This is a genomic window from Streptomyces sp. NPDC048604 (assembly GCF_043199435.1).
In the GTDB taxonomy this organism is placed as follows: Bacteria; Actinomycetota; Actinomycetes; order Streptomycetales; family Streptomycetaceae; genus Streptomyces.
The window spans coordinates 682727-739582 of the sequence record NZ_JBICVX010000001.1; the positions used below are offsets into that span (position 1 = coordinate 682727).

The following is a 56856-nucleotide window of genomic DNA, read 5'->3' on the forward strand; positions in this document are numbered from 1 at the left end:
GCCGGGGACGTCACGGGCGCGGTGGCCTTACGGGTGGCGCGGCGGCGCGGACGCGCCGGAGCGGCCTCTGGGGCCTCCTCGACGACGGCGGCGGTCTCCTCGACGACCGGCTCGGCCGTCTCGGCGACGGCTGCCGCCTCGGCGGCGGGCGCGGTCGCCTTGCGGGTGGCGCGGCGGCGGGTACGGGCCGGCGGAGCGGCCTCCTCGGCGGCGGCCGGGGCCGTCTCGACGACCGGCTCGGCCGATTCGGCCGGCTCGGCCGCGGTCTGCGGCGCGGTGGCCTTGCGGGTGGCGCGGCGGCGCGGACGTGCCGGAGCGGCCTCGGGGGCCTCCTCGGCGACGGCCGCGGCCGTCTCGACGACCGACTCGGCCGTCTCGGCGACGGCTGCCGTCTCGGCGCCGGCCGGCGGGCCCGCGGGGCGGGAAGCGGCGCGGCGCCTGCGGCGCGGCGGCAGCTTGTCGCCAGGGGCGTTGTTGTTGTCCTCTTCGTGCTGCTCGAGCATGCGGGCGGTTCTCCCGTCACGCTCCCGGGCGCCGCGCCTGGTTCCGGTCCGGCGGCACGCCGCGTGTCTGCCGCGGTGCCGCCGCCCGGGGCGCGGGCGCCGCACGGGAGCTTAAGTGTCTGGCTCGCCGGTTCCGTACGCCTCATGCGTACGGCCTGGCGAAAGTCTCCTGGTCAGTGCGCGGCCCGACCCAGGTGGCTCCCGAGTGCCAGGGCTGCGCTACGACGACCGTCCCTACGCGGAACCGGTACCCGGCGCCGTCGCCGGGGCGGTCGCGGCGGCCGTGGTTGGAGCGGCCGTGACTGCCTCGCGGTCGGGCGCGAGCGGGTCGGTCACCGTGCCGGACTCCTCGTCGAAGAGCCCCTGCGCCAGCCTGGTCACCGCTGCGGGGACCGGCGGCGCCAGGTCGGCCACAGCTCGGAGACCGGACAGGACGTCGTCGGGTCGTACGGCAGGTGTCACGTGCCGAACAACCAGCCGCAGTATCGCACAGGGCTCCTGCCCCGGCCTATCAGCAGGGGGACGAGCCGCGGCGAGGTCCGCGACGGCGGAACGGGCGTCGAAGGTGCGCATGCCGTTCTTCGTCTTGCGCTGCACCTCGACCGCCTCGGCGGCGAGGAAGGCCGCGACGGCCTTCTCCGCGTCCTCGACGGCCACACCGTCGAGCCGCAGCTCCCACACGGAGGCGGTGAGCCGGTCGGCCAGCCCGGAGGTCCGGGCCTCGACGGCGTCGGTGATGTCGAGGCCGCCGGGGAGCGACTCGTCGAGCAGGGCCCGGAGGGTCTCCGGGTCACGGCGCTCGGTGAGGGCGATCTCCAGGTACTCGGCCTCGGACCCCGTACCCGTGGGGGCGGCGTTGGCGTACGACACCTTCGGGTGCGGGGTGAAACCGGCCGAGTACGCCATGGGCACCTCGGCGCGGCGCAGCGCACGCTCGAACGCGCGCTGGAAGTCACGGTGGCTGGTGAACCGGAGGCGGCCGCGCTTGGTGTAGCGCAGTCGAATGCGCTGCACCGCAGGTGCGGGCGGCGGGCCTTCGGGCTGTCGCTTGCCCAGTGGTTCTTCTCCTCGGTGCGGGGCGGGCGCGGGGGGCGCGCCGCCCTCGAAATGCGGGGTGGTGCCGCTGCTCCGGGGGTCCCGCCCGGCTCACCCCCGCTTGCGCAGGGAGATCTCGGGGGCGGGCGCCACGCCGGACACGGCAGTTGTACTACCCAGAGTACGCGCCCGGCTCACGACCGGTTCCCCGGCCTCGGCCGCCCGGGGGCCGCCGACCAGGGCGCGCCAGGCGTCGCGGCGGGCCTCCCGGACGACGTCCCGGGCCGAGGCGAGCGCGGCGCGGGCGGCCCGCCCGGCCTCGACGGCGGCGGTGCGGGCGGGGGCCCAGACGCTGTCGCGGAGGAAGTGCCCGAGGGGCGTGCACACGCCCCGGTAGAACCAGGAGGCGGGCCGCCCGAGGAGGTTCCAGGCAAGCCATTTCAGACCCCGCCCGACGGCGCGGGAGACATACCCGGCGACACGCCAGCCGACGACGAGCGCGTCGCCGAGTTCGCGGCCGAGCGGGGCGAGGACCCTGCGGTACAGCCAGACGGCGGGAACGACGAGCCCGTACCGGACGACGGGCACGACCACGTACCGCCACAGGGCGGCCCACGGCCAGACGAACAGCGCCTTGCCGAGCCATGCGGCGCCGAGGGCGAGGCCGCGGCCGAGCGGGGTGAGGACGGAGCGGTACAGCCAGCCGGCCGGGACGACGACGCCGTACCGGACGGCGGGGACGACGACGTACGTCCACAGTCCGGCCACCGGGGTGACGACCAGGAGCTCGAAGAGGAAGGAGAGGCCGGCGCCGAGGCGGGTGAGGACGTGCCGGTACAGCCAGACGGCGGGAACGGCGATGCCGTACGTGGCGACCGGCACCACGACATACCGCCAGAGCGCCGCCCAGGGCCACACGAACACCGCCTTGAGCAGCCATCCCAGGCCGCGCCCGAGCTGCTGGACGATCCACTCGAAGACCAGGGCGACACCGGTGAGGAACCAGGCCAGGCCGTGTCCGACGGGCGTGAGGACGTGCCGGTACAGCCAGGCGGCCGGGATCCCGACCACGAAGTGGAAGACCTGCCCCAGCACCCGCCCGGCCGGTCGCAGCGCCGTCCGGTGGACGAACCGCGCGGCGACGACGAGCACGTCCCACACCATCCGCACCGGCACCACGAGCACAAGGACCACGATCCGCACCGGGATCCGGACGAACGCCGTGAGGCAGCCCTCGGGCTCGGGACCGGGCGTGGGCTGCGGTTTCTCGATGGTCATGCCTGGAATGACGCAACGGCCCGGCCCGAGGTTCTCACCCCGGACCGGGCCGTCACCCGAACGCGTGGACCGCTACTTGACGACGCTCAGCGGCAGGAGCTTCTTGCCGGTCGGGCCGACCTGGATCTCGGTCTGCATGGCGGGGCAGACGCCGCAGTCGAAGCACGGGGTCCAGCGGCAGTCCTCGACCTCGGTCTCGTCGAGGGCGTCCTGCCAGTCCTCCCAGAGCCAGTCCTTGTCGAGGCCGGAGTCCAGGTGGTCCCAGGGCAGGACCTCCTCGTAGCTCCGCTCGCGGGTGGTGTACCAGTCGACGTCGACGCCGTGCGCGGGCAGCGTCTTCGCGGCGCAGTCCATCCAGCGGTCGTACGAGAAGTGCTCGCGCCAGCCGTCGAAGCGGCCGCCGTCCTCGTACACGGCGCGGATGACGTCGCCGATGCGGCGGTCGCCGCGGGAGAGCAGGCCCTCGACGATGCCGGGCTTGCCGTCGTGGTAGCGGAAGCCGATGGAGCGGCCGTACTTCTTGTCACCGCGGATCTTGTCGCGGAGCTTCTCCAGGCGGGCGTCGGTCTCCTCGGCGGAGAGCTGCGGGGCCCACTGGAAGGGGGTGTGCGGCTTGGGCACGAAGCCGCCGATGGAGACCGTGCAGCGGATGTCGTTCTGGCCGGAGACCTTGCGGCCCTCGGCGATCACCTTGACCGCCATGTCGCCGATCTGGAGGACGTCCTCGTCCGTCTCGGTCGGCAGACCGCACATGAAGTACAGCTTCACCTGACGCCAGCCGTTGCCGTACGCGGTGGAGACCGTCCGGATCAGGTCCTCCTCCGAGACCATCTTGTTGATGACCTTGCGCATGCGCTCGGAGCCGCCCTCGGGGGCGAAGGTGAGGCCGGAACGGCGGCCGTTGCGGGTCAGCTCGTTGGCCAGGTCGACGTTGAACGCGTCGACGCGGGTGGACGGGAGGGAGAGACCGATCTTGTCTTCCTCATAGCGGTCCGCGAGGCCCTTGGCGATGTCGCCGATCTCGGTGTGGTCCGCGGAGGACAGGGAGAGGAGGCCGACCTCCTCGAAGCCCGTCGCCTTCAGACCCTTCTCGACCATCTCGCCGATGCCGGTGATGCTTCGCTCCCGCACGGGGCGCGTGATCATGCCGGCCTGGCAGAAGCGGCAGCCGCGGGTGCAGCCGCGGAAGATCTCGACGGACATCCGCTCGTGGACGGTCTCGGCGAGCGGGACCAGCGGCTGCTTGGGGTAGGGCCACTCGTCGAGGTCCATGACGGTGTGCTTGGACACGCGCCACGGCACGCCGGAGCGGTTGGGGACGACGCGGCCGATGCGGCCGTCGGGGAGGTACTCGACGTCGTAGAACGCCGGGATGTACACGCTGCCGGTCTTGGCGAGGCGGAGCAGGACCTCCTCGCGGCCGCCGGGACGTCCCTCGGCCTTCCAGTGGCGGATGATCTCGGTCATGTCGAGCACGGCCTGCTCGCCGTCGCCGATGATCGCCGCGTCGATGAAGTCCGCGATCGGCTCGGGGTTGAAGGCGGCGTGGCCGCCGGCGAGCACGATCGGGTGGTCGACCGTCCGGTCCTTGGACTCCAGCGGGATGCCCGCCAGGTCGAGGGCGGTGAGCATGTTGGTGTAGCCGAGCTCGGTGGAGAAGCTCAGGCCGAAGACGTCGAACGCGCCGACGGGGCGGTGGCTGTCGACCGTGAACTGCGGCACATTGTGCTCGCGCATCAGCTCTTCGAGGTCGGGCCACACGCTGTAGGTGCGCTCGGCGAGGACGCCCTCGCGCTCGTTCAGTACCTCGTAGAGGATCATGACGCCCTGGTTGGGCAGACCGACCTCGTACGCGTCCGGGTACATGAGTGCCCAGCGGACGTCGGCGGACTCCCACGGCTTGACCGTGGAGTTCAGCTCTCCACCGACGTACTGAATCGGCTTCTGCACGTGCGGGAGCAGAGCTTCGAGCTGCGGGAAGACAGACTCGGCAGCAGACATCTCGAACCTTCGTGAGCTGGCATGGGGCGACTCTCAAGCGTACCCGGTGCTCAGGCACTCCCGTCCGGCCGCAGAGCGGGCTCCGCGGCGGCCGCCCAGACCTCGGGCAGCTCGCGCTCGCGGGCGGCCGCGGCGGCCTCCTCGCGGGCGTACAACAGGCCCCAGGTGAAGGCGGACTCGCCGGCGTCGTGGGCCTGGACGGCGAGGGTGCGCAGGGCGTCGCGGGCGACGACGCTGTCCTGGTGGTCGCCGAGGAGGGTCTGCACGGACTTGACGTCGCCGGCCAGCTTCTTGGCGGGCTTGCCCAGGGTGGGGACGGCGGCCTCGGCGGCGTAGCGGGCGCGCTTGGATGCCTTGCGGGCCTCGTGCAGGGCGAGGTCGCGGTCATGGCCCGGGTCGAGGGCGAGGGCGTGGTCGACGGCGGCGGCGAGGCGCGCGTGGTCCTTCAGCACGGCCTTCGGCAGCACGTCGGCGGCCGGGCGGGCGGCGGGCCCGCGCAGCGGCGGGTCGGCGAGCAGGGCGTCGAGGGCGTCCAGGAGGGCGAGGTGCCGCGGGGAGTCGAGGGCGGCGAGGGTGCGGCGGCGGCTGCCGCCGGTGCGGGCGGCGTCCCAGGTGCGCAGCCGGTTGCGGAGCGGGCCGAGGAGCAGCGGGCGGGGGGTGTCGTCGAGCAGGCCGCGCAGGCGGGCGACGAGGACCTCCTGGTCGCGGGCGTGGCCGAGTTCGCCGGCGAGCCACTTCAGCTCCGCGCCGACCGGGTCGGTGACGGTCCGGTCGAGGACCTTCCGGTACGTCTTGAAGGCGCTGCGCAGACGGCGGCAGGCGACGCGCATCTGGTGCACCGAGTCGGGCAGGTCGCGCCGGACGGCGGGGTCGAGCGCGACGAGCGCGTCCCGCTGCTCGCGCACGTACGCGAGCACGGCGTCCCCGGCGCTGCCGGCGTCGGGGGCGGCCTGCTCTGCGGCGCCCCCGCCGGCCCGGCGGGCGTGCCGGGCGACGCCCTTTCCGTCGGGGTCCTGGGCGTCGCCCTGTGCCTGTGCCTCGCCCGCGCGTCGCGCCGCCTTGGCCGCAGCCTTTCCGGGGCGGTGCTCGCCCGCGGTCTCCTCCAGGGCCCTGGCCAGCTTCGAGGGGGCGTCGGAGGGGCGGATGCCGGCCTTCTTCAGCCGCTTCTCGACCGCGTCGAGGACCTTCTCGTCGGCGCCGTCGGCGAGTTCGACCTCGATCTCGGTCCAGTCCGCCGTCCCCCCGCCCCGGGGGGCGAGCCGTTCGGCGTGGACCGTGTCGACGGAGAGTTCCGCGAGCAGCGCGCCGTCCTCGGCCCGCAGGTGGTGGACGGCGCGCGAGGAACGCAGGCGCACGACGGGGACGACCTCGCCGTCGCGGACCCGGGAACGCAGGAGCCCCGCCAGGCCACGCGGGAGCGTGTCCGAGAGCGGGGCTCTGATCTCGTCGCGGATTCCGGAGGCGACCGGGAACTTCAGGTGCCAGCCGGCGTCCTCGCCGCCGGTCCTGCGCCGCAGCGTGAGCGCGTCCGCGGCGAGCCGCAGGTCGGGGGTGTCGTAGTAGACGGCGTCGAGTTCGGTGACGCCGCGGTCGTCGACCGCGGCGACGCCGGCCGCCCGTGTCAGGTCGGGCAGCTCGGTGCGCCGCGTGGCTTCGTACTTCCGCTCGATCTCACGCTTCGTCTCCGCCATGAATCGAATCTAGACGGGAAGTGAACGGGAGGGGAGGGGTTCTTAGGCCGTCACGCGGCTGCGCCGGCACGCCGCCGCTCCGCATCGGCCGCTACGCCGTCATCGGCCGCTGCACCCGGATCGACTGCAGCAGCCCGATCCCCACCCACACCGCGAACATCGACGAACCGCCGTACGAGACGAACGGCAGCGGCAGACCGGCCACCGGCATGATGCCGAGGTTCATGCCGATGTTCTCGAAGGACTGGAAGGCGAACCAGGCGATGATCCCGGCCGCGACGACCGTGCCGTACAGCTCCGTCGTCTCCCGGGCGATGCGGCAGGCGCGCCACAGGATCACGCCGAGCAGCACCAGGATCAGTCCGGCGCCGAGGAAGCCGAGCTCCTCGCCGGCGACGGTGTAGATGAAGTCGGTCTGCTGCTCCGGCACGAACTGGCCGCTGGTCTGGTGGCCCTTGAAGAGCCCCGCGCCGTACAGGCCGCCGGAGCCGATGGCGATGCGCGCCTGGTTGGTGTTGTAGCCGACGCCGGCCGGGTCGAGTTCGGGGTTGGCGAAGGCGGCGAACCGGTTGATCTGGTACTCGTCGAGCATGCCGAGCGCGGTGACCAGCACCGCTCCCCCGACGCCCGCGCCGATCAGGCCGAGGACCCAGCGGTTGGAGGCGCCGGAGGCGAGCAGGACGCCGAGCACGATGACGGCCATGACCATCACCGAGCCGAGGTCGGGCATCAGCATGACGATGCCCATGGGGAGCGCGGCGAGGAGCAGCGCCTTGGCGACGGTGCCGTGGTCGGGGTGGAGCTGGTCGCCCGCGTCGACCTTCGCCGCGAGCAGCATCGCCATGATCAGGATGATCGTGATCTTCACGAACTCGCTCGGCTGGAGCGAGAAGCCGCCGCCGATCACGATCCAGGCGTGGGCGCCGTTGATCGTCGCGCCGAGCGGCGTGAGCACGGCGAGGATCAGCACGATCGAGATGCCGTACAGGACCGGCACCGCGCCCCGCAGGGTGCGGTGGCCGAGCCAGACCGTGCCGATCATCAGGACGAGGCCGATGCCGGTGTTCAGGATGTGCCGGAACAGGAAGTAGTACGGGTCGCCCTGGTTGAGCTCGGTGCGTCCCCGGGTGGCGGACCACACGAGCAGCGCGCCGAGCAGCGACAGGGCGAGGGCGGACAGCAGGATCGGCCAGTCGAGCCGGCGCACCACGGAGTCGCGGGCGGTGAGCTTGGCGAGCGTCCCGCGTTCGGGGGCGTACCGGGAGACGGAGAAGCCGGTGCGTACGTTCATCGGGTCAGTCCCTCCAGCCCGTCGGCGGACCCGTGAGCGGCGGAACGGTCGGCTGCGGCTCGGGCGGTGCGGCCGGATCCCGGCCGGCGGCCTGCTCCCCCTCGGGCGCGACCTTCTGCGACTCGGGGTCGTACGGCCTGATCGCGGGCGCGTCGATGCTGCCGTCGGTCTGGATCGTCGGCAGGGCCTTCTGCGGCTGCGGCAGCAGGGCCCGCTTGAGGTCCTGGTTGCCGGCGTCGTCGAGGCCGTAGAGGGCGTCGTAGATGTTGCGCACGGCGGGGCCGGAGGCGCCGGAGCCGGTGCCGCCCTGGGAGATCGTCATGACGATGGTGAAGTCGCGGGTGTAGGTCGCGAACCACGAGGTGGTCTGCTTCCCGTAGACCTGCGCGGTACCCGTCTTGGCGTGCATCGGGATCTTGTCCTGGGGCCAGCCGCCGAACCGCCAGGCGGCGGTGCCGCCGGGCTCGACGACGGACTTCAGGCCCTTGTCGAGGTCCTTGATGGTCTGGGCGCTGACCGGCAGCCGGCCGTGCGCCTTGGGCTTGATCTCCCGGACGCTCTTGCCGTCGGCGCTGATCACGGCCTTGCCGACGGTGGGGTTGTACAGGGTGCCGCCGTTGCTGATGGCCGCGTAGGCGGTGGCGAGCTGCATGGGCGTGATGAGCAGGTCGCCCTGGCCGATGGAGAAGTTGATGCTGTCGTACGCCTTGAGCTGGTTGCCCTCCAGGCAGTTCTCGTAACTGAGCTGCTGGATGTACGTGCCGCCCCGCTTGCCCTCCTTGCACCAGGCGTCCTTGTTCGCCTCCCAGAAGCGCTGCTTCCACTGGCGGTCCGGGACGCGGCCCTTGACCTCGTTGGGCAGGTCGACGCCGGTCTCGGAGCCGAAGCCGAAGTCGTGGGCGGTCCGGTAGAACCAGTCGTTGGCGTTCTTCTTGGGCTTGAGGCCGCCGTCGCGCGACCACTGCTCGTGGCCGAGCCGGTAGAAGACGGTGTTGCAGGAGAACTTGAGGGCGTCCCCGAGGGTGATCGGGCCGTGGCCCTGGGACTCGAAGTTCGCGAAGCTGGTGTTGCCCATGCTGTAGGAGGCGGTGCAGGGGTACGTGTCGTTGAAGTCGTGCCCGGCGCGCACGGCGGCGCTCGCGGAGACGACCTTGAAGACGGAGCCGGCCGCGGCCTGGCCCTGGATGGCCCGGTTGAGCAGCGGGTAGTTGGAGTTCTTGCTGGTCATCGCCGCGTAGTCCTTGGCGGAGATGCCGCCGACCCAGGCGTTGGGGTCGTAGTCGGGCAGCGAGGCCATGGAGACGACCCGGCCGGTCCGCGACTCCATGACGACGACGGCGCCCGCGTCGGCCTCGTACTTGCGGCCGGTGATCTTGTCGGTCTCGCCCCGGACGGTCTTCATCGCCTGGGCCAGCTCGTGTTCGGCGACCGCCTGGACGCGAGCGTCGATGCTGGTGACGAGGGTGGAGCCGGCGACGCCGGGGTCGGACTCGGTCTGGCCCATGACGCGGCCGATCTTGTCGACCTCGTAGCGGGTGACGCCGGCCTTGCCGCGCAGCTCCTTGTCGTAGGTGCGCTCGATGCCGGAGCGGCCGACCTGGTCGGAGCGGAGGAACGGCGAGTCGCCTTCCTTGGCCTTCTCGATCTCGTCGTCGGTGACCGGCGAGAGATAGCCGAGGACCTGCGAGGTGCGGGCGCCGCCGAGCGCCGGGTAGCGGCGTACGGCGGTGGGCTCGGCGGTGATGCCGGGGAAGTCCTCGGTGCTCTCGCGGATGGTCAGCGCCTGCTGGGTGGTGGCCTCGTCGGTGACCGGGATCGGCTGGTACGGCGAGCCGTTCCAGCAGGGCTTGGGGGTCTCCGAGTCGCAGAGCCGGATCTTGTTCATGACGTCCTGCGGCTTCATGCCGAGGACCCCCGCGAGCCGGGTGAGGACGGCCTTGCCGTCGTCCTTCATCTTCAGCAGCTCGGTGCGGGACGCGGAGACCACGAGCCGGGTCTCGTTGTCGGCGAGCGGGACGCCGCGGGCGTCCAGGATCGAGCCGCGCACGGAGGGCTGGACGACCTGCTGGACGTGGTTGCTCTTGGCCTCGTCCGTGTACTCCTTGCCGTTGCGGATCTGGAGGTACCAGAGCCGCCCGCCGAGCGTGAACAGCAGGGAGAAGACGAGGACCTGGATGATGACGAGCCGGACCTGGACCCTGGGGGTCCGCCCGGTCTCCGGAATGTTGCTCATGCTGCCGCTGCCCCCTCGGTCACAGTCGCTTGACTCCCTTGATGCGCCCGGCCCGTGAGGCCCGCGAGCGGGCGGCCTTCACGCGAAGGCCGCTGCGCTGGGCGCCGATCCGCAGTCCGGTGCCGGAGGAGAGCCAGCCGGTGGACACGTCGGTGGCGGTGCCGGTCTCGGCCAGCGGGTCGTTCTCCGCGCGGCGGGCCAGCGCCATGATCGCCGGCACCGTGAAGGGCGCGAGCAGCAGGTCGTACAGGGCGGCGGTGAACAGCAGGAAGCCGAGGCCGACATGGCGGGCGGCGGTGTCGCCGACGAGCGCGCCGACACCCGCGTACAGCAGGGTCGTGCCGATCGCGGCGGCGACGACCACGGCCATCGGGCCGGTGGCGGACCGCAGCTGGCCCTTCTCGGGCCGGAAGAGTCCGGCGACGTAGCCGATCACGCAGAGCACCAGGGCGTAGCGGCCGACGGCGTGGTCGGCGGGCGGGGCCAGGTCGGAGAGCAGTCCGGCGCCGAAGCCGATGAGGGCGCCGCTGACGTGCCCGTACACCAGCGCCAGGGCGACCACGGTGAGCAGGACGAGGTCGGGGACGGCGCCGGGGAGTTGGAGCCGGGACAGGACGGAGACCTGGACGACGAGGGCCACCACGACCAGGGCCGCGGAGAGCAGGATGCGGTTGATCTTCATGGCCTCAGTCCCCCTGCGGCTTGTTCTGTCCGTCGTCCGCCTGCCCCGGCTGCTGCTGACCCGCCTGCCGCCCCTCCGGCTGCCCCGGCGGCGGCGGGGTGACCGTGACGGTGACGGTCGGCGTGGGCACGGGCCTCGGCTTGGGCGGCAGGACCATGTCGCGCGGGTTGGTGCGCGGGGCCTGGACGACGACGCCGACGATGTCCAGCTTGGTGAAGCCGGCGTACGGCCGGATGTAGAGGTTGCGGGTCAGGTCGCCGCCGGCCGGGTCGACGCGGATCACCTCGCCGACGGGCACGCCGGGCACGAACGGCTTGCTGCCGTGGGAGCCGAAGGTGACCAGGCGGTCGCCGGGCTTGACCTTGGCCTTGCCGTTGAGCAGCTGGACGAGCAGCGGGCCGTTGCCCTGGCCGGTGGCGAAGCCGAGTTCGTTGCTCTTCTCCATGCGGGTGCCGACGGTGAAGTCCGGGTCGCTGGCGAGCAGCACGGTGGCGGTGGAGGGGCCGACGGTGGTGACCCGGCCGACGAGTCCGGCGCCGTTGAGCACGGTCATGTCGCGCTGGATGCCGTCGTCGGCGCCGGCGTCGATGGTGATGGTCCACGAGAAGCCCTGCGCGGCTCCTATGGCGATGACCTCGGCGGCCTTGATGCCGTACTGCCCGGCGCCGGCGCTCTTGAGGAGCGCGTCGAGTTCGGCGAGGCGGCTGCGGTTGCGGGCGTCACTGCCGAGCTTGGCCTTGAGGGCGGCGTTCTCGTGCTCCAGGGCCGCGAGCCTGGTGTGCCGTTCGCCGGAGTCGCGTACGGCTCCTATGGCGTTGCCGATCGGGTCGACTGCTGTCGCGACGCCGTTCTCGATCGGGCCGAAGGCGGCGGCGGCGGCCCGCCGGGCGCCGTCCACCGGTGACTCCTCGCCGCCGCGGATGTCCACCGTGATCAGTGCGAACGCGATGGCGACCAGCAGCACCAGGAGTAGCCGGCTCTCTCGTGTGTCCCTCACGTGCGGCGGCCGTGCCTTTCCTGTTGGTTCGATTGGTGCAAGCAGTTGGTACGGATTCGAGCTGTTCGGGCCGTTATATCAACGATCGTCCCCCAGGCCCTGGGGGCCTGGGGGTGCCCCCAGTACGAGGGTCGCCACCCGTACAGCCGATCGGCGGCGAGCTGTCGCCGAGTTGTTATCGGCGCGGCTGGGCGTCGAGGACCTGCTGCAGGGCCTCGAACTCCTCCACGCACTTGCCGGAGCCCAGCGCCACCGAGTCCAGCGGGTCCTCGGCGATGTGGATCGGCATGCCGGTCTCGCGGCGCAGGCGCTCGTCCAGACCACGCAGCAGCGCGCCGCCCCCGGTGAGAACGATGCCGCGGTCCATCACGTCACCGGAGAGCTCCGGCGGGCACTTGTCGAGGGTGGTCTTCACCGCGTCGACGATGGCGTTGACCGGCTCCTCGATGGCCTTGCGGACCTCGGCGGCCGAGATGACCACGGTCTTGGGCAGACCGGAGACCAGGTCGCGGCCGCGGATCTCGGTGTGCTCGTCCTTCTCCAGGTCGTACGCCGAGCCGATGGTGATCTTGATCTGCTCGGCGGTGCGCTCGCCGAGGAGGAGCGAGTACTCCTTCTTGATGTGCTGGATGATCGCGTTGTCGAGCTCGTCGCCGGCCACCCGGATGGACTGTGCCGTGACGATTCCGCCGAGGGAGATGACGGCGACCTCGGTGGTGCCGCCGCCGATGTCCACGACCATGTTGCCGGTGGCCTCGTGGACCGGGAGGCCCGAGCCGATGGCGGCGGCCATGGGCTCCTCGATGATGTGCACCTGGCGCGCGCCGGCCTGGGTCGAGGCCTCGATGACGGCGCGGCGCTCGACTCCGGTGATGCCGCTGGGGACGCAGACGACGACACGCGGACGGGCCAGGTAGCGGCGCTTGTGGATCTTCAGGATGAAGTAGCGCAGCATGCGCTCGGTGATCTCGAAGTCGGCGATCACGCCGTCCTTGAGCGGGCGTACGGCGACGATGTTGCCGGGGGTCCGGCCGATCATCTTCTTCGCCTCGGAGCCGACGGCGAGGATGCCGCCGGTGTTGGTGTTGATGGCGACGACCGAGGGCTCGTTCAGGACGATGCCACGACCCCTGACGTACACCAGCGTGTTGGCGGTCCCGAGGTCGACAGCCATGTCACGGCCGATGAACGACATAGAGTTCCCCTTGTTTCCCATGAGGATGCGTCGGGCCTTCCCAATTGGAGCGTTGACGACTGCTCAGGTCGGCGAGGTGGTGGTGACGCGTGTGCGGTGGCGTGGAGGTTTCCATCGTAGTGCCGCCCGCATCGATCCGGCGCGGTGGACCACCTCTGTACAGCAGACGAGATGACGCAGCGAACCGTTCCCGGTTCTTCCGCTCATATGCCTGGGGGCGACCGAATTCCATCGGTCGCCCCCAGGGCGTTGCTGCGATCGGTTGATACCGGGTCAGACGAGACCGGGGAAGAAGATCTTCAGTTCCCTGACGGCGGACTCCTCGGAGTCCGAGGCATGGATCAGGTTCTCCCGGACGATGGTGCCGAAGTCGCCCCGGATGGAGCCGGGGGCCGCGGCGATCGGGTCGGTCGGGCCGGCGAGGGTGCGCAGACCCTCGATGACGCGCTCGCCCTCGACGACCAGGGCGACGACCGGGCCGGACTGCATGAAGCCCATGAGCGGCTCGTAGAACGGCTTGCCCTTGTGCTCGCCGTAGTGCTGCTCCAGCGTGTCCTGGTCCAGCTCGCGCAGCTCCAGGGCCGCGATGGTCCAGCCCGCCTTCCGCTCGATGCGGCCGATGATCTCGCCGATCAGGCCACGGCGGACCGCGTCGGGCTTGAGCAGGACGAGCGATCGCTGGCTCACGAGGGAAACTCCTTCACGTACGGTGTGCGGAACTCAGAGGCTACAGGGCCTTCCGGCCCCGTCGTCACGCAGCGTCAGGCCCTGCCGAGGCCTGCGCCTCGGCCCAGCGCGCCTTCACGTCGTCGATCCTCCGCCCGTAGTGCACCGAGGCCCACCACAGCACCGCGAACAGCAGCCCGAGGAAGAACATCACCGGCAGCACGAAGCCGCTGGCGATCAGCGCGAGCTGCAGCGCCCAGCCCAGCTGCACCCCGCCCGGACGGGTGATCATCCCGCAGAGCAGGACCGACAGCAGCATGGCGACACCGCAGACCGTCCAGACGGTCGACACCGCGAGCGTGTCGTCCTTCATGGCGACGAGACCCGCGAAGCCGATCACGAAGAACTCGCCGATCAGCGTGGAGGCACAGAGGGTACGCAAGGAATTCAGCCCTTCTTCAGGAGCAGCCGGGCCTCGCCGACCGTGAACACGGAGCCCGTCACGAGCACGCCCGCGCCCCCGAACTCGCCCTCCTCCTCCGCCAGGGTGATCGCGGCCTCGATCGCGTCGTCGAGCCGCGGCTCGACCACCACCCGCTCGTCGCCGAAGACCTCCACGGCGATCGCCGCGAGCGCGTCGGCGTCCATGGCACGGTGCGTGGAGTTCGAGGTGACCACGATCTCCGCGAACAGCGGCTCGAAGGCCTCCAGCAGGCCGCGCACGTCCTTCTCGGCGCTGGTGGCGACCACGCCGATCAGCCGGGAGAAGCCGAAGGACTCGGAGACGCCGTCGGCCGTCGCCGCCGCGCCGGCCGGGTTGTGCGCCGCGTCCAGGATCACCGTCGGGGACTTGCGGACCACTTCGAGACGGCCCGGCGAGGCCACCGAGGCGAAGGCCCGGCGGACCGTGTCCAGGTCCAGCGTGCGGGAGTGCTGTGCGCCGATCCCGAAGAACGCCTCCACGGCGGCCAGGGCGACCGCCGCGTTGTGCGCCTGGTGCGCGCCGTACAGCGGCAGGAACAGCTCCTCGTACTCGCCGCCGAGGCCGCGCAGGGTCAGCAGCTGGCCGCCGACCGCGACCTCGCGGGAGACGATGCCGAACTCCATGCCCTCCCGGGCCACCGTGGCGTCCACCTCGACGGCCTTCTTCAGCAGCACCTGAGCCGCGTCGACCGGCTGCTGGGCCAGGATGACCGTGGCGTCCTGCTTGATCACGCCGGACTTCTCGCCGGCGATCTCGCCGGGCGTGGTGCCCAGCCGGTCGGTGTGGTCCAGCGAGATGGGGGTGACCACGGCCACCGAGCCGTCGATCACGTTGGTGGCGTCCCACGTGCCGCCCATGCCGACCTCGACCACGGCGACGTCGACCGGCGCGTCCGCGAAGGCCGCGTACGCCATGGCGGTGAGCACCTCGAAGAACGAGAGCCGGTACTCCTGCTGGGCGTCGACCAGCTCCACGTACGGCTTGACGTCCTGGTACGTCTCGATGAACCGCTCGGCGGAGACCGGCCCGCCGTCCAGGCTGATCCGCTCGGTGATCGACTGGACGTGCGGCGAGGTGTAGCGGCCGGTGCGCAGGTCGAAGGCGGCGAGCAGGGCCTCGATCATGCGGGCGGTGGACGTCTTGCCGTTGGTGCCGGTGATGTGGATCGAGGGGTACGCGCGCTGCGGCTCGCCCAGCACGTCCATCAGGGCCGCGATCCGCTGGACCGACGGGTCCAGCTTGGTCTCGCCCCAGCGGGTCGCCAGCTCGTTCTCCACCTCGCGCAGCGCCTGGTCGACCGCGGGGTCGGCGGGGCGGGCGGGCACGGCGTCTGCCTGCGGATGACCGGCCTGGGCGCGCAGGGTGCGGCTGCCGGCCTCGATCACCGCCAGGTCGGGGTCTCGGTCGGTCTCGGCGTCGACGATCTCATCGAAGTCGTCGAACTCGTCGCGGGGCTGCTCACTCACGGAGCCAAGTCTACGGAGGAGGGCCGACAGCGCCGTGGACGCACCCCTTTCGGGATGTTCGCCGCATCCCCGGCGGAACGCCAGAGGGGTCGGAACCGTATGGTTCCGACCCCTCTCACCTGTGCTTACGCCTGGGGCAGCCGCTCCAGCTGCGCCTGGATCCGGGCGATGTCCTCGTCCGCCTTGGCGAGGCGGGTGCGGATCTTGTCGACCACGTTGTCCGGGGCCTTGGCCAGGAAGGCCTCGTTGCCCAGCTTCCCCTGCGCCTGCGCCTTCTCCTTCTCGGCGGCGGCCAGGTCCTTCGCGAGGCGCTTGCGCTCGGCGGCCACGTCGATCGTGCCCGACAGGTCGAGCGCGACCTCCGCGCCGGCCACCGGCAGGGTGGCGGTGGCGGCGAAGCCCTCGGCCTCCGGCTGGAGGCGGAGGATCTGGCGGATGGCGGCCTCGTGCGCGGCGAGCGCGGTGCCGTCGAGGGTGAGGCGGGCCGGCACCTTCTGGGCGTCCTGGAGGCCCTGCTCCTTACGGAAGCGGCGGACCTCGGTGATGACCCGCTGGACCAGCGCGATCTCCCGCTCGGCGGCCTCGTCGCGGAAGCCCGAGTCCTTCGGCCAGTCGGCGATCACGACGGACTCGCCGCCGGTCAGCGTGGTCCACAGCGTCTCGGTGACGAAGGGGACCACCGGGTGCAGCAGGCGGAGCATGACATCGAGGACCTCGCCGAGGACCCGGCCGGAGACCCGGGCGCCCTCGCCGCCGGCGAAGAAGGTCGTCTTCGACAGCTCGACGTACCAGTCGAAGACCTCGTCCCACGCGAAGTGGTAGAGGGCCTCGGACAGCTTCGAGAACTGGTAGTCGTCGTAGAACGCGTCGACCTCGGCGACCGTCTTGTTCAGCCGCGACAGGATCCAGCGGTCCGTGGCGGACATCTGGTCGGGGGCCGGCAGCTCGCCCTCGATCGTCGCGCCGTTCATCAGCGCGAAGCGCGTGGCGTTCCAGATCTTGTTGGCGAACTTGCTGGAGGCCTGGACCCAGTCCTCGCCGATCGGGACGTCGACGCCCGGGTTGGCGCCGCGGGCCAGGGTGAAACGGACGGCGTCGGAGCCGTAGGCGTCCATCCAGTCCAGCGGGTTGACCACGTTGCCGAAGGACTTCGACATCTTCTTGCCGTTCTGGTCACGGACCATGCCGTGCAGGGCGATGGTGTGGAACGGCGGGGTGCCGTCCATCGCGTAGAGGCCGAACATCATCATCCGGGCGACCCAGAAGAAGAGGATGTCGTAGCCGGTGACCAGGACGGAGTTCGGATAGAACTTCTCGAGGCTCTTGGTCTGCTCGGGCCAGCCCAGCGTGGAGAACGGCCACAGGCCGGACGAGAACCAGGTGTCGAGGACGTCGGTGTCCTGGTGCCAGCCCTCGCCGCTCGGAGGCTGCTCGTCGGGTCCGACGCAGACGACCTCGCCGTTCGGGCCGTACCAGACGGGGATGCGGTGGCCCCACCACAGCTGGCGCGAGATGCACCAGTCGTGCAGGTTGTCGACCCAGTCGAAGTACCGCTTCTCCATCTCCTGCGGGTGGATCGTGACCCTGCCGTCGCGGACGGCGTCGCCGGCGGCCTGGGCCAGCGGGCCGACCTTGACCCACCACTGCATCGACAGCCGCGGCTCGATGGTGGTCTTGCAGCGCGAGCAGTGGCCGACGGAGTGGGTGTACGGGCGCTTCTCGGCGACGATCCGGCCCTCGGCGCGCAGCGCGCCGACGATGGCGGAGCGGGCCTCCAGGCGGTCCAGGCCCTGGAAGGGGCCGTGGGCGGTGATGATGGCGCGCTCGTCCATGACCGCGAGGCTCGGCAGGCCGTGCCGCTGGCCGATCTCGAAGTCGTTCGGGTCGTGCGCCGGGGTCACCTTGACGGCGCCGGTGCCGAACTCGGGGTCGACGTGCGTGTCGGCGACGACCGGGATGCGGCGGCCGGTCAGCGGCAGCTCGATCTCGGTGCCGACCAGGTGCCTGTACCGCTCGTCGTCCGGGTGGACGGCGACGGCGGTGTCGCCGAGCATCGTCTCGGCGCGGGTGGTGGCGACGACGATCTCCGTGTCGCCGGAGCCGTACCGGATGGAGACGAGCTCGCCGTCGTCGTCCTGGTACTCGACCTCGATGTCCGAGATCGCCGTGAGACAGCGCGGGCACCAGTTGATGATGCGCTCGGCGCGGTAGATCAGCTCGTCGTCGTAGAGCTTCTTGAAGATGGTCTGGACGGCCTGCGACAGGCCCTCGTCCATGGTGAAGCGCTCGCGGGACCAGTCGACGCCGTCGCCCAGGCGCTTCATCTGGCCGGAGATCTGGCCGCCGGACTCGGCCTTCCACTGCCAGACGCGCTCGACGAACGCCTCACGGCCCAGGTCGTGGCGGGACTTGCCCTCCTTGGCGAGCTCGCGCTCGACGACGTTCTGGGTGGCGATGCCGGCGTGGTCCATGCCCGGCTGCCACAGCGTCTCGTAGCCCTGCATCCGCTTGCGGCGGGTGAGGGCGTCGATCAGCGTGTGCTCGAAGGCGTGGCCCAGGTGGAGCGAGCCGGTGACGTTCGGCGGGGGGATGACGATGGTGTACGGCGGCTTCCCACTGTCGGCGTCCGCCTCGAAGTAACCGCGCTCCACCCAGCGCTGATACAGCTTCCCCTCTACCTCGGCCGGTGCGTACTGGGTCGGCAGTTCGGTGGGGGTGGCGGCTGCGGGCTGCTGCTGAGCGTTTTCGGTCACGGGGCCAGTCTAGGAGTCTCCCGGGGCGGCCCCGAAACGAGATGGTTCGGTAACGGTGTACCCCCCACCGCCCCTGCGGGGCAGCGGTTCCGCCAGGATGTTCGCTACGCATAAACATCCTGTGAGGGGAAGCCCTTAATGAGCTACAACCAGCCGGGACCGTACGGTGGTCCGCCGCAGCAGCCCGGGCCGTACGGCCAGCCCGGTCCCTACGGCCAGCCGCCGCAGGCCCCCCAGCCCGGCTACGGGTATCCGCCGCAGGCGCCTCAGCCCGGGTACGGCTACCCGCAGCCCGGGGTGCCGCCGCAGGCTCCGTACGGCCAGCCCGGCCCCTACGGGCAGCCCCAGCAGCCCAGCCCCTACGGCCAGCAGCCGCAGTACGGCCAGGGCGGCCCCGGTTACCCGCCGCCCGCGCCGAAGAAGCGCTCCGGCGCGATCGTCGCCGTGGTCGCGGTGGTCGCGGCGCTCGGCGTCGGCGCGTACTTCGTGTTCGGCCGCGGCGGCGGTGGCGGCATCGGCGGCGGCGGTGTGAGCGACGACACCAAGGGCTACAAGATCGCCGCCCCGGCGACCGTCGGCGAGTACAAGAAGAACGAGGGCGGAAACGACAAGTCGGGGCCGCTGACCGGGGAGCAGAAGACGCGGGCCGAGGCCTTCGGCATCCTCAACCCCTCGCAGACCGTCGCGCAGTACCACAACGGCCAGCCGATGAAGGGCAAGCAGCTCACGTTCAGCGGGCTCTGGGGCGAGATCGCCGACCCCGAGAAGGCGCTGGACACCTACTTCGCGAGCATCGGCAAGAACAGCTCCAGCCTGGAGGCCGGTCTCAAGATCGAGCCGATCGGCAGCCCGGAGACGGTGGAGCCGGCCGGTTTCGAGGGCGCGCTCATGAAGTGCCAGATGGTCAAGATGACCAGCTCCGGTCCCACCAAGCCGGGTGAACCGAGCGAGCTGCAGGCCCCCACCTGCGCCTGGGCGGACTACTCGACGCTCGGCGCGGCCAATGTCCTCGACCTGGCCGGCGCGGTGACCGGTCAGACCGTGGCGCAGTCCGAGGTGGCCGACCTCACCGCGAAGCTGTACGCGACGGCCCGCACCAAGGGCTGATCCGCGAGCCCGACGCAGAGGGGCGCCCGGCCGGTTGGAGTTCCGGCCGGGCGCCCCTTGCGCTCGGATCCCGTGCGGTTACGCGCTCTTCTCGTGGCGGCCGTCGTTCTTGACGATCCGCGGCACCAGCGTCGGGTTGACGTTGTTGTGGACGACGTCGGCGGTGATGACCACGCGGGCCACGTCCTTGCGGGACGGGACCTCGTACATCACCGACATCAGGACCTCTTCCATGATGGCCCGCAGGCCGCGCGCGCCGGTGCCGCGCAGGATCGCCTGGTCGGCGATGGCCTCGAGCGCCGGGCGGTCGAAGTCCAGCTCCACGCCGTCGAGTTCGAACAGCCGCTGGTACTGCTTGACCAGCGCGTTGCGCGGCTCGACGAGGATCTTCAGCAGGGCCTCGCGGTCGAGGTTGTGGACGCTCGTGATGACGGGCAGACGGCCGATGAACTCGGGGATCATGCCGAACTTCACCAGGTCCTCGGGCATGACCTCCTGGAACTGGTCGCTCGCCTCGATCTCGCGCTTGGAGCGGATGGTCGCCCCGAAGCCGATGCCCTTGGCGCCCGCCCGCGACTCGATGATCTTCTCCAGGCCGGCGAAGGCGCCGCCCACGATGAAGAGCACGTTCGTCGTGTCGATCTGGATGAACTCCTGGTGCGGGTGCTTCCGTCCGCCCTGCGGCGGCACGGAGGCGGTGGTGCCCTCCAGGATCTTCAGCAGGGCCTGCTGGACGCCCTCGCCCGACACGTCGCGGGTGATGGAAGGGTTTTCACTCTTCCGCGCGACCTTGTCGATCTCGTCGATGTAGATGATCCCGGTCTCGGCCTTCTTGACGTCGTAGTCGGCCGCCTGGATCAGCTTGAGCAGGATGTTCTCGACGTCCTCGCCGACATAGCCCGCCTCCGTCAGCGCCGTCGCGTCGGCGATGGCGAACGGGACGTTGAGCATGCGCGCGAGCGTCTGGGCCAGCAGCGTCTTGCCGGAGCCCGTGGGGCCCAGCAACAGGATGTTGGACTTGGCCAGTTCGATGGCGTCGTCCCGGCCCTGCGCGCCGCCGTTCTCGCCGGCCTGGACGCGCTTGTAGTGGTTGTACACCGCGACGGAGAGGGCCTTCTTCGCGGGCTCCTGCCCGACGACGTACCCCTCCAGGAACTCGTAGATCTCGCGGGGCTTGGGGAGTTCCTCCCACCGCACCTCGCTCGTCTCGGCGAGCTCTTCCTCGATGATCTCGTTGCAGAGGTCGATGCACTCGTCGCAGATGTACACACCGGGGCCTGCGATGAGCTTCTTCACCTGCTTCTGGCTCTTTCCACAGAACGAGCACTTGAGCAGGTCGCCGCCATCACCGATGCGTGCCACGAGGTGCTTCCCCTTCGCCTGGGAGCGGCTTGGTTCAGCCGACTCCTGGTGCCTCATATCCGACGGTACCTTGCCGGGCCCCCCGTTCGGGCCCCCCTTGGCACGGTTCACATCGAAGCGGGTGCTCCGGGCGGACCGTGCCAGGGGAAGGTCGAGCGTCAGGCTGCCGAGGCGGCCGTGCTCTTGCGGGTCGAGACGATCTGGTCGATCAGGCCGTACGCGAGCGCGTCCTCGGCCGTCAGGATCTTGTCACGCTCGATGTCGTCGCGGATCTTCTCGATCGGCGTCGAGGAGTGCTTCGCCAGCATCTCCTCCAGCTGGCTGCGCATCCGCAGGATCTCGTTGGCCGCGATCTCCAGGTCGGAGAGCTGCTCACGGCCGGTGCCGCCGGAGGGCTGGTGGATCAGCACACGGGCGTTCGGCAGGGCCATCCGCTTGCCGGGGGTGCCGGCGGCGAGCAGCACGGCCGCGGCGGAGGCCGCCTGGCCCATGCAGACCGTCTGGATGTCGGGCTTCACGAACTGCATCGTGTCGTAGATGGCCGTGAGCGCCGTGAAGGAGCCGCCGGGGCTGTTGATGTAGATCGAGATGTCCCGGTCCGGGTCCATCGACTCCAGGCACAGCAGCTGCGCCATGACGTCGTTGGCGGAGGCGTCGTCGATCTGCACGCCGAGGAAGATCACGCGCTCCTCGAAGAGCTTCGCGTACGGGTCGTACTCGCGCACGCCCTGCGAGGTGCGCTCGACGAAGCGGGGGACGACGTACCGGTTGTCCATCGGCGCGCCGGTGTGGAGACCGCTCGGGGAGAGGTTGTTCTGCATCTGGATGTTCACCGTCCTGGTGGCGTTCGGCGGGGGCTGGGGCTCTTCAGCGGCCGGGCTCAGGCGCCCGTGCCGCCGCCGCCGGGAACGCCCGCGGCGTGGGTGATGATGTCGTCGATGAGGCCGTACTCCTTGGCCTCGTCCGCGGTGAACCAGCGGTCGCGGTCGCCGTCGCGGATGATCGTCTCGACGGTCTGGCCGGAGTGGAGCGCGGTGATCTCGGCCATGCGCTTCTTCGTCCGCAGGAGGTACTCGGCCTGGATCTTGATGTCCGAGGCCGTGCCGCCGATGCCGGCGGAGCCCTGGTGCATCAGGACGTCGGTGTTCGGCAGGGCGAAGCGCTTGCCCGCGGCGCCGCCGGTGAGCAGGAACTGGCCCATCGAGGCCGCCATGCCCATACCGATGGTGACGACGTCGTTCGGGATGTACTGCATGGTGTCGTAGATGGCCATGCCGGCCGTCACGGAGCCACCGGGGCTGTTGATGTAGAGGTAGATGTCCTTCTGCGGGTCGGCCGCCAGGAGGAGCATCTGCGCGGTGATCTTGTTGGCGATCTCGTCGTCGACCTGCTGGCCGAGGAAGATGATCCGCTCGCCGAGCAGCCGGTTGTAGACATGGTCGCCGAGGCCACCACCGATGGACGGCTCACCCGCGGCGTAAGGCATCAGATTCGTCACGTATCCACCTGCTCGTCTCCGACGGCCACGTGCCGTCTCAGCGTCTCGTTCGGAGGGCGCTGCCCTCGTATTCATGGACCCTAACGCCCAGGTAGGACAACGCCATCCCGGTTCCCGAACTGTTCGCTCGGAGCGCAAGCTGTCAAGGCCCGTTTGGGAACGGGGAAGGGGCCCGGACGCACACGCGTCCGGGCCCCTTCCCTGCGGGCTTACTTGACCTCGGCCTCGGCGTCGGCGTCGACGGCGGCCTCGACGACCTCGGCGGCCTCCTCGACCTCGTCCTCGTCCTCGGAGAGGTCCACGACCTCGCCCTTGGTGTCGACGACCTTGGCAGCCTCGACGACGACCGCGAGGGCCTTGCCGCGGGCGACCTCGCCGACCAGCATCTGGACCTGGCCGCCCTCGACGACGGCCTGGGCGAACTGGTCGGGGCTCATGCCGGAGGAGGCGGCGCGGCGCAGCAGGTGCTCGGTGAGCTCCTCCTGGCTGACGCTGAGCTTCTCCTTGGCGACCAGCTCGTCGAGGATGAACTGGGTCTTGATGCCCTTCTTGGCCTGCGCCTCGGTCTCCGCCTGGAACTCCTCGGCGGTCTTGCCCTGGAGCTCCAGGAACTTGTCGAGGCTGAGGCCCATCTGGCCGAGCTGGTGGTGCTCGAGGTTGTGCTTGCGGGTGTTGATCTCGTCCTCGAGCAGCTTCTCCGGCATCGGGACGTCGACCAGCTCGATGAGGGCGTCGAGGACGCGCTCCTGGGCCTGGGTGGCCTGCTCGAACTGCTTCTGGTTCTCGAGGCGCGTACGGGCGTCGGCCTTCAGCTCGTCGAGGGTGTCGAACTCGGAGGCGAGCTGGGCGAAGTCGTCGTCCAGCGCGGGGACCTCACGGGCGGCGACGGCGGTGACCTTGACGGTGACCTCGGCGTCCTTGCCCTCGGCGGAGCCGCCCTTCAGCTGCGAGGTGAAGGTGGCCTCGCCGCCGGCCTCCAGGCCGGTGACGGCCTCGTCGATGCCGTCGAGGAGCTCGCCGGAGCCGATGGTGTACGAGACGCCCTCGGCGACGCCGTCGGGCAGCACCTCGCCGTCGACCTTGGCCTCGAGGTCGATCGTGACGACGTCGCCCTCGGCGGCGGCGCGCTCGACCGGGGAGGTGGAGGCGAAGCGCTCGCGGAGCTGCTCGACCGACTTCTCGATGTCCTCGTCGGTGACCTCGACGGAGTCGACGGTGATCTCGATGCCGGAGTAGTCCGGGATCTCGATGGTCGGGCGGATGTCCACCTCGGCGGTGAAGGCCAGCAGCTCGCCGTCCTTCAGCTCGGTGATGTCGACCTCGGGCTGGCCCAGGGGCGTGACCTCGGCCCCGTTCACGGCCTCGGTGTAGAACTTCGGGAGCGCGTCGTTGACGGCCTCCTCCAGCACGGCGCCGCGACCGAACCGCTGGTCGATCACACGAGCCGGGATCTTGCCCTTACGGAAGCCCTTGACCGTGACCTGCTGGTTGATCTTCTTGTACGCCGCGTCGAGGCTGTCCTTGAGCTCCTCGAAGGGCACCTCGACAGTGAGCCGAACCCGGGTCGGGTTCAGGGTCTCCACGGCGCTCTTCACGGTTCGGTCTCCTTGGTGGCTGATTCTCGGATGTGGCGGGCTCCGCTCGGCGGCGGTTCCTGCCGGTCGGCCCGGTCAGAAAGACACACGGGCGCGTAGCCTGCATAGTAACCGCAAGCCCGATGCGCCCCACAACGCGATCTTGTGCGCACGCCTCGTACGGCGGGCGGTCGCGGGGCGATCCCGGGAGATCCGGCTGGTCGGGGTGGCGGGATTTGAACCCACGGCCTTCCGCTCCCAAAGCGGACGCGCTACCAAGCTGCGCCACACCCCGTCGGTGCGACACGTAGGGTACATGCCCGGGGACGCTGCGACGCCCCGTGGGAAAGGGGCGTGCGGGGGCGCTGCCGGACCCGCTAGGATGCTCCACGTGCCGCGGCCCTCGTGACCTGCGGCGCGATGCTTGCGGGCGTAGCTCAATGGTAGAGCCCTAGTCTTCCAAACTAGCTACGCGGGTTCGATTCCCGTCGCCCGCTCTCCTTGGCTCAGGGCCAGGCCGGAGGTTCGTCCTCCGGCCTGGCCCTGAGGCGTTTGCGGTGGCCGGTCCGGCCCGCGGCACGACAATGGGCTTAGGCATTGTTCCCGCCGGATCGGAGACGGCGATGAAGGACCTCAAGTTCGAGCAGAAGACCTCTCTGTCCCGCCTGGAGGCCGCCGACCAGCTCACCGCGCTCGCGGCCGCGCTGCGGGAGGGCGGGGAGACGGACGTCGAGCTCGGTCCGGTGACGCTGACCATGCGGATCCCCGACGAACTGCGCAGCGAGTTCGAGGTCGAGGTGGGCGACGGCGAGATCGAGCTGGAGATCGAGTTCAAGTGGCCGATCGCGACGGCGGAGGCGGCGCCTTCCGCCCCGGCCGCCCCGTCCGGCCGGCGCCGGCCGGCGAAGCGGGGCGCCGCCAAGAAGTCCTGACGTGCACCACTGAATTCCCGGGCACGCACGACTGCGAGGGCCTGGGCCGGTCCGCCGGCTCAGGCCCTCCGTCCCGGGCGGACCGGGCGGGGCGGGCGCCCTAGAACTTGATCGAGTTGATCGTCATCGCTATCGAGTCGAGGAAGCGCTGGATGTCGTCTGCCATGCCCGTCGAGGCCAGGAAGAAGCCGAAGAGGGCGGCGACGACCGCGGGGCCCGCTTTGAGGGAACCGCCCCTGATCAGGACCACCAAGACGATGCCCAAGAGAAGCACCACAGACAGTGAAAGGACCACAACTGATCACACCCCTGGTCGGTCCGCCTAGCCGGCCGGGGGACACACGACTCAGGCGCCCCCGCTCCCCCCATCGTGCCACCAACACCGGCCGGTTGGTTCCCCGGTGACGAATCGTCGGCGTACGGATCGGGCCACTTCGGCGACATCTGGGCGTCCCGGCCCCGGAATTAGGCTTGATCGCTCCGATCGAGGCCGAGAAGCGCGCGCATGCGGGCGTACTTCTCGGTCAGCCGCAGACGGGTCGGGGCGTCGAGGACGGCGAGCCGGTCCGGGTCGGCGTTGTGCGCCAGGTCCGACTCCTTGACCAGGAGCGCGCCGGGGACCGCCAGGACCCGCTGCGCGTACGACTCCGGGGTCTCCCCCGGGCGTTTGGTGAGGGCGAGGACCATGTCCTTGACCTGCCGGGGCAGGGGGAGGTCCCCGAGCTGCTCCGCGGTGAGCCCGTGGTCCTCGACGGAGTCGTGCAGCCAGGCCGCGGCGATCTGCTCGTCGCTGCCGCCCCGGGCGCGCACGCCCTCGGCGACCGCCCGCAGGTGCTCGGCGTACGGGCGTCCCGCCTTGTCGGTCTGGCCCTCGTGGGCCGCGCGGGCCAGGGCCTCGATCTCGGTGAGCGTCATCGGGGTCATCACGTCACACCCCCCGGGTGATCAGGAGGAGTGCGCGGTCGTCGTTGACGTCCTTCGCGCAGGCCTCGATGAGGTGCCAGGCCGCGCCCTCGAAGCCGGACGCGACATAGCGGTCGGCCTCGCCGGTGAGCCGGTCGATGCCCTCGGCGATGTCGCGGTCGGCGGCCTCCACAAGGCCATCGGTGAACAGCATCAGCACGTCGCCGGGCCGCAGCGAGCCCTTGACCGGGTGGAACTCGGCCCCGTCGTACACGCCGAGCAGCGGGCCCTCGGCGGCCTTCTCCTCCCAGCGACCGCTGCCCGCGTGCAGCTGGAGCGCGGGCAGGTGTCCGGCGGACAGCAGCTCGTAGTCGCCGGACTCCAGGTCGAGGACGAGATGGACGGAGGTCGCGAAGCCCTCGTCCCAGTCCTGGCGCAGCAGATAGCCGTTGGCGGCGGGCAGGAAGCCGTGCGGGGGCAGCGAGCCGAGCAGTCCGCCGAACGCGCCGGACAGCAGCAGGGCGCGGGAGCCCGCGTCCATGCCCTTGCCGGAGACGTCGGTGAGCAGCACCTCCAGGGTGCGGCCGCCGTTGGTGCGGGCGGCGACGACGAAGTCGCCGGAGAAGGACTGGCCGCCGGCCGGGCGGAGCGCCATCTCGTGGTGCCAGCCCTGCGGCAGCCGGGGCAGCGCGCTCTGCACGCGGATGCGTTCGCGCAGGTCGAAGAGCATGGTGCCGCCGCGCCGCCAGGGCACGCCGACCCGCGCCCGGAACTGGGCGAGCAGCAGTCCGAACAGTCCGCAGGCGGCGACCACGAGGACCGTGCCGGGCGTGACCGCGGCCGGGGTCCGCGGGTACGGGCCGAGCACCAGCGACTCGACGATCAGCGCGCCGGCGGCGGCCGCGTACAGGCCCAGCAGGCTGGCGGGGCGCAGCAGCAGCCCGCCGGCGACGATCGGCAGCACCAGGGCGGCGGGCGCGCACCAGGTGGGGTCGAGCAGCGTGCCGCAGGTGATCGCGGGGATCATCAGCAGCAGCGCGGCCATCGCCACCCAGTCGGAGCCCTCGCCCCGGAAGTAGTCGACCCCGGACTTGCGCAGGCCGACGCGGGCCCGGTGTGCGCTCTTGCGCAGCCGGGCCGCATAGGTATCCACTCCCGCGCGACTTCTCATTGGCCTGGACCCTATCCACCCGATCGGCGCTCGTGCAGGGGGACCCCTCAGACATTGCGCAGGAAATCGGGTCGCCGGGGGTGTGCGGGCGCTGATATCGATGGCATATGACGACGGAACTGCGGGTGCTCGACCCGGCCGAGTGGGACGACTGGTACGCGAATCTGGAGCTCGCGTTCGGCGGGGTGACCGAGTCTCCCGAGGAGCGCGCGCTCTGGCGGGAGCTGACCGAGTACGACCGGTTCATCGGGGTCTGGGACGGTGAGCGGGCGGTCGGCACCGCGGGCGCGTTCTCGTTCCGGCTGTCGGTGCCGGGCGGAACGGTCGTCCCGGCGGCGGGCGTGACGATGGTGAGCGTGGCCGCCACGCACCGGCGGCGCGGGATCCTCACCTCGATGATGCGGCGTCAGCTCGACGACGTACGGGCCTGGGGCGAGCCGCTGGCCGTGCTGACCGCCTCGGAACCGGAGATCTACGGACGCTTCGGCTACGGCGTCGGCGCGTACACGACCCGCGCGACGATCGACACCACCCGGGTGCGGCTGACCGTGCCCGAGGGCGCCGACGACGTGACTCTGCGGCAGAGCGACCCGGCGAAGGCCGCGGCGGCCTGCGAGGCCGTGTACGCGCGGCTCGTCCCCGGACGGCCGGGCCTGCTGGCCCGCCGGCCCGGCTGGGAGCGGCTGCCGTTCCTCGACCCGCCGGGCGAGCGGGGCGGGTCCTCGCCGCTGCAGTGCGTGCTCGCGGAGCGGGGCGGGGAGGTCGTCGGGTACGCCCGGTACACGATCAAGCCCGAGTGGAGCTTCGCCGGGGCGAACGGTTCGGTGACCCTGCGGGACCTGGGGGCGCTGGACCCGGCGGCCGAGGCGGCGCTGTGGCGGTTCCTCTGCTCGATCGACCTGACGTCGTCGGTGAAGATCCACAGCCGGCCGGTCGACGACGCGTGGCAGCACCTGGTCAGCGACATCCGGCGCTGCGAGCCGGCGCAGCGGGACGCCCTGCATGTGCGGCTGGTGGACGTGGGGGCAGCGCTGTCGCTGCGGGCGTATCAGGCGCCGGTGGACGTGGTGTTCGAGGTCGCGGACGCGTTCTGTCCCTGGAACGAGGGACGGTGGCGGCTCACCGTTGACGCGAGCGGGGCGGTGCGCTGTGTCCGCACGGAGGACGGCGCGGATCTCGCGCTGTCGGTGCGGGAGTTGGGGGCGGCGTATCTGGGGGGCGTGTCGTTGACGGCGCTGGCTGCCGCCGGGCGGGTGCGGGAGCTTCGGCCGGGGGCGTTGACGGAAGCGGCCGTCTCGTTCGGGTGGCCTGTTGCACCGTGGCTGCCGCACGGGTTCTAGGCGCGGCGCCCACAACCGGTCAGCAGGCCCGTTGGCAGCCTGGGCACCAGAAGAGGTTTCTTGCTGCCAGGTCTGCCGTGCGGATCTCCGTGCCGCAGATGTGGCACGGCTGCGTCGCGCGGCGGTAGACGTAGACCTCGCCGCCGTGGTCGTCGACCCGGGGCGGGCGGCCCATGGCCTCGGGGGTGTGCTCGGGGCGGACGGTGTCGATGCGGTTCAGGCGGACGCCTTCGGCCATGAGCATCACCAGGTCCGCCCAGATCGCGTCCCAGGCGCGGCGGGTGAGGTCCCTGCCCGGGCGGTACGGGTCGATGCCGTGGCGGAAGAGGACCTCGGCGCGGTAGACGTTGCCCACGCCCGCGATGACCTTCTGGTCCATCAGCAGGGCGGCGATGGTGGTGCGGGAGCGGCTGATCCGGTGCCAGGCGCGGTCGGCGTCGTCGTCCGCGCGCAGCGGGTCCGGGCCCAGCCGCGCGTGTATCGCGTGCTTCTCCGCGTCCGTGATCAGCGTGCAGGTCGTCGGGCCGCGCAGGTCCATGTACGAATCGGGGCCGGCGAGCCGCAGCCGCACCGTGTCGGTGGGCGGCGGCGCGGGGGCGTCGCCGAAGTTCACCTTGCCGAAGAGGCCGAGGTGGATGTGGACCCAGCCCAGCGCGGGGAAGCCGAGGAAGAGGTGCTTGCCGTGGGCGTCGGCCTCCTCCAGGACGCCGCCGTCGAGCAGCGCCGCCGAGTCGGCGAACTTGCCCTGCGGGCTGGTCACCCGCACGGACCGGCCGCCGAACCGTTCCCGGTGGTCGGCGGCCAGTCGGTGGATGGTGTGCCCTTCGGGCATCAGGCGGTCGGCTCCTGGGGGTGGTGGGCCGGGATCGCGGGCATGACGCCCTCGGTCTCGTACGCCGACAGCATCTCGATGCGGCGGGTGTGGCGCTCGTCACCCGAGTAGGGGGTGCTGAGGAAGATCTCGACGAACTTGGTCGCCTCTTCCTCGGAGTGCATGCGGGCGCCGACGGCGACCACGTTCGCGTTGTTGTGCTCGCGGCCCAGCGCGGCGGTCTGCTCGCTCCAGGCGAGGGCGGCGCGGACCCCCTTCACCTTGTTCGCGGCGATCTGCTCGCCGTTGCCGGAACCGCCGATGACGATGCCCAGGCTGTCCGCGTCCGCGGCCGTCTTCTCGGCGGCGCGCAGGCAGAACGGCGGGTAGTCGTCCTGGGCGTCGTAGATGTGGGGACCGCAGTCGACGGCCTCGTGGCCATGGGCCTTGAGCCACTCGACGAGGTGGTTCTTGAGTTCGTAGCCGGCATGGTCGGAGCCGAGGTAGACGCGCATGTTCCGAGTGTGGCACGGCGGGACCGGGGTAGCGGTCAGCGGGGTCGGACGGTCCGCGACCGGTCCGCGACCGGTCCGCGGCCCCCCGCTCGGGCGACGTGATTCCGGTAACGATCCGGAATCAGACCTTCCGCTATCGCCCGACCTCGGTGTTCCATTCTCGGGCTCGCGATCCGAGCCCTCCCCTCATGCAAGGAAAGCGTTAATGAACTCGCAGCCGACCCTCACGAAGGAAGGCGGGAACACCGGAGCCACCGGCGATTCCCAGCCTACCGACGGTCTCAAGGCCGGTCTCAAGAACCGCCACCTCTCGATGATCGCCATCGGCGGCGTCATCGGCGCCGGACTCTTCGGCGGCTCCGCGGCCGGCATCAAGGCCGCAGGCCCCGGCATCCTGCTCTCCTACGCGCTCGTCGGCGCGATGGTCGTCTTCGTCATGCGGATGCTCGGCGAGATGTCCGTGGCCAACCCGACCTCCGGCTCCTTCTCGGCCCACGCCGACCGGGCCCTGGGTCGCTGGGCGGGCTTCTCGATCGGCTGGCTGTACTGGTTCTTCTGGGTCGTGGTGCTCGCCGTCGAGGCGACCATGGGCGCGGACATCCTCAACGGCTGGCTCCCGGCCGTCCCGCAGTGGGCCTGGGCCCTCATCGTGATGGTCGTGCTGACCGCCACCAACCTCGGCTCGGTCGCCTCCTACGGCGAGTTCGAGTTCTGGTTCGCCGGCATCAAGGTCGTCGCCATCGCCGCCTTCATCGTGATCGGCGGGCTCGCGATCTTCGGCGTGCTGCCCGGCGCGGACACCTCGGCCGCGGGCCTGAGCAACCTGACCGAGCACGGCGGCTTCCTGCCCAACGGCTACGGCGCGATCCTCACCGGCATCCTGATGGTCGTCTTCTCCTTCATGGGCAGCGAGATCGTCACCCTGGCCGCCGGCGAGTCCTCGGACCCGCGGCGCGCCGTCGCCAAGGCCACCAACAGCGTGATCTGGCGCGTCGGCATCTTCTACCTGGGCTCGATCCTGGTCGTGGTCTCGCTGCTGCCGTGGAACGACCCGTCGCTGCAGAAGGACGGCTCGTACGTCGCGGCGCTCAACTCGATCGGCATCCCGCACGCCGGCCAGATCATGAACGTGATCATCCTGACCGCCGTGCTGTCCTGCCTGAACTCCGGCCTCTACACGGCCTCCCGCATGGCCTACTCGCTGGGCCGCCGCGGTGACGCGCCGAAGGCCTTCGCCAAGACCAACGCGAAGGGCGTGCCGCAGGCCGCGATCATCGGCTCGGTGATCTTCGGCTTCGTCGCCGTCTTCTTCAACTACAAGTGGCCCGACACCGTGTTCGCCTTCCTGCTGAACGCGTCCGGCGCCATCGCGCTCTTCGTCTGGCTGGTCATCTGCTTCTCGCAGCTGCGCATGCGCAAGATCATCCTGCGCGAGGCCCCGGAGAAGCTGGTCGTGAAGATGTGGCTCTTCCCGTACCTGACCTGGGCGACCATCGCCATGATCGTCTTCGTCCTGGGCTTCATGCTCTACGACGGCGGCTCGGCGCGTGAGCAGGTCGTCCTGTCGCTGCTCGTGGCCGGCCTGGTCGTGGCGATCGCCCTGGTGCGCGACCGCCTCGGCAAGAACGCGGAGCCGGTCACCGAGGACTGATCAGGTAACGCCGGAAGGCTCTCCGCGCCCAGGGAAACCCCTGCGGCACGGAGAGCCTTTCCATGTCCGGGCGACGATCCGGGCCTCGGTCAGCCCTCGCGGCCGCCGAGCAGCTTCCAGGCCGCGGGCAGCAGGCCCATGGCCAGCGCGGCCTTGAGCGCGTCGCCGATCAGGAACGGGACGAGGCCCTGCGCGACCGCCTCGGAGAGCGACATGCCGGTGGCCAGGGCCAGGTACGGCACGCCGACCGCGTAGACGACCGCGGAGCCGAGCGCCATCGCGCCGGCCGTGCGCAGCACGGAGCGGTCCGCGCCGCGGCGGGCCAGGGCGCCGACGACGGTGGCGGCCAGCATCATGCCGAGGACGTAGCCGAGGGACGGCATCGAGGTGCCCGAGGCGCCCTCGGCGAACCACGGCACGCCCGCCATGCCGGCGACGGCGTACAGGCCGAGGGAGAGGAAGCCGAGGCGGGCGCCGAAGGCGGTGCCGACGAGCAGGGCGGCGAAGGTCTGGCCGGAGACCGGGACCGGCGAGCCGGGGACCGGCACGGAGAGCTGGGCGGCCAGGCCGGTGAGCGCGGCGCCGCCGAGGACCAGCACGGCGTCGCGGGTGCGGCCGAGCGAAGCCGAGAGCTTGGGGGACGGGAGCAGGTCGGCGAGGACCTGGCCGGGGCGGAGGGAACGGGCGGGGGCGGCGGCGGTGCTCATCGGTACTCCGCGGGGTGAGGGGTCGGGCGGGCCCGACCGACCGTAGTCGAGGGGTGAGCGTCCGATCACCGTCTGCCGCCGACAAAGCGGCAGTTGAGGGCTTCGTGGAGTTCAGACAAAGGCTCTCGATCATGCCGCGCACCACGTGACGCTCGTCACGTGGAACTCCCGCCAGGAGGTCCATTTTGCGCCAGGGGCGGTCCAACGGAGAGACTGTGGGGTCTCCATAAACGCCGAGAGCCCCGAGAGCACGAGCCGCCTTCATGCACGACGCCCCGCCGCCCACCCTGGCCGCCGAACCCGAGCCGCTCTCACACGGGCTGAAACAGCGTCATCTGACGATGCTGGGTCTCGGCGGGGTGATCGGGGCGGGCCTGTTCGTGGGCTCGGGCGCGGGCATCGCGGTCGCGGGGCCCGGGATCGTGCTCTCGTACCTGATCGCGGGCGCGCTGGCGATGCTGGTGATGCGGATGCTCGGCGAGATGTCGGCGGCCATGCCGGCGTCCGGCGCGTTCTCCGTGCACGCGGAGCGGGCGCTGGGCCGCTGGGCCGGGTTCTCGGTGGGCTGGCTGTACTGGTTCCTGCTGGTCGTGGTCCTCGCGGTGGAGGCGACGGGCGCGGCGCGGATCGCCCACGGCTGGGCGCCGGGGGTGCCGCAGTGGGCCTGGGTGCTGATCTTCATGCTGGTGTTCACCGGGGCCAATCTGGCGGCGGTGAAGAACTTCGGCGAGTTCGAGTTCTGGTTCGCGGCGCTCAAGGTCGGCGCGATCGTGCTGTTCCTCGGCCTGGGGACCCTGGCGATCCTGGGCGTGCTGCCCGACACCGATCCGGTGGGCCTGACGAACCTGACCGGTCAGGGCGGTTTCCTGCCGAACGGCTGGGAGGGCGTGGTCTCCGGCGTGCTCGCGGTGGTGTTCGCGTTCGGCGGTCTGGAGGTCGTCACGATCGCGGCGGCCGAGTCGGAGGACCCGGCGCGCAACGTGGCCCGCGCGGTGCGCAGCGCGGTCTGGCGCATCCTCTTCTTCTATGTCGGCTCGATGCTGGTGATCGTGACCCTGCTGCCGTGGACGTCGATGAAGCCGGGCGAGTCGCCGTACGTGGCCGTGCTCGACGCCATCGGGATCCCGGCGGCCGGGCAGCTGATGAACGTGGTGGTGTTCGTGGCGCTGCTGTCGGCGCTCAACGCCAATCTCTACGGCTCCTCGCGGATGATCTTCTCGCTGGCCGAGCGCCGGGAGGCCCCGAAGGGGCTGCTGCGGATCTCGCCGGTGGGGGTCCCCCCGCTCGAGCGAAGCCGAGAGTGGGGGAGCGTGCCGCGCCGGGCGGTGCTCGCGTCGGTGGCGTTCGGCTTCGTCTCGGTCCTGCTCAATCTGCGGTGGCCGGACACCGTCTTCCTCTATCTCCTCAACTCCGTGGGCGCGGTGCTGCTCTTCGTCTGGGCTCTGATCGCGGTCTCGCAGCTGAAGCTGCGCCGCCGGATCGAGCGGGAGGCGCCGGAGAAGCTGACCCTGAGGATGTGGGGCTTCCCGTGGCTGAGCTGGACGGCCCTGGCCGCGATCGGCGCCGTCCTTGTCCTGATGCTGACCGACGACGACGCGCGCCCGCAGGTGCTGTGGTCGGCCGCGGCGACCGGCGCGGTGCTGCTGACGGCGGGCGTACGGGAGTGGCGCGAGCGGCGACGCTGAGCGACCGGGCGCGGCCGCGCGGGCTGCGGAGGGAACGGGTCCGGATTACCGGGGCGTACGAAATGAAACGGGATCTTCACTTTGTGTGAACCCGGTGCCCGTATAGCGGACACCCGTTCCCTGTGAGCGGTGCAGCTGCCCAGACTGTGCCGGTCCCCGCGTCTCAACCTCCGAACAGGGCAGGCCCATGTCCCGGACCACCGCGCCCGCGCCCGTCGACCGCAAGGACGACGGGACGACGGTTCTCTCCCACGGCCTCAAGCAGCGCCACCTCTCGATGATCGCCCTCGGCGGCGTCATCGGCGCCGGCCTCTTCGTCGGCTCCGGCGCCGGCATCGCAGCCGCCGGCCCCTCCATCGTCCTCGCGTACACGCTCTCCGGCCTGCTGGTCATGCTGGTGATGCGCATGCTCGGCGAGATGTCGGCGGCGTACCCGTCCTCCGGCTCGTTCTCCTCGCACGCCGAGCGCGCCTTCGGCTCCTGGGCCGGATTCACCGCAGGCTGGTCGTTCTGGGTGCTGCTCAGCGTCGCCGTGGGCCTGGAGGGCATCGGTGCGGCGAAGATCGTCACCGGCTGGCTGCCCGGCACCCCCGAGTGGGCCTGGGTCGCCCTCTTCATGCTGATCTTCTGCGGCGCCAACCTGGCGGCGGTGAAGAACTTCGGCGAGTTCGAGTTCTGGTTCGCCGCCCTGAAGGTCGGCGCGATCACGCTCTTCCTCGGCCTCGGCGTGCTCGCCGTCCTGGGCATGCTGCCCGGCACCGAGTCCCCCGGCACGTCCCACCTGTTCGGCGCGGGCGGCCTGCTGCCGAACGGCAGTGAGGGCCTGGTCATCGGTCTGCTGGCCTCGGTGTTCTCGTACGGCGGCATGGAGACCGTGACCATCGCCGCCGCCGAGTCGGAGAACCCGGTCAAGGGCGTCGCGAGCGCCGTGCGCACCGCGATGTGGCGCATCGCGCTGTTCTACATCGGCTCGATGGCCGTGATCGTGACCCTCGTCCCGTGGAACGACAAGGCCGTCACGGAGAAGGGCCCGTACGTCGCCGCCCTCGACCAGCTGGGCATCCCGGCCGCCGGCCAGATCATGAACGTCGTCGTGCTGGTCGCCCTGCTGTCCGCGATGAACGCCAACATCTACGGCTCCTCGCGCATCGCCTTCTCGCTGGTCCAGCGCGGCCTCGGCCCGAAGGTGCTGGGCAAGGTCTCCGGCGGCGTGCCGCGCCTGGCCGTGCTCGCGTCCTGCTTCTTCGGCTTCGTCTGCGTGGGCCTGAACTACTGGTCCCCCGAGACGATCTTCCCGTGGCTGCTGAACATGATCGGCGGCGTGATCCTGGTCGTCTGGATCTTCATCGCCGCCTCGCAGCTGGTGCTGCGCCGCCGCCTGGAGCGTGAGGCGCCCGAGAAGCTGGTCGTGCGGATGTGGGCCTTCCCGGCGCTGACCTGGGTGGCGCTGGCCGGCATGGCGGTCATCTTCTTCCTGATGGCCCGCGAGGAGGGCACCCGTATCCAGCTGTACGCGACGGGCGCGATGACCCTGGTCCTCGCCGCCGTCGGCCTCGCCCGGCAGAAGCTGGGCGCGAAGCGCCAGGACGCCTGACCCTCCTGCGCCTCAGCGCGAAGAACCCCCGGACCGCCGCCCGCGGTCCGGGGGTTCTTCGCGTTCCGCCCGCACTCCGTGATCTTCTTGCTGGTAGCCTGCACTTGCATAGGATGTGCAATAAGAGGACGGGAAGGTCCGGCATGGCGATCTACACGCTTCCTGAGCTGCCGTACGACTACGCGGCGCTGGAGCCGGTGATCAATCCGCAGATCATCGAGCTGCACCACGACAAGCACCACGCGGCGTATGTGAAGGGCGCGAACGACACCCTGGAGCAGCTGGAGGAGGCCCGCGACAAGGAGCAGTGGGGCTCGATCAACGGCCTGGAGAAGAACCTGGCCTTCCACCTCTCCGGCCACATCCTCCACTCCATTTACTGGAACAACATGAACAGCCCGAAGGACGGGGGCGGCGGCGAGCCGCTGGCCGCCGACGGGGTCGGCGACCTCGCCGACGCGATCACCGAGTCCTTCGGCTCCTTCGCCAAGTTCAAGGCCCAGCTGACCAAGGCCTCCGCGACCACCCAGGGCTCCGGCTGGGGCGTGCTCGCGTACGAGCCGATCAGCGGCCGGCTGATCGTCGAGCAGGTCTACGACCACCAGGGCAACGTGGGCCAGGGCTCCGTCCCGGTCCTGGTCTTCGACGCCTGGGAGCACGCCTTCTACCTGCAGTACAAGAACCAGAAGGTGGACTTCATCGAGGCCATGTGGCAGGTCGTCAACTGGCAGGACGTGAGCAAGCGGTACCAGGCCGCCAAGTCGTCCGTCCCGCTGATCTCGATCTGACCCGCGCCACCCCGTCGTCCTGCTCGTGATCGTCTTCTCAACCTTCACCGGGCAGGCGGATGAAAGAAGAACCCCCGCGCCGACAGGAGACGCGGGGGTTCTTCCGTACCCGGGGAGCGGCGGTCACTCGAAGCTCGGGGCCGCCGTCCGGGTGCGCTTGATCTCGTAGAAGCCGGGCGTCGACGCCACGAGCAGCGTGCCGTCCCACAGCCGCGCCGCGGCCTCGCCGCGCGGGGTCGGGGTGACGACCGGGCCGAAGAACGCGACCTCGTCGCCGTCCGCGCCGGGCACGGCTATGACCGGGGTGCCGACGTCCTGGCCGACCTTGTCGATGCCCTCCTTGTGGGAGGCGCGCAGCTGCGCGTCGTACACGTCCCGGTCCGCGTAGTCGGCGAGCGAGGCGGGCAGGCCGACGTCCGCAAGGGCGGCGACGACGGTCTCCTTCGTGGGGGCCTCGCCCTTGTTGTGGAAACGGGTGCCGAGCGCCGTGTAGAGCTTGCCGACGTACTCGTCGCCGTGCAGCTCCCGGGCCGCGATCACGACACGGACCGGGCCCCAGGCGGTGGCGAGCATCTCGCGGTACCGCTCCGGCAGCTCGTCCAGCTTGTCCTCGTTGAGGACCGCCAGGCTCATCACCTTCCACCGCACGTCGACCGGGCGGACCTTCTCCACCTCCAGCATCCAGCGGGAGGTCATCCAGGCCCAGGGGCACAGAGGGTCGAACCAGAAGTCGGCGGTGGTCCTGCTCTCGGACATGTCACTCCTCATCGATGATGCACGGGCCTCCGGGCCAACGCCGTCGTCCGACGCCGACATTCCCGGAGTGTCCGGGGTCAGCCGCACATGGCAGGATCCTGCTGTTCAACGAGCCACAAAGGAGTGACCGTGCCCGGAGAGAATCTGTCCCGCGACGAGGCCCGCGAGCGGGCGGGACTGGTGTCAGTCGACGGGTACGAGGTCGCCCTCGACCTGCGCTCGGCGGTCGGCGAGTCCGACCGGGAGGTACGCACCTTCCGGTCGCTGACCACGATCCGCTTCCGGCGCACCGGGACGGGCGACGCGACCTTCGTCGACCTGATCGCCCCGTCCGTCACCTCCGTGACCCTCAACGGGCGGGAGCTGGACCCGGCGGCCGTCTTCGACGGGTCCCGGATCGCGCTGGACGGCCTCCAGGACGAGAACGTGCTGGTGGTGGACGCCCAGTGCGCGTACAGCCGCACCGGCGAGGGCATGCACCGCTTCGTCGACCCGGAGGACGGCGAGGTCTACCTCTACACCCAGTACGAGCCGGCCGACGCCCGCCGGGTGTACGCGAACTTCGAGCAGCCCGACCTGAAGGCCCCGTACCGCTTCGAGGTGACCGCGCCGGAGGCCTGGACGGTCTGGTCGAACGGGGCGGGCGAGCAGGGCGCCGACAGGGTGTGGCGGTTCGCGGAGACCGCGCCGATCTCCACGTACATCACTTGCGTGGTCGCCGGGCCGTACCACTACGTCACCGACACCTACCGGCGCGGGGACCTCGAGATCCCGCTCGGCGCGATGTGCCGCAAGGGCCTCGCGAAGCACTTCGACGCGGACGACGTCTTCCTGATCACCAAGCAGGGCTTCGACTTCTTCCACGACAACTTCGACTACCCGTACCCCTTCGGGAAGTACGACCAGGCCTTTGTCCCCGAGTACAACCTCGGCGCGATGGAGAACCCGGGCATGGTCACCTTCCGCGAGGAGTACGTGTACCGCGGCAAGGTCACGCAGGCCGCGTACGAGCGCCGGGCCAACACGATCCTGCACGAGATGGCCCACATGTGGTTCGGCGACCTGGTCACCATGGTGTGGTGGGACGACCTGTGGCTGAAGGAGTCCTTCGCGGACTTCATGGGCTCGTTCTCACTGGCCGAGGCCACCCGCTTCACCAACAGCTGGGTCACCTTCGCCAACAACCGCAAGGCCTGGGCGTACCGCGCCGACCAGCTGCCGTCCACGCACCCGATCACGGCGGACATCCGCGATCTGGAGGACGCCAAGCTGAACTTCGACGGCATCACGTACGCCAAGGGCGCGGCGGTGCTGAAGCAGCTGGTCGCGTACGCGGGCCGGGAGGCGTTCCTGGAGGGCGCGCGGCGCTACTTCAAGCGGCACGCGTACGGCAACACGGCCCTGGCCGACCTGCTGACCGTCCTGGAGGAGACCTCCGGCCGGGACCTGAGGGCCTGGGCGAAGTCCTGGCTGCAGACCTCCGGCGTCAACGCGCTGACCCCGGCCGTCACCTACGACGCCGAGGGCCGGATCACCGAGCTCGCCGTCCTCCAGGACGGCGAGGAGCTGCGCCCGCACCGGGCCGCCGTGGGCCTGTACCGGCTGTCGCCCGAGGGCCGGCTGGTGCGGTACGCGCGGGCCGAGGCGGACGTCACCGGGCCGCGCACGGCGATCGCCGAACTGGCCGGCCAGGACCGGCCCGACCTGGTGCTGGTCAACGACGACGACCTCACGTACTGCAAGATCCGCTTCGACGAGGGCTCGCTGGCCACGCTGCGGGCGCACCTCGGCGACCTCACCGACCCCCTCGCCCGCGCGCTGTGCTGGTCGGCGCTGTGGAACATGACGCGGGACGGGCTGATGCCGGCCCGGGACTTCGTCGCGATCGCGCTGGACTTCGCCGGCCGCGAGACCGACATCGGCGTGCTGCAGATGGTGCACGCCTGGGCCCAGTCGGCGGTCACCCACTATGCGGCCCCCTCGTGGCGCGCGGAGGGCGGGCGGCTGCTCGCCGAGGGCGGGCTGCGCGAGCTGAGGCTCGCCGAGCCGGGCAGCGAGCAGCAGCTGACGTGGGCGCGCTTCTTCGCTGCGACCGCCTCCTCGGACGCCGACTTCCAGCTCCTGGAGGGGCTGCTCGACGGCACCGCGAAGATCGACGGCCTGAGCGTGGACCAGGAGCTGCGCTGGGCGCTGCTCGGCCCGCTGGCCGCGCACGGCCGCGCGGACGAGGCACGGATCGCGGCGGAGCTCGCCCGCGACGACACCGCGACCGGCAAGCGGCACTCGGTGCGCTGCCTGGCCTCGCGGCCCTCGGAGGCGGTCAAGGCACAGGCGTGGGCGGCGGTCGTGGAGTCCGAACGGCTGTCGAACGCGCTGGTGGAGGCGACCATCGCCGGGTTCGTGCAGCCCTCGCAGCGGGCGCTGATCGCCCCGTACGCGCCGAAGTACTTCGAGGCGATCGAGCGGGTCTGGGCCGAGCGGTCGATCCAGATCGGCATGCACGTGGTCCGCGGGTTGTTCCCGGGGCTGCAGGACTCCCCGCAGACCCTGGCGGCGACGGACGCCTGGCTCGCCGGGCACGCGGACGCCGCCCCGGCGCTGCGCCGGCTGGTCCTGGAGGCCCGGGACGATCTGGCGCGGGCGCTGCGGGCACAGGAGTGCGACGCCGCGGCGGGCTGAGCGGTACGGCGGAGGGCGCGGCGTCACTCGAACGGCGGCGCGCCCTTCGGTCGTCGAACGCGCGTACTTTAGGACGGCGTTGTCCGGATTCGTCGACGGGCGTGTAACAGCGGTTAGTCGAGGTTCGTCCGGCGGAAGACCCCCGGCATGAACCACAACACCCCCATCTCCCCCCGCCCGCTCCCCTGTTCCGGCGACGACCGGGTCCGGGAGGCCCTCCACCACGCGCGCCGCCGCGGGTCCGTGCCCGAGCAGGGCCCCGAGGCGATGATCACCGGGCTCGCCGCGCTCGCCCTGTACGGCTTCTCGTCCGCTCCCCCGACCGCGATCGTCGACCGGATCGACATCCTGGTCCCGCGGGTGCGCCGGCTGCGCTCCACCGCGCAGGTGCGGGTGGTGCGCGCGGCGGAGCCGCCCGAGGCGGTGCAGCTCGCCGGGGTGCCGGTCGCCCCGGTCGCCCGGGCGCTCGCCGACGCGGTCGACCAGCTCGCCGACGCCGGGGCGGTGCGCCGGCTGCTCACCGAGGCGGTGCGCGGCGGGTACTGCGAACCGAGCGCGGTGGTACGGGAGTTGAGCCGCGCCCGGCTGCTGTCCCGGCCGCACGTGGTGGACGCGGTGGACTCGCTGCTCGCCGAGGGCCGGGCCGTCGCGGAGGAACGGCTGTACGAGATGGTGCGCGCCTTCGGACTGCCGGACCCGCTGTGGAACGTGGACCTGCGGCTGCCCGGCGGCCCGCACCTCGGCGGCCTCGACGCGTACTGGCCGGACCAGGCGGTCGCCGTCGAGCTGGACACCCGCTCGCCGCGGCTCGACGACGGCGACGCGCTGTGGACCGAGTACACGCGCAAGCGCGAGGTGCTCGAACGGCTCGGGATCACCGTCGTCCACCTCACCCCGCGCAAGCTGCGCGACTCCCTGGAGCAGCAGGCGACCGTGGTCCGTACGGCCCTGATGGCCGCGACGGACCGGGACCCGGCCGCCTACGTGGTCGTCCTGCCGCGCTGAGCGTCAGCGCTTCTTGGGGGCCGTGCCGCAGAACTCGGCCTCGACGACGCTCTGGGTGTCCCCCGTCCAGTCGGCGTTGAGGTTGGCGGCCAGCGAGTGCTCGCCGTCCCGGGTCACCTGGGCCTGGGAGCTGGAGCCGTGGATACCGCCGCCGTGCCCCCAGACCTCCTTGCCGCAGCTGAGCTTCTGCTGCATGAGCCCGAGCCCGTACCGCAGATCGGGCATCCCGGTGGCGACCGTGTCGGTCAGCTCCCTCATCTCCGTGGGCGGCAGCAGCCGGCCCTTGAGCAGGGCACGGTAGAAGGTCTGCAGGTCGTTGGAGTCGGAGATCATCTCGCCCGCCGCGCCGGCCATGCTCGGGTTGAGCTCGGTCACGTCGTACGTCGGGGCCCCGGTCTCGCCGCCGAGCGTGGAGTACGCGCCGGAGTTCGGCCTCGGCATCCGGGAGTCGGTGCCGGGGACTCTGGTGGCGCGCAGCTTCAGCGGCTTGACGATCCGGTTCTCGACCGCCTTGCCGTACGGGCGGCCGGTGACCTTCTCGATCACCATGCCGGCGAGGATGAAGTTGGTGTTGGAGTAGTTCCAGGACGTGCCGGGCGCGAAGTCCGGCTCGTGGGTCATGGCGACCGCGACGAGCTGCCGCGGGGTCCAGGTGTCGTAGCGGTGCTCCAGGAACTCCGGCCCGAAGACGCGCTTCTGGAGGTCCGGGTCCTCGGTGTAGCCGTAGATGCCGCTGGTGTGGTTGAGGAGCTGGCGGACGGTGATCTTGCGGCCGTCGTGGCCGTTGCCGCGGACGACGCCGGGCAGGTGCTTCTCCACCGCGTCGTCGAGGTCGAGCCGGCCCTCGGTCTGGAGCTGGAGCAGGACGGTGGCGGTGAAGGTCTTGGTGATGGAGCCGACCCGGTAGCGGTCGTGGCCGCGGCGCTCGCCGGCCGTGCCGGTCCACCTGCTCCTGCCGTCGCGGGCCTGGGCGACCGCGCCGGGAACGCCGGCGGCCACGGCCGCGTCCAGCGCCTGCTGGGTGGCCGCGTGGCCCGGCTTCGCGCGTGAGGGCTTCGCCGGTGCGGCGACGGCGGCCGACGCGGGCACGAGGACGGTGGCGGTCAGGGCGGCGGCGACCGTCGCCGCCGCGATCGCGGTGCGGACCGGGCGGACCGTGCGTACGGACATGTGCGGGACTCCCCTGCTCGTCGACTGGTGTCGTGGGGCAGGACCCCGCCGGTCCGTACGGCGTTGATCCGCACCGCGGGGTTGAGCGGCTTTCAGCCGTTGCGCGGGAGCCTGCCGAGCGCGGGCCGCTCGCGCCACAGCGCGAGGCCCGTGTCGACGAGTTCCCCCCGGTCGAGCCCGGCGACCTCGTCGAGCGGGAACCAGGCGGCGAGGTCGGTGGAGCCGCCGATCTCGTTGCGCAGGACGCCGCCGGTGAGCCGGCACTCGTAGACGATGCGCACCCCGTGCCAGTCGGCGTCCGCGCCGAACCGGCGCGACCAGCGGCGGCGGACGGTGTCGACGCCGAGGAGCCGGGTGGGCTCCACGAGTTGGCCGGTTTCCTCCTCCACCTCCCGCACCACGGTGTCGAGCGGGTCCTCGCCGTGATCCATGCCGCCGCCGGGCAGCGTCCATTGCTTCACCCCGTCCCGGGCGACCCACCGGGCCAGCAGTATCTGCTCGTCGCGGACACACACGGCGTAGGCCGCCACCCTCAACTCCTCGACCATGGTGTGAGGTTAGTGGCCGTGGCTCACCAGTAGAGCGGGTAGCGGCGGCCGGTGAGGCGGCCGCCGAGGAGTCCGGCGGCCACGAGGACCGCGCAGGCCAGGGCGAGCAGGCCGGCGAAGGTCCAGAACGGCGGGTCCTGCAGCGCGACGATCACCGCGGTGGCGGCGGCCGGGGAGTGCGGGGTGCGGGCGAGCATCATCGCGCCGAGCGCCAGACCTCCGGCGACCGCGGCGCTCCACAGGCCCGGCCCGGCGACGGCGAGCACGGAGAAGCCGGTGAGCGCGGAGAGCAGCTGGCCGCCCACGACCGAGCGGGGCTGGGACAGAGGCAGGTCGGGCGCGCCCGCGACGAGCGCCATGCTCGCGGCGAGCGGCGGTATCAGCAGCGGGTGGTGGACCGCGGTGCCGAGGGCGACCAGGGTCAGCAGCGCGAGGGTGCTGAGCGCGGTGGCGGTGAGGACGACGCGGAGCCGGGGGCGCGGGGGGCCTGCGGCGGCGGCGCGGGCGAGGCGGGCGGCGAGGCCGACGGGAGCCGGGGCTGGGCTCGGGGCCGGGGCCTCGGTGGGGGGCGCCTCCGCCGTGTGCGTCACTCCGGCCATCGGTCTCCTTCGTCCAGGGGAGGGTTGGCCGGCGAGTAGTCGGGCGCCGACCAGCGCAGCGGACTCGCCGCCTCCGTTTCCACAGTTTGTTGAATTCTAAGGTGGGTGGTCCGGCCCTCCGGACCGAAGGCGGTCCGGGCGGCCCCGGACACCTGGAGGGTGTCGCCGGTGCTCCAGTCCAGGAAGAGCAGGCCGGCGCGGCCGTCGGCCTCCAGATTGCCGAGGGTCAGGAACATCGAGTTCCCCGGATAGTCGAACCAGCTCAGCTCGGTCGGCGAGTGCACCCGGACGAAGCCGGGGTTGCCGCCGCGATGACTGGCGTCCACGCCGTCCGGCGCGGCGCTGGCGACGAAGAACGTGTCCGCGGCGCGGACGAACCGCTCCTGGCCGGGCGTGAGCGCCCGGCCGCGCCGGACCGCGCCCGGGCGGGCGCCGGGCTCGGCGCCGTACAGCTCGCGCTTCTGGAGGTACTTCGGGCAGTTGGCGAAGACCTGCTCGGCGTCGACGGCCAGGCCGCGAGGGCTGGGCAGGGCGGTGCCGTTGAGCCGCATCCGGCGGCGGGTGCGGGGGTCGAGAGCGATCGTGCCGGCGGGCGCGCCGGCCTCGAAGGCCCCGGCGAGCGGGTCGCGGTCCGGGACGCCGCCGGCGATCGAGATCCGGGCCGGGCCGGTGGCCCGGACGAATCCCGGCGCACCGGTGAGCAGCGAACTCCAGACCCGGCCGTCGGCGTCCGCCGCGCCGAGGACCAGGAAGGGCTGGAGCTCCAGGAAGGCGGCGGCGACGGGTTTGATGCCGGGGGCGATGGAGCGGCCTACGTGATCGGCGAGATCGCGGACCCCGACCCGCTCCTGGATGGCCAGGGAGCCGGAGTGGTACGCGCGGACGGTGTCCATGGGAGGTCCCTCCAGGTGCGGGTCGGGGTCGGGGTGGGACGGGGCGCGAACGCCGCGCGGCCCGTGGCCTAGAAGAAGCCGCAGGTCGGGGTGGCGTTGTTCGGGGCTGCCGCTTCCTCCGCGCCGGTGGGGGCGTAGATCTCCAGGCGGGTGCCGTCGGGGTCGTGGAAGAAGATGCCGCCGTCGGCCGCGCCCTCGCGGTGGGCGACGACGCCCTCGTAGGCGAAGGTGACGTCCCGCTCCTTCAGGGCGGTCTCCGCCGACCGGACCCGGTCCATCGACTCGGCCTCGAAGGCCAGGTGGTGCAGGCCCGCGCGGGCCTTGTCGTACGCGCCCTCCGCCTGCTGCCACAGCGTGACGACGAGCGCGCCGTCCTGCCCCAGGAAGGCGAAGCGCCGCCCCTCCTCCTTGCCTTCGGCGAGCACCTCGAAGCCGAGGACGTCCCGGTAGAAGCCGAGCGAGCGCTCCAGGTCGGTGACGTTGATCCCGATGTGCCCCGTGCGCAGCGTGCCGATCGCAGACATGGCTGTCCCCTCGGACGTGGCCAGCCCCCTCCGGGCTAACCTCTCAATTCGACTTTAGAGGTTAGGCGAGGGTCGTGCAACCGGTCACGTATTCTTGAGGGGTTAGCAACGAGGCCGACGGAGCCCAGGGAGTCCGCCATGACCGTCCCCGACCCCCGACCGCTCACCGGCGAGCCCGTCTCCCTGGACCTGCTCAACACCCGGTGGATGCACGAGGGCGAGCGGCAGGACCTGCTCACCGACCCGGCCGGCCTGGCGGTCTGGCTCGCGGCCAACGGGCTCGACGACCGCTTCACCGCCGACGGCACGACGCTCCGGCACGCCCTCGCCGCCCGCGACGCGCTCCTGGGCCTGGTCGACCGGCCCGGCGACCCGGCCGCCGTCGAGCGCCTGGACGCGATCCTCGGCCACGGCCGGATCCGCGCCACGCTCACCGCCGACGGGCCCGGCGAGCGGGCCGAGTTCCGCGACCCCGCCTGGGGGCCGGCCTGGACCGCCGCGCGGAACTACCTGGACCTGCTGCGCACCGCGCCCGACCGGATCCGCGGCTGCGCGCACGAGGCGTGCATCCTGCACTTCTTCGACACCTCACGGAACGGCACCCGGCGCTGGTGCTCGATGGCAATCTGCGGGAACCGGGCCAAGGCCTCGCGCCACTACGCCCGTACAAAGGAAAACTAACCATTCCGCGAATCACCCCTGTTGGGGGTGGTTCGTCCCCGGTGGCGTATGTCCCCCCTTGGCGGATGTACGCCACTGGCACATCCCGCCCCTCGACAACTCTCCACAAACCCTGGTCGTTTACGAAAGGCTGAGCGGTCATCCGGTACCGAAATCCGGACCCTCTTCTTTCATCACCCAGGGATGTAAATGACCACCCCCGAAACCCAGAGCTCCATACCCGGGCGCTCGACCCCCGGGCACAGACGCGCCGTCCGCATCGCCGCGGCCGCCGGCCTGGTGACCGCGCTGATCGCGGCCGGTGCCGCTCCGGTCCTGGCCGCCGACGACCCGGCGACCACTCCCCCGGTCAAGTCCTCCGATGCCGCCGACAAGCTCGGCGCCACCGACGCGCAGCGCCTCGACGAGGCCGAGGCCACCGGCCAGAAGAACGTCACCATCCTGGTGGCGACCGCCCCGGGCGCGACCGAGCAGGTCGCCGGCCAGCTCGACGCCGTCCCCGGCGGCTCCGTCGGCAAGCGGGACGACAAGCTCGGCTACGTCAGGGCCACCCTGCCGACCGCCAAGGCGGACTCCGCCATCAAGGCGGCCACCAAGCTCTCCTCCGTCCAGGCCGTCGACCTCCAGGCGGAGATCGTCCTGGACGACCCCACCCCGGACGCGGGCGCCAAGGGCTCCGCCTCGGGCGCCACCGTCGCGACGACGTACCCGGCCCCGGGCAAGAGCACGCCGGCGAAGAACCCGTACAACCCGTCGCACGAGACCGGCGCGGTCGAGTTCGTCCAGGACCACCCCAAGGCCGACGGCCGCGGCGTGACCATCGGCATCCTCGACTCCGGCGTCGACCTCGGCCACCCGGCGCTGCAGACGACCACCACCGGCGAGCGCAAGATCGTCGACTGGGTCACCGCCACCGACCCGCTGACCGAGGGCGACGCCACCTGGCGCGCGCAGGTCACCCCGGTCACCGGCCCGGAGTTCACCGCCGGCACGCAGAGCTGGAAGGCCCCCGAGGGCGCGTACCAGTGGAGCCGCTTCAGCGAGTCGATCACCGCGGGCGGCGACCCGGCCGGTGACATCAACCGCGACGGCGACACCACCGACGTCTTCGGCATGCTGTACGACCCGGCCGCCGGCACCGTCCGCGTGGACGACGACCAGAACAACGACTTCACGGACAACGCGCCGATGAAGCCGTACAAGGACGGTCACCAGATCGGGTACTTCGGCACGGACAACGCCGACACCCCGGTCGCCGAGCGCACCCCGTTCGTCGTGGAGATCCGCAAGGACGTCCCGATGGACCCGCTGGGCGGCACCTGGGTCGGCCAGAAGCGCGACTTCGTCAACATCGGCATCGTCGAGTCCTCGCACGGCACCCACGTGGCGGGCATCACCGCCGCCAAGGGCCTGTTCGGCGGCAGGATGAACGGCGCGGCCCCGGGCGCGAAGCTCGTCTCCTCGCGCGCCTGCACCTGGACCGGCGGCTGCACCAACACCGCCCTCATGGAGGGCATGACGGACCTCGTCGTCAACCGCGGCGTCGACATCGTCAACATGTCGATCGGCGGCCTGCCCGCGCAGAACGACGGCGACAACGTCCGCGCCCGCCTGTACACCCGGCTGATCGACGAGCACGGCGTCCAGCTGGTCATCTCGGCCGGCAACTCCGGCCCGGGCATCAACACCATCGGCGACCCCGGCCTGGCCGACAAGGTCCTCTCGGTCGGCGCGGCCATCTCCCAGTCGACCTGGGCGGCCAACTACGGCTCCGCCGTGGCCAAGCCGTACGCCATGTTCCCGTTCTCCTCGCGCGGTCCGCGTGAGGACGGCGGCTTCACCCCGACCATCACCGGTCCGGGCTCGGCCGTGAACACCATCCCGACCTGGCTGGCCGGCTCCGGCGTGCCGGAGGCGGGCTACCAGCTGCCCGCCGGCTACGGGATGCTCAACGGCACCTCGATGTCCTCCCCGCAGGTCGCGGGCGCGAGCGCGCTGCTGCTCTCCGCCGCGAAGCAGGAGGGCGTCGAGCTCTCCCCGCTGACCCTGCGCACCGCGCTCACCTCGACCGCGAAGCGGATCGCGGGTGTCGCCGCGCACGAGCAGGGCTCCGGTCTGATCGACATCAACGAGGCCTGGGAGTCGATCGAGGACGGCGCGACCGCCCACGACTACAAGGTCGAGGCCCCGGTCGACACCGTCATCTTCCCGGCCCCGCACACCGGCACCGGCGTGTACGACCGCGAGGGCGGCCTGAAGGTCGGACAGAAGAAGACGTACGACGTCACCATCACCCGGACCTCCGGCCCGGCGTACGGCGTGCGGCACGACCTGAACTGGAAGTACAACGACGGCACCTTCAAGGCGGCCACGGCGTACGACTACATCACGCTGCCGCTGAACAAGCCGGTCACCGTCAAGGTCCAGGCGAAGCCCGCCACCGCGGGCGTGCACAGCGCCATCCTGGAGCTGGACGACGAGCGCACCGAGGGCGTCGACAAGCAGATCCTGTCGACCGTCGTGGTCGCCAAGGACCTGGTCGCGCCGGGCTTCACCAGCTCCTCCACCGGCACGGTGCAGCGCAACAGCCACAAGTCCTTCTTCGTGAAGGTCCCGGCGGGCGCGAAGACCCTCGAGGTCGCCCTCGGCGGTCTGAAGGAGAAGAGCCAGACCCGGTTCATCGCGATCCACCCGTACGGCGTGGCCATCGAGTCGACCGCGTCCACCGCGTGCTACCCGCACTACAACCCGGCCAACACCTGCCGTCCGGACCTGCGTTCGTACGCGAACCCGACGCCGGGCGTCTGGGAGATCGAGGTCGAGTCGCGCCGCACCTCGCCCGACCTGGACAACCCGTTCAAGCTGGACGTGTCGGTCCTGGGCGCGGACTTCGACCCGGCCGTGCAGACCGTCGCCGAGGCGAAGGTCGGCACGCCGGCCGCGGTCGAGTGGACCGTGACGAACAAGTTCGCCGGCCTGGAGGGCACCCTGCGGGGCGGCTCGCTCGGCTCGGCCAAGGTCGAGACCCCGACCATCAAGCACCACGAGCAGCAGACGAAGACCGTCACCATCGGTGAGGGTGTCGAGCGGCTCGACGTGGCCATCGGCAACACCTCCGACAAGGCCGCCGACCTCGACCTGACCGTGCTGCTGAACGGCAAGCAGGTCGGCCAGTCGGCGGACGGCGACTCGGAGGAGTCGGTCTCGCTGGTGAAGCCCGCCGCGGGCACCTACACCATCGTGATCGACGGCTACTCGGTGCAGGCCGAGGGCGGCACGACCTACGACTACCGGGACGTGTACTACTCCGCGTCGCTCGGCAAGGTCCAGGTCGACACGGCGAAGACCTACCCGCTCGCCAACGGCGCGAGCGCGAAGGTCGGCGCCGAGGTGGTCGTCGCCGGTGCCGCGCCCGAGGGCCGGCAGTTCTTCGGCGAGGTCCAGCTGCTGAACGCGCGCGGCACCGTCGCGGGCGCCGGCAGCGTGGTGATCGGCACCGTCACGCCGTAACACCGCGATCATGACAGGGGCGGGCGCCGGAACCGGCGTCCGCCCCTTTCTCGTCTTTCCCGTCCCGATCCTCGGACAATGGATTGGACAAGCCGCCCCGGGTGATACGCATCATGGAACCGCAGCACCCTGCACAAACGTACGGAGGAGTCCCCGTGAAGGTCGGAATCGTCGGAGCCACCGGTCAGGTCGGCACGGTCATGCGCAAGATCCTCGCCGAGCGGAAGTTCCCGATCGACGAGCTGCGGCTCTTCGCCTCCGCCCGCTCCGCCGGCACGGTCCTGGACGGGATCACGGTCGAGGACGCCGCCACCGCCGACTACACCGGCCTGGACATCGTGCTGTTCTCCGCCGGCGGCGCGACCTCCAAGGCGCTCGCCGAGAAGGTCGCCTCCCAGGGCGCGGTCGTGATCGACAACTCCTCCGCCTGGCGCCGCGACCCCGAGGTCCCGCTGGTCGTGTCCGAGGTCAACCCGCACGCGGTCAAGGACCGCCCGAAGGGCATCATCGCCAACCCGAACTGCACCACGATGGCCGCGATGCCGGTGCTCAAGCCGCTCCACCAGGAGGCCGGGCTGACCGCGCTGGTCGCCACCACGTACCAGGCCGTGTCCGGCTCCGGCCTGGCCGGCGTCGCCGAGCTGGACGGCCAGGTCAAGGCCGTCGCCGAGCGCGCCCCCGAGCTGACCCACGACGGCGAGGCCGTGGCCTTCCCGGAGCCCGGCGTCTACCGCCGCCCGATCGCGTTCAACGTGCTCCCGCTGGCCGGCAACCTGGTGGACGACGGCTCGCACGAGACCGACGAGGAGCAGAAGCTCCGCAACGAGTCCCGCAAGATCCTGGAGATCCCCGAGCTCAAGGTCTCCGGCACCTGCGTGCGCGTCCCGGTCTACTCCGGCCACTCGCTCCAGGTCAACGCCCGCTTCGAGCGCCCGATCAGCGTGGAGCGCGCGTACGAGCTGCTGAAGGACGCCGACGGCGTCGAGCTCTCCGAGATCCCGACCCCGCTCCAGGCGGCCGGCAAGGACGCCTCGTACGTGGGCCGTGTCCGCGCCGACGAGACCGTCGACAACGGTCTCGCGCTCTTCGTCTCCAGCGACAACCTCCGCAAGGGCGCGGCCCTGAACGCGGTCCAGATCGCGGAGCTGGTGGCGCGGGAGCTGCGCGGCTGACGCCGAGCGGATCCGGTACGGGGGGATTCGGTACGGGCGGATTCGGTACGGGCGGATTCTGCACCGGCGGAATTCGGACAACGCGTTCGAAGACGGGCCGCCGGGTGCCATGATCCGGTCATGACCCAGATACCGAAGGGCGCCAACATCGCGGTGCCCACGCAGGCGCTCCAGGTGGCGGTGGCGTGGCTCTGCGGAGCCGGGGTGCCGGACGTGGACGTGTCGGCGCTGCTCCTGGACGCGAGCGGGCGGGTGCGCGGGGACGCAGACCTGGTGTTCTACAACCACGGGACCCATCCGTCGGGCGCCGTGCGGCATCTGGGCAAGTCCGCCCCCGGCGGTCCCGGCTCCGTGGTGGCGGACTGGCTGTGGCTCGATCTCGACCGGATGGAACCGGGCGTGGAGCGGGTCGTGGTCGCCGCCTCCGCGGACGGCGGGCCGTTCGGCCAGGTGCCCGGACTCGACGTACGGGTGACCGATCCGGCCGAACAGACGGTGGCGTACTTCGTGATCGGGGACGCGGCGTCGGAGACCGCGTTCGTCTTCGGCGAGTTCTACCGGCGGACCGGCGGCTGGAAGTTCCGGGCCGTGGGCCAGGGGTACGCCTCCGGGCTCGCCGGGCTCGCGACGGACTTCGGCATCGAGGTGGAGGCCCCGCCCGCGCCGATCCCCGGCCCGGGGTACGTCCCCCCGCCGGCCCCCGCCCCGTACCAGCCGCCGGCCCCGGCCGCCTCGTACCCGCCGCCGGCCGGCCCCTCGCCGTACCAGCCGCCGGCCCCGGCCGCGGCGTACCCGGCTCCCGCCCCGTACCACGCCCCCGCCGCGTACCCCGCTCCCGTCGACCCCTACTCCGTCTCCTTCCGGCCCTTCGTGCGCCAGGGCCGCGGCAAAGAGACCGTGCAGTGCGATCCGGGGATCCCGCCGGGCTGGGCGCTGCTCGAGATCGAGGCGTACCACTCCATCTCGACGACCATCGAGTCCTGCGACGCCTACGGCCGTGCCGAGGACTTCCTGCTGATGGCGTACGAGGACGACGTGCACGCCCGCACCGTCGCCCTGGCGCCCCGGGACCGTCCGCTGACCCTGCGCGTGGAAGCCGACACGCCCTGGACGCTGCGGGTCCTGCCGCTGACCCACGCCCGCCGGTTCGACGGGCACATCGAGGGCCATGCCCACGATCTGGTGATCTACGAGGGCCCGGCCGGCGTCCTGGACTTCTTCCACGGCGGCGAGTCCAACTTCACCGTCCACCTGCACACCCCGCCCGCGTACCCGGAGTACGACGAGGAGGACCAGGAGCTGCTGGTCAACGAGATCGGGGAGATCCGGGTGAGTGCCCCCGTCCCCGGCCCCGGACTGCTGCGGATCAGCGGCGACGGCCCCTGGAAATGCGCCGTGCGCAGGTGACGCGCCCCGTGGAAGGATGGGCCAAACGTCACGAAATTGAGGAGTTGACCGGGTGCCTGGCACGAACCTGACCCGTGAAGAGGCGCAGCAGCGGGCGAAGCTGCTGTCCGTGGACGCGTACGAGGTCGAACTGGACCTCACCGGTGCGCAGGAGGGCGGCACCTACAGGTCCGTCACCACCGTCCGCTTCGATTCCGCCGAGGCCGGCGCCGAGACCTTCATCGATCTCGTCGCCCCCGCCGTGCACGAGGCCGTGCTGAACGGGCACGCCCTCGACGTCGCCGCCGTCTTCCGGGACTCCCGGATCGCACTGCCGCACCTGAAGCAGGGCCGCAACGAGCTGAAGGTCGTCGCGGACTGCGCGTACACCAACACGGGCGAGGGCCTGCACCGCTTCGTCGACCCGGTCGACGGCCAGGCGTACCTGTACACGCAGTTCGAGGTGCCGGACGCCCGCCGCGTCTTCGCCTCGTTCGAGCAGCCGGACCTGAAGGCGACCTTCACGTTCACCGTGAAGGCCCCGGACGGCTGGACGGTCATCTCCAACAGCCCGACGCCGGAGCCGAAGGACGGGGTCTGGGAGTTCGCGCCGACGCCGCGGATGTCCACGTACATCACCGCGCTGATCGTCGGCCCGTACCACGCGGTGCACTCGACGTACGAGGGCAAGGACGGCCAGGTCGTCCCGCTCGGCATCTACTGCCGCCCCTCGCTGGCCGAGTTCCTCGACGCGGAGCACATCTTCGACGTGACCCGTCAGGGCTTCGACTGGTTCCAGGAGAAGTTCGACTACGACTACCCGTTCGCCAAGTACGACCAGCTGTTCGTGCCGGAGTTCAACGCGGGCGCGATGGAGAACGCGGGCGCGGTGACCATCCGCGACCAGTACGTGTTCCGCTCGAAGGTGACGGACGCGGCGTACGAGCGCCGCGCCGAGACCATCCTGCACGAGCTGGCCCACATGTGGTTCGGCGACCTGGTCACCATGGAATGGTGGAACGACCTGTGGCTGAACGAGTCGTTCGCCACCTTCACCTCGGTCGCCTGCCAGGCCTCCGTCGCGGGCACCCGCTGGCCCAACGCCTGGACCACCTTCGCCAACGCGGAGAAGACCTGGGCGTACCGGCAGGACCAGCTGCCGTCCACCCACCCGATCATGGCCGAGATCAATGACCTGGAGGACGTGCTCGTCAACTTCGACGGCATCACGTACGCCAAGGGTGCCTCGGTCCTGAAGCAGCTGGTGGCGTACGTCGGCCAGGACGAGTTCTTCAAGGGCGTCCAGGCGTACTTCAAGCGGCACGCCTTCGGCAACACGCGTCTGTCCGACCTGCTCGGCGCGCTGGAGGAGACCTCCGGCCGTGACCTGAAGGCCTGGTCGAAGGCGTGGCTGGAGACGGCCGGCATCAACATCCTGCGCCCGGAGATCGAGACCGACGAGAACGGCACGATCACCGCGTTCGCCGTGAAGCAGGAGGCACCGGCGCTGCCGGTCGGCGCGAAGGGCGAGGCGGTGCTGCGTCCGCACCGGATCGCGATCGGCCTGTACGACCTGAAGGACGGCAAGCTGGTCCGTTCCGAGCGCCTGGAGCTGGACATCGCGGCGGCCGAACTGACCGAGGTGCCGCAGCTGGTGGGCCGCAGCCGCCCGGCCGTGGTGCTGCTCAACGACGACGACCTGTCGTACGCGAAGGTCCGCCTCGACGAGGTGTCGCTGAAGAACGTCACCGCGCACCTCGGCGACTTCACCGAGTCGCTGCCGCGCGCGCTGTGCTGGGCCTCGGCCTGGGACATGACCCGCGACGGCGAACTGGCCACCCGCGACTACCTGGAGCTGGTGCTCTCCGGCATCGCCAAGGAGTCCGACATCGGCGTGGTGCAGTCGCTGCAGCGCCAGGTGAAGCTGGCGATCGAGCTGTACGCCGACCCGGCCTGGCGGCCGGCCGGTCTGACCCGCTGGACCGAGGCGTCCCTGGAGCAGCTGAAGGCGGCGGCCCCGGGCGGCGACCACCAGCTGGCGTGGGCGCGGGCGTTCGCCGAGACGGCGCGCACGGACGCGGAGCTGGACCTGCTGGCCGGTCTGCTGGACGGCGGCGAGACCATCGAGGGCCTGGTCGTGGACACCGAGCTGCGCTGGGCGTTCGTGCAGCGTCTCGCGGCGGCCGGCCGGTTCGAGGAGCCGGAGATCGCGGCCGAGCTGGAGCGCGACCGCACGGCGGCCGGCGAGCGGCATGCGGCGACCGCGCGGGCCGGGCGTCCTACGGAGGCGGCGAAGGCGGAGGCCTGGGCGTCGGTCGTCGAGGACGACAAGCTGGCCAACGCCGTGCAGGAGGCGGTGATCGGCGGCTTCGTGCAGACCGACCAGCGCGAGCTGCTCGCCCCGTACACGGAGAAGTACTTCGCGTCGATCAAGCACGTGGCGGAGACCCGCAGCCACGAGATGATCCAGCAGATCGTGGTCGGGCTCTACCCGTCGTTGCAGGTCTCGCAGGAGACACTGGACGCGACGGACGCGTGGATCGCGGCGAACGACCCGGCTCCGGCGCTGCGGCGTCTGGTGACGGAGTCGCGCGCGGGCGTCGAGCGGGCGCTGAAGGCGCAGGCGGCGGACCGGGCCGCGGCGCAGTAGCGGCGCCGTAGCACCGTAGGAACCGAACGACGAAGGGGCACCCTCCCCCACGGAGGTGCCCCTTCGTCTTTCGCGGGACCCGTCGTCGCGTCCCGTTGAGGCCCGCCCGGCGGCGCGGGCGTTCGTGCGCGCCGCGCCGCAGGGCGGGAGTCGGTGGACCGGCCCGTGTCGACCGGTCTTCGGGTCAGCCGTTCAGCTGCTGGAAGCGGGCGCGCAGTGCGGTCGCGCCCTCGTCCGTGAGCGTGCCGTGCAGCCGCATCCGGGCGACGCCGCCGTCGGGGAAGGCGTCGAGGCGGACGTGGGTGACGACGGCCTGCGCGGGGAGCTTGAAGCGGTGCAGGGTGTCGGGCTGCAGCCTGGTCCGCGGGATGATCTCGAACCACTCTGCGTTTTCATCGGCACCGCCGTTTCGGCCCTGAAGGGCGATCCAGCCGGCCGAGTTGCCCTTGAGGTACGCGGTGTCGATCTCCACGGCGCGGATGGCGCCCTGGGCGGCGAGCCGGAAGCGCACCCAGTCGTTGGTGCCGCGGACCCGGCGGCGGCGGTTCTCCCAGCCGTCGTCCATCTTGCGGGAGGTGCCGGGCAGGATGATCTGGGTCGGCGAGGAGTAGAACTTGTCCGAGGCGTCCTCGTACGCGCCGCCGTTGAGCACGGAGATCAGGTCGAGGGTGCCGAGCAGCTCCAGCCACTCGGGGTCGGGCACGACCTCGCCGTGCACCCGGAGGCGGGCGATGCCGCCGTCGGGGTGCTGGCAGAGCCGCAGGTGGGTGTAGCGGCGCTCGGCGGTGATCTCGAAGCCGTTGGCTGCATGGCCGCGCACGGGGGTCGGCGGGACCAGCTCCTCCCACTTCACCTCGTCGGAGAGCAGCTGCTCCGGGCTCGGGGAGCCCTCGACGGAGGCGGCCTGGATGCTGACCTTCTGCGGGTAGTTGCCGCGGAAGTGGGCGGTGTCGACGATGATGCCGCGGATCACGCCGGGGGCGCCGAGGCGGACGATCGCCCAGTCGTGGTCCTCGGGGGCGGGGAAGACGTTCTCGGCGTCGGCGCCGCGGCGGCGGCGGGTCTCCCAGCCGTCCATGATCTTGCCCTTGTGGCCGAAGTGCTCCGGGTCGAACACGGCCCGCTCGCGGACGAGGAGGTTCTCGCGCTCGGCGAAGAACTCGTCGTTGGCGGCGACGACGCCGGCGCCGAGCCGGCGGTCGGCCAGGTCCACCAGCTCGGTGAAGGGGAAGTCACCGGTGCGGTAGTCGGCGTACGGGTCGCCGCCGGAGTACGGGGCGGCGTCGTTGGCGTGCGGGTCCTGGTGGTCGGCGGTCCCTGCGTTCTCTGCGGTCTCGGCGTCGAAGGTCATGTCACGACTGTGCCGCGCCCCGACCCTCGCGGTCCATCGAATGTTTTCGACGGTCCTTTTCAGTTCTGCTGAACGGTCTCGCGGCGCACGGCGGCCTGCCGGAGCGCGCCGAGCACCCGGGCCAGAGCCGGCCCCTCCTCCGCGCCGCGCCGGACGGCGGCGACGACGTGGCGGCGCGGCTGGTCGGCGGCGAGCACCCGCATGACGACGCCGGCGCGGCGCTCCGCGGAGGCCATCCGGGGCACCAGGGCGACACCCATCCCGGCCTCGACCATGGCGAGGATCGCGGTCCAGCCGGCGGCGCTGTGCGCCTGTTCGGGCACGAAGCCGGCGGCCTCGCAGGCGGCGGTGGTGATCTCCGACCAGGGGCCGGAGCCGCCGAAGATCCAGGGCTCGGCGGACAGGTCGGCGAGCCGCAGTCCGGGCGCGTCGGCGAGCGGGTGCCCGGCGGGCAGGGCGACGTCGAGCGGGTCGGCGAGCAGCGGGACGCGGCTGAACTTGGGGTCGCGCTCGGGCGGGGCGTGCGCGGCGAGCGACAGCGCCAGGTCGACGTCGCCGGCCCCGAGGAGCTCGTACGCCTCTCCCGCCTCGGCCTCCCGCACGCGTACGCCGAGCCCGGGGTGGTCGGCCCGCAGCTGCTGCACGGCGGGGACGACGAGGGCGGGCACGGCGGTGGAGAAGGCGGCGACCCGGACCTCGCCGGCCTCGCCGCGCAGATAGCCGGCGAGTTCGGCGTCGGCCCGCTCCAGCTGGGCGAACACGGACTCGGCGTGCCGCAGCACCAGATGGGCGGCGTCGGTGAGCCGGACGCGTCGCCCCTGGGCCTCCAGGAGCGGCACGCGGAGCTGTTTGGCGAGGTTGGTGAGCTGCTGGGAGACGGCCGAGGGGGTCATGCGCAGGGCCTCCGCGGTGGCGGTGACGGTGCCGCGGTCGCGCAGCGTGCGCAGGATCTGGAGCTTCTTGATGTCCCACTCGGTCATGGTCCGCAACCTACCGGGCGCGGCGGCGCGCCCCGGCGCGGTCACCGGCCGCGGGCCGAGGCCAGTGCGACGCCGCCGAGGATCAGGGCCATGCAGGCCGCGCCGAGGACGCCGAGTTCCTCGCCGAGCAGCGCGTACGACAGGAGGGCGACGCAGACGGGCTGGAGGTAATAGACGACGCCCGCGCGGGCCGCGCCGATCAGCGCGATGGCCCTGTTCCAGGCGAAGAAGGCGACGGCGGAGGAGAGGACGCCGACGTAGAGGAGGGGGCCGACGGTGCCGGCGGCGACGGGGAAGCCGCCCTGGACGGCGAGGGAGACGGCGTACGCGGGCGCGAGCATCAGGGCGCCGAGGGCGAAGGTGGCGAAGAGGAAGGCGAGTCCGTCGATCCCGGCGGGCTTGCGCTTCAGCATCGCGCTGTACGCGGCGAACGACAGCGCCGCGCCGAACATCCACAGGTCGCCCGGGGCGAGGTCGACCGCGAGGGAGCCGTCGCCGACGAGCAGGAGCACGCCGGCGACGGCGAGCGCGAGGCCGAGGACGCGGCGGGCGCCGAGGCGTTCGCCGCCGAGGCGGGCGTGGACCGCCATGAGCACCGGGGACGCGGCCATGATCATGCCCATGTTGGAGGCGGAGGTGGTGAGGCCGGCCTGGTGGACCAGGGTGTTGTAGAGGGCGACGCCGAACAGCGAGGCGAGGGCGACGAAGCCGAGGTGCCGGCGGATCAGCCCGCGCTGCCGCCAGAAGGGGCGGGCCGCGAAGGGGGCGACGGCGGCGAGGGCGACGATCCACCGCCAGAAGACGGCCTGGACGGGCGGGACCGAGTCGGCCATGTCGCGGGTGGCGACGAAGCTGCCGGACCAGACGACGGTGGCGAGCAGGGCGAGGAGCAGTCCGAGGCCGGCGCCCCGGAAGGGCGCCGGCCTCGGCGGGAGGGTGGTCGGACGGCGTGCGGCGGTCAGGCTCATGCGGCCTACCGTCGCACCGCCGCAACCTTCAGGTCCATCGAAACTTCCTGAGGCTTCTTTTCAGTCTGACT

47 protein-coding genes, 2 tRNA genes and 1 pseudogene (1 of these 50 running past the window's edge) are annotated in these 56856 nt (G+C 71.4%); 15 read left to right on the forward strand and 35 right to left on the reverse strand.

Annotation, left to right across the window (positions count from 1 at the left end):
• The 14 genes and pseudogenes from ACGFMM_RS03270 to ACGFMM_RS03335 form a co-directional block, all read right to left on the reverse strand.
• Window positions 1–503 (reverse strand): annotated as a pseudogene (locus ACGFMM_RS03270) (ribonuclease E/G); the annotation flags it as partial.
• Window positions 504–737: 234 nt separating this feature from the next.
• Window positions 738–1517 (reverse strand): TIGR03936 family radical SAM-associated protein, encoded by a 780-nt coding sequence (locus ACGFMM_RS03275; protein ID WP_393642602.1) that lies wholly within the window; start codon window positions 1515–1517, stop codon window positions 738–740.
• Window positions 1518–1649: 132 nt separating this feature from the next.
• Window positions 1650–2816: a hypothetical protein gene (locus tag ACGFMM_RS03280; protein ID WP_393642604.1), complete on the reverse strand. Its 1167-nt coding sequence runs from the start codon at window positions 2814–2816 to the stop codon at window positions 1650–1652.
• A 72-nt stretch (window positions 2817–2888) separates the two neighbouring features.
• The gene (locus ACGFMM_RS03285) at window positions 2889–4817 is read right to left on the reverse strand and encodes a TIGR03960 family B12-binding radical SAM protein (protein ID WP_393642606.1); all 1929 of its coding nucleotides are present in this window, start codon (window positions 4815–4817) and stop codon (window positions 2889–2891) included.
• A gap of 50 nt (window positions 4818–4867) precedes the next feature.
• Complete coding sequence (locus ACGFMM_RS03290; RefSeq protein ID WP_393642608.1) at window positions 4868–6508, reverse strand: CHAD domain-containing protein; 1641 nt, start codon at window positions 6506–6508, stop codon at window positions 4868–4870.
• A 91-nt stretch (window positions 6509–6599) separates the two neighbouring features.
• The gene (gene rodA, locus ACGFMM_RS03295; protein WP_393642610.1) at window positions 6600–7799 is read right to left on the reverse strand and encodes a rod shape-determining protein RodA; all 1200 of its coding nucleotides are present in this window, start codon (window positions 7797–7799) and stop codon (window positions 6600–6602) included.
• A 4-nt stretch (window positions 7800–7803) separates the two neighbouring features.
• Window positions 7804–10032 (reverse strand): penicillin-binding protein 2, encoded by a 2229-nt coding sequence (mrdA, locus tag ACGFMM_RS03300; RefSeq protein WP_393642612.1) that lies wholly within the window; start codon window positions 10030–10032, stop codon window positions 7804–7806.
• A 19-nt stretch (window positions 10033–10051) separates the two neighbouring features.
• Window positions 10052–10714, reverse strand: coding sequence for a rod shape-determining protein MreD (gene mreD, locus ACGFMM_RS03305; protein WP_393642614.1), 663 nt, complete (start codon window positions 10712–10714; stop codon window positions 10052–10054).
• Window positions 10715–10718: 4 nt separating this feature from the next.
• Window positions 10719–11711, reverse strand: coding sequence for a rod shape-determining protein MreC (gene mreC / locus ACGFMM_RS03310; protein WP_393642615.1), 993 nt, complete (start codon window positions 11709–11711; stop codon window positions 10719–10721).
• A gap of 175 nt (window positions 11712–11886) precedes the next feature.
• Entirely contained in the window at window positions 11887–12906 is a 1020-nt protein-coding gene (locus ACGFMM_RS03315; RefSeq protein ID WP_393642617.1) for a rod shape-determining protein, read from the reverse strand.
• Between the two features lie 273 nt (window positions 12907–13179).
• Window positions 13180–13593, reverse strand: a complete 414-nt coding sequence (gene ndk / locus ACGFMM_RS03320; protein WP_393642619.1) for a nucleoside-diphosphate kinase — start codon at window positions 13591–13593, stop codon at window positions 13180–13182.
• Window positions 13594–13657: 64 nt separating this feature from the next.
• Window positions 13658–14014, reverse strand: a complete 357-nt coding sequence (locus ACGFMM_RS03325; protein ID WP_393642621.1) for a DUF4233 domain-containing protein — start codon at window positions 14012–14014, stop codon at window positions 13658–13660.
• Between the two features lie 5 nt (window positions 14015–14019).
• Window positions 14020–15522, reverse strand: coding sequence for a bifunctional folylpolyglutamate synthase/dihydrofolate synthase (locus ACGFMM_RS03330; RefSeq protein WP_393642623.1), 1503 nt, complete (start codon window positions 15520–15522; stop codon window positions 14020–14022).
• A gap of 125 nt (window positions 15523–15647) precedes the next feature.
• Window positions 15648–18275 (reverse strand): valine--tRNA ligase, encoded by a 2628-nt coding sequence (locus ACGFMM_RS03335; RefSeq protein WP_393642625.1) that lies wholly within the window; start codon window positions 18273–18275, stop codon window positions 15648–15650.
• Window positions 18276–18413: 138 nt separating this feature from the next.
• Here ACGFMM_RS03335 and ACGFMM_RS03340 point away from each other — a divergent pair, with 138 nt between their 5' ends.
• Window positions 18414–19382, forward strand: coding sequence for a hypothetical protein (locus ACGFMM_RS03340; RefSeq protein ID WP_393642627.1), 969 nt, complete (start codon window positions 18414–18416; stop codon window positions 19380–19382).
• 78 nt (window positions 19383–19460) lie between these two features.
• Here ACGFMM_RS03340 and clpX read toward each other — a convergent pair whose 3' ends face one another.
• The 5 genes from clpX to ACGFMM_RS03365 all read right to left on the reverse strand — a co-directional run bounded on the left by clpX (window position 19461) and on the right by ACGFMM_RS03365 (window position 24111).
• Window positions 19461–20744 carry an ATP-dependent Clp protease ATP-binding subunit ClpX gene (gene clpX, locus ACGFMM_RS03345; RefSeq protein ID WP_318106826.1) on the reverse strand — a complete coding sequence of 428 codons (1284 nt, stop codon included), beginning with the start codon at window positions 20742–20744 and terminating at the stop codon, window positions 19461–19463.
• Between the two features lie 158 nt (window positions 20745–20902).
• Window positions 20903–21565 (reverse strand): ATP-dependent Clp protease proteolytic subunit, encoded by a 663-nt coding sequence (locus ACGFMM_RS03350; RefSeq protein ID WP_393642628.1) that lies wholly within the window; start codon window positions 21563–21565, stop codon window positions 20903–20905.
• Window positions 21566–21624: 59 nt separating this feature from the next.
• Window positions 21625–22230: an ATP-dependent Clp protease proteolytic subunit gene (locus tag ACGFMM_RS03355; RefSeq protein ID WP_393642807.1), complete on the reverse strand. Its 606-nt coding sequence runs from the start codon at window positions 22228–22230 to the stop codon at window positions 21625–21627.
• A gap of 221 nt (window positions 22231–22451) precedes the next feature.
• The gene (gene tig, locus ACGFMM_RS03360; RefSeq protein ID WP_393642630.1) at window positions 22452–23837 is read right to left on the reverse strand and encodes a trigger factor; all 1386 of its coding nucleotides are present in this window, start codon (window positions 23835–23837) and stop codon (window positions 22452–22454) included.
• Window positions 23838–24034: 197 nt separating this feature from the next.
• Window positions 24035–24111, reverse strand: a tRNA-Pro gene (locus ACGFMM_RS03365).
• A gap of 131 nt (window positions 24112–24242) precedes the next feature.
• On the opposite strand from ACGFMM_RS03365, the gene ACGFMM_RS03370 reads away from it, so the two are divergent.
• Window positions 24243–24313: transfer RNA gene (locus ACGFMM_RS03370), tRNA-Gly, on the forward strand.
• A gap of 126 nt (window positions 24314–24439) precedes the next feature.
• The gene (locus ACGFMM_RS03375) at window positions 24440–24748 is read left to right on the forward strand and encodes an amphi-Trp domain-containing protein (protein ID WP_393642632.1); all 309 of its coding nucleotides are present in this window, start codon (window positions 24440–24442) and stop codon (window positions 24746–24748) included.
• Between the two features lie 100 nt (window positions 24749–24848).
• Here ACGFMM_RS03375 and ACGFMM_RS03380 read toward each other — a convergent pair whose 3' ends face one another.
• From ACGFMM_RS03380 to ACGFMM_RS03390, 3 genes are all read right to left on the reverse strand, one after another.
• The gene (locus ACGFMM_RS03380; RefSeq protein ID WP_393642633.1) at window positions 24849–25043 is read right to left on the reverse strand and encodes a hypothetical protein; all 195 of its coding nucleotides are present in this window, start codon (window positions 25041–25043) and stop codon (window positions 24849–24851) included.
• A gap of 170 nt (window positions 25044–25213) precedes the next feature.
• Window positions 25214–25672 (reverse strand): HD domain-containing protein, encoded by a 459-nt coding sequence (locus ACGFMM_RS03385; RefSeq protein WP_393642635.1) that lies wholly within the window; start codon window positions 25670–25672, stop codon window positions 25214–25216.
• A 4-nt stretch (window positions 25673–25676) separates the two neighbouring features.
• Complete coding sequence (locus ACGFMM_RS03390) at window positions 25677–26822, reverse strand: PP2C family protein-serine/threonine phosphatase (RefSeq protein WP_393642636.1); 1146 nt, start codon at window positions 26820–26822, stop codon at window positions 25677–25679.
• A gap of 107 nt (window positions 26823–26929) precedes the next feature.
• On the opposite strand from ACGFMM_RS03390, the gene ACGFMM_RS03395 reads away from it, so the two are divergent.
• Window positions 26930–28162 carry a GNAT family N-acetyltransferase gene (locus tag ACGFMM_RS03395; RefSeq protein ID WP_393642638.1) on the forward strand — a complete coding sequence of 411 codons (1233 nt, stop codon included), beginning with the start codon at window positions 26930–26932 and terminating at the stop codon, window positions 28160–28162.
• 19 nt (window positions 28163–28181) lie between these two features.
• Here ACGFMM_RS03395 and ACGFMM_RS03400 read toward each other — a convergent pair whose 3' ends face one another.
• Together ACGFMM_RS03400 and ACGFMM_RS03405 are read right to left on the reverse strand one after the other, a co-directional pair.
• Complete coding sequence (locus ACGFMM_RS03400; protein ID WP_393642640.1) at window positions 28182–28994, reverse strand: Fpg/Nei family DNA glycosylase; 813 nt, start codon at window positions 28992–28994, stop codon at window positions 28182–28184.
• Window positions 28994–29488, reverse strand: coding sequence for a ribose-5-phosphate isomerase (locus tag ACGFMM_RS03405; protein WP_393642642.1), 495 nt, complete (start codon window positions 29486–29488; stop codon window positions 28994–28996). Before ACGFMM_RS03405 ends, ACGFMM_RS03400 begins: the two co-directional genes overlap by 1 nt.
• A gap of 205 nt (window positions 29489–29693) precedes the next feature.
• Between ACGFMM_RS03405 and ACGFMM_RS03410 the strand changes: the two genes are divergently transcribed.
• Window positions 29694–31139 (forward strand): amino acid permease, encoded by a 1446-nt coding sequence (locus ACGFMM_RS03410; RefSeq protein WP_393642644.1) that lies wholly within the window; start codon window positions 29694–29696, stop codon window positions 31137–31139.
• 89 nt (window positions 31140–31228) lie between these two features.
• Here the strand turns inward: ACGFMM_RS03410 and ACGFMM_RS03415 are convergent, their stop codons facing one another.
• On the reverse strand, window positions 31229–31846 hold the full coding sequence (locus ACGFMM_RS03415) for a biotin transporter BioY (RefSeq protein WP_393642646.1): 618 nt from the start codon (window positions 31844–31846) through the stop codon (window positions 31229–31231).
• Between the two features lie 263 nt (window positions 31847–32109).
• On the opposite strand from ACGFMM_RS03415, the gene ACGFMM_RS03420 reads away from it, so the two are divergent.
• From ACGFMM_RS03420 to ACGFMM_RS03430, 3 genes are all read left to right on the forward strand, one after another.
• Window positions 32110–33531: an amino acid permease gene (locus tag ACGFMM_RS03420; protein WP_393642648.1), complete on the forward strand. Its 1422-nt coding sequence runs from the start codon at window positions 32110–32112 to the stop codon at window positions 33529–33531.
• 187 nt (window positions 33532–33718) lie between these two features.
• The gene (locus ACGFMM_RS03425; RefSeq protein ID WP_393642650.1) at window positions 33719–35125 is read left to right on the forward strand and encodes an amino acid permease; all 1407 of its coding nucleotides are present in this window, start codon (window positions 33719–33721) and stop codon (window positions 35123–35125) included.
• Window positions 35126–35268: 143 nt separating this feature from the next.
• Window positions 35269–35913, forward strand: a complete 645-nt coding sequence (locus ACGFMM_RS03430) for a superoxide dismutase (RefSeq protein ID WP_393642652.1) — start codon at window positions 35269–35271, stop codon at window positions 35911–35913.
• Window positions 35914–36036: 123 nt separating this feature from the next.
• On the opposite strand, the gene ACGFMM_RS03435 is transcribed toward ACGFMM_RS03430, so the two are convergent.
• Window positions 36037–36669: a DsbA family protein gene (locus ACGFMM_RS03435; RefSeq protein WP_393642654.1), complete on the reverse strand. Its 633-nt coding sequence runs from the start codon at window positions 36667–36669 to the stop codon at window positions 36037–36039.
• Between the two features lie 129 nt (window positions 36670–36798).
• On the opposite strand from ACGFMM_RS03435, the gene pepN (ACGFMM_RS03440) reads away from it, so the two are divergent.
• Together pepN (ACGFMM_RS03440) and ACGFMM_RS03445 are read left to right on the forward strand one after the other, a co-directional pair.
• Window positions 36799–39348, forward strand: a complete 2550-nt coding sequence (gene pepN, locus ACGFMM_RS03440) for an aminopeptidase N (protein WP_393642655.1) — start codon at window positions 36799–36801, stop codon at window positions 39346–39348.
• A 147-nt stretch (window positions 39349–39495) separates the two neighbouring features.
• Window positions 39496–40353: a hypothetical protein gene (locus tag ACGFMM_RS03445; RefSeq protein WP_393642657.1), complete on the forward strand. Its 858-nt coding sequence runs from the start codon at window positions 39496–39498 to the stop codon at window positions 40351–40353.
• Between the two features lie 3 nt (window positions 40354–40356).
• On the opposite strand, the gene ACGFMM_RS03450 is transcribed toward ACGFMM_RS03445, so the two are convergent.
• The 5 genes from ACGFMM_RS03450 to ACGFMM_RS03470 all read right to left on the reverse strand — a co-directional run bounded on the left by ACGFMM_RS03450 (window position 40357) and on the right by ACGFMM_RS03470 (window position 44087).
• The gene (locus ACGFMM_RS03450; protein ID WP_393642659.1) at window positions 40357–41523 is read right to left on the reverse strand and encodes a serine hydrolase domain-containing protein; all 1167 of its coding nucleotides are present in this window, start codon (window positions 41521–41523) and stop codon (window positions 40357–40359) included.
• A gap of 92 nt (window positions 41524–41615) precedes the next feature.
• Window positions 41616–42071: an NUDIX hydrolase gene (locus ACGFMM_RS03455; protein ID WP_393642661.1), complete on the reverse strand. Its 456-nt coding sequence runs from the start codon at window positions 42069–42071 to the stop codon at window positions 41616–41618.
• A 23-nt stretch (window positions 42072–42094) separates the two neighbouring features.
• Complete coding sequence (locus tag ACGFMM_RS03460) at window positions 42095–42670, reverse strand: HPP family protein (RefSeq protein ID WP_393642663.1); 576 nt, start codon at window positions 42668–42670, stop codon at window positions 42095–42097.
• Window positions 42658–43563 carry a pyridoxamine 5'-phosphate oxidase family protein gene (locus ACGFMM_RS03465; protein WP_393642665.1) on the reverse strand — a complete coding sequence of 302 codons (906 nt, stop codon included), beginning with the start codon at window positions 43561–43563 and terminating at the stop codon, window positions 42658–42660. The genes ACGFMM_RS03460 and ACGFMM_RS03465 overlap by 13 nt, the downstream gene beginning before the upstream one ends.
• 68 nt (window positions 43564–43631) lie before the next feature.
• The gene (locus ACGFMM_RS03470; RefSeq protein WP_393642667.1) at window positions 43632–44087 is read right to left on the reverse strand and encodes a VOC family protein; all 456 of its coding nucleotides are present in this window, start codon (window positions 44085–44087) and stop codon (window positions 43632–43634) included.
• Between the two features lie 138 nt (window positions 44088–44225).
• On the opposite strand from ACGFMM_RS03470, the gene ACGFMM_RS03475 reads away from it, so the two are divergent.
• The 5 genes from ACGFMM_RS03475 to pepN (ACGFMM_RS03495) all read left to right on the forward strand — a co-directional run bounded on the left by ACGFMM_RS03475 (window position 44226) and on the right by pepN (ACGFMM_RS03495) (window position 53486).
• Window positions 44226–44768, forward strand: a complete 543-nt coding sequence (locus ACGFMM_RS03475) for a CGNR zinc finger domain-containing protein (protein WP_393642668.1) — start codon at window positions 44226–44228, stop codon at window positions 44766–44768.
• A gap of 189 nt (window positions 44769–44957) precedes the next feature.
• Window positions 44958–48278, forward strand: coding sequence for a S8 family serine peptidase (locus tag ACGFMM_RS03480; protein ID WP_393642670.1), 3321 nt, complete (start codon window positions 44958–44960; stop codon window positions 48276–48278).
• A gap of 155 nt (window positions 48279–48433) precedes the next feature.
• Window positions 48434–49450 (forward strand): aspartate-semialdehyde dehydrogenase, encoded by a 1017-nt coding sequence (locus tag ACGFMM_RS03485; RefSeq protein WP_393642672.1) that lies wholly within the window; start codon window positions 48434–48436, stop codon window positions 49448–49450.
• 120 nt (window positions 49451–49570) lie between these two features.
• Window positions 49571–50857: a TerD family protein gene (locus tag ACGFMM_RS03490; protein WP_393642673.1), complete on the forward strand. Its 1287-nt coding sequence runs from the start codon at window positions 49571–49573 to the stop codon at window positions 50855–50857.
• 52 nt (window positions 50858–50909) lie between these two features.
• Window positions 50910–53486 carry an aminopeptidase N gene (gene pepN / locus ACGFMM_RS03495; RefSeq protein ID WP_393642675.1) on the forward strand — a complete coding sequence of 859 codons (2577 nt, stop codon included), beginning with the start codon at window positions 50910–50912 and terminating at the stop codon, window positions 53484–53486.
• A gap of 184 nt (window positions 53487–53670) precedes the next feature.
• On the opposite strand, the gene alc is transcribed toward pepN (ACGFMM_RS03495), so the two are convergent.
• The 4 genes in view from alc to ACGFMM_RS03515 are tightly spaced (at most 59 nt apart) and all read right to left on the reverse strand, a layout consistent with a single transcriptional unit that may run on beyond the window.
• Entirely contained in the window at window positions 53671–54837 is a 1167-nt protein-coding gene (alc, locus tag ACGFMM_RS03500; RefSeq protein WP_393642676.1) for an allantoicase, read from the reverse strand.
• Window positions 54838–54896: 59 nt separating this feature from the next.
• Window positions 54897–55817, reverse strand: coding sequence for a LysR family transcriptional regulator (locus ACGFMM_RS03505; RefSeq protein ID WP_393642677.1), 921 nt, complete (start codon window positions 55815–55817; stop codon window positions 54897–54899).
• Window positions 55818–55858: 41 nt separating this feature from the next.
• On the reverse strand, window positions 55859–56785 hold the full coding sequence (locus ACGFMM_RS03510; protein ID WP_393642679.1) for a DMT family transporter: 927 nt from the start codon (window positions 56783–56785) through the stop codon (window positions 55859–55861).
• 5 nt (window positions 56786–56790) lie between these two features.
• Window positions 56791–56856, reverse strand: the final stretch of a protein-coding gene (locus tag ACGFMM_RS03515) for an EamA family transporter (protein WP_393642681.1). It continues 891 nt past the right edge of the window; 66 of the gene's 957 nt are visible here — the last part of the coding sequence; the start codon falls outside the window, past its right edge; its stop codon occupies window positions 56791–56793.

Bases quoted from the DNA above. Each gene is read 5' to 3' on its own strand.
- ACGFMM_RS03410 (WP_393642644.1), top strand. From the start codon at position 29,694: ATGAACTCGCAGCCGACCCTCACGAAGGAAGGCGGGAACACCGGAGCC.
- ACGFMM_RS03435 (WP_393642654.1), bottom strand. From the start codon at position 36,669: ATGTCCGAGAGCAGGACCACCGCCGACTTCTGGTTCGACCCTCTGTGC.
- ACGFMM_RS03465 (WP_393642665.1), bottom strand. From the start codon at position 43,563: ATGGACACCGTCCGCGCGTACCACTCCGGCTCCCTGGCCATCCAGGAG.
- ACGFMM_RS03400 (WP_393642640.1), bottom strand. From the start codon at position 28,994: ATGCCCGAAGGGCACACCATCCACCGACTGGCCGCCGACCACCGGGAA.
- ACGFMM_RS03505 (WP_393642677.1), bottom strand. From the start codon at position 55,817: ATGACCGAGTGGGACATCAAGAAGCTCCAGATCCTGCGCACGCTGCGC.
- ACGFMM_RS03490 (WP_393642673.1), top strand. From the start codon at position 49,571: ATGACCCAGATACCGAAGGGCGCCAACATCGCGGTGCCCACGCAGGCG.
- ACGFMM_RS03405 (WP_393642642.1), bottom strand. From the start codon at position 29,488: ATGCGCGTCTACCTCGGCTCCGACCATGCCGGCTACGAACTCAAGAAC.
- ACGFMM_RS03375 (WP_393642632.1), top strand. From the start codon at position 24,440: ATGAAGGACCTCAAGTTCGAGCAGAAGACCTCTCTGTCCCGCCTGGAG.
- ACGFMM_RS03445 (WP_393642657.1), top strand. From the start codon at position 39,496: ATGAACCACAACACCCCCATCTCCCCCCGCCCGCTCCCCTGTTCCGGC.
- alc (WP_393642676.1), bottom strand. From the start codon at position 54,837: ATGACCTTCGACGCCGAGACCGCAGAGAACGCAGGGACCGCCGACCAC.
- ACGFMM_RS03425 (WP_393642650.1), top strand. From the start codon at position 33,719: ATGTCCCGGACCACCGCGCCCGCGCCCGTCGACCGCAAGGACGACGGG.
- ACGFMM_RS03455 (WP_393642661.1), bottom strand. From the start codon at position 42,071: ATGGTCGAGGAGTTGAGGGTGGCGGCCTACGCCGTGTGTGTCCGCGAC.
- ACGFMM_RS03350 (WP_393642628.1), bottom strand. From the start codon at position 21,565: ATGCAGAACAACCTCTCCCCGAGCGGTCTCCACACCGGCGCGCCGATG.
- ACGFMM_RS03470 (WP_393642667.1), bottom strand. From the start codon at position 44,087: ATGTCTGCGATCGGCACGCTGCGCACGGGGCACATCGGGATCAACGTC.
- ACGFMM_RS03395 (WP_393642638.1), top strand. From the start codon at position 26,930: ATGACGACGGAACTGCGGGTGCTCGACCCGGCCGAGTGGGACGACTGG.
- ACGFMM_RS03510 (WP_393642679.1), bottom strand. From the start codon at position 56,785: ATGAGCCTGACCGCCGCACGCCGTCCGACCACCCTCCCGCCGAGGCCG.
- mreD (WP_393642614.1), bottom strand. From the start codon at position 10,714: ATGAAGATCAACCGCATCCTGCTCTCCGCGGCCCTGGTCGTGGTGGCC.
- ACGFMM_RS03285 (WP_393642606.1), bottom strand. From the start codon at position 4,817: ATGTCTGCTGCCGAGTCTGTCTTCCCGCAGCTCGAAGCTCTGCTCCCG.
- ACGFMM_RS03415 (WP_393642646.1), bottom strand. From the start codon at position 31,846: ATGAGCACCGCCGCCGCCCCCGCCCGTTCCCTCCGCCCCGGCCAGGTC.
- ACGFMM_RS03340 (WP_393642627.1), top strand. From the start codon at position 18,414: ATGAGCTACAACCAGCCGGGACCGTACGGTGGTCCGCCGCAGCAGCCC.
- ACGFMM_RS03480 (WP_393642670.1), top strand. From the start codon at position 44,958: ATGACCACCCCCGAAACCCAGAGCTCCATACCCGGGCGCTCGACCCCC.
- ACGFMM_RS03420 (WP_393642648.1), top strand. From the start codon at position 32,110: ATGCACGACGCCCCGCCGCCCACCCTGGCCGCCGAACCCGAGCCGCTC.
- ACGFMM_RS03450 (WP_393642659.1), bottom strand. From the start codon at position 41,523: ATGTCCGTACGCACGGTCCGCCCGGTCCGCACCGCGATCGCGGCGGCG.
- mrdA (WP_393642612.1), bottom strand. From the start codon at position 10,032: ATGAGCAACATTCCGGAGACCGGGCGGACCCCCAGGGTCCAGGTCCGG.
- ACGFMM_RS03430 (WP_393642652.1), top strand. From the start codon at position 35,269: ATGGCGATCTACACGCTTCCTGAGCTGCCGTACGACTACGCGGCGCTG.
- ACGFMM_RS03385 (WP_393642635.1), bottom strand. From the start codon at position 25,672: ATGACCCCGATGACGCTCACCGAGATCGAGGCCCTGGCCCGCGCGGCC.
- ACGFMM_RS03315 (WP_393642617.1), bottom strand. From the start codon at position 12,906: ATGTCGTTCATCGGCCGTGACATGGCTGTCGACCTCGGGACCGCCAAC.
- ACGFMM_RS03390 (WP_393642636.1), bottom strand. From the start codon at position 26,822: ATGAGAAGTCGCGCGGGAGTGGATACCTATGCGGCCCGGCTGCGCAAG.
- ACGFMM_RS03290 (WP_393642608.1), bottom strand. From the start codon at position 6,508: ATGGCGGAGACGAAGCGTGAGATCGAGCGGAAGTACGAAGCCACGCGG.
- rodA (WP_393642610.1), bottom strand. From the start codon at position 7,799: ATGAACGTACGCACCGGCTTCTCCGTCTCCCGGTACGCCCCCGAACGC.
- ACGFMM_RS03280 (WP_393642604.1), bottom strand. From the start codon at position 2,816: ATGACCATCGAGAAACCGCAGCCCACGCCCGGTCCCGAGCCCGAGGGC.
- ACGFMM_RS03355 (WP_393642807.1), bottom strand. From the start codon at position 22,230: ATGCCTTACGCCGCGGGTGAGCCGTCCATCGGTGGTGGCCTCGGCGAC.
- ACGFMM_RS03460 (WP_393642663.1), bottom strand. From the start codon at position 42,670: ATGGCCGGAGTGACGCACACGGCGGAGGCGCCCCCCACCGAGGCCCCG.
- ACGFMM_RS03475 (WP_393642668.1), top strand. From the start codon at position 44,226: ATGACCGTCCCCGACCCCCGACCGCTCACCGGCGAGCCCGTCTCCCTG.